The sequence below is a fragment of the Nocardia altamirensis NBRC 108246 genome (assembly GCF_001612685.1).
GTDB classification, from domain to species: Bacteria; Actinomycetota; Actinomycetes; order Mycobacteriales; family Mycobacteriaceae; genus Nocardia; species Nocardia altamirensis.
The window spans coordinates 1-40,558 of record NZ_BDAY01000103.1 but is presented as its reverse complement, the minus strand read 5'-3'; the positions used below and the strand labels follow the sequence as shown (position 1 = coordinate 40,558).

36 protein-coding genes are annotated in these 40,558 nt (G+C 67.9%); 13 read left to right on the top strand and 23 right to left on the bottom strand.

The features are described 5' to 3' along the window. Positions 1-468 precede the first annotated feature (468 nt). The gene (gene rarD / locus NA11_RS38895) at positions 469-1,374 is read right to left on the bottom strand and encodes an EamA family transporter RarD (protein ID WP_069167100.1); all 906 of its coding nucleotides are present in this window, start codon (positions 1,372-1,374) and stop codon (positions 469-471) included. 35 nt (positions 1,375-1,409) lie between these two features. Between rarD and NA11_RS38890 the strand changes: the two genes are divergently transcribed. Together NA11_RS38890 and NA11_RS38885 are read left to right on the top strand one after the other, a co-directional pair. Beyond that, positions 1,410-3,836: an HAD-IC family P-type ATPase gene (locus tag NA11_RS38890; RefSeq protein ID WP_069167099.1), complete on the top strand. Its 2,427-nt coding sequence runs from the start codon at positions 1,410-1,412 to the stop codon at positions 3,834-3,836. A 76-nt stretch (positions 3,837-3,912) separates the two neighbouring features. Beyond that, positions 3,913-4,731, top strand: coding sequence for a PhzF family phenazine biosynthesis protein (locus NA11_RS38885; RefSeq protein WP_069167098.1), 819 nt, complete (start codon positions 3,913-3,915; stop codon positions 4,729-4,731). A gap of 60 nt (positions 4,732-4,791) precedes the next feature. On the opposite strand, the gene NA11_RS38880 is transcribed toward NA11_RS38885, so the two are convergent. Next, positions 4,792-6,891: an MMPL family transporter gene (locus NA11_RS38880; RefSeq protein WP_069167097.1), complete on the bottom strand. Its 2,100-nt coding sequence runs from the start codon at positions 6,889-6,891 to the stop codon at positions 4,792-4,794. A 134-nt stretch (positions 6,892-7,025) separates the two neighbouring features. Between NA11_RS38880 and NA11_RS38875 the strand changes: the two genes are divergently transcribed. Continuing rightward, entirely contained in the window at positions 7,026-8,204 is a 1,179-nt protein-coding gene (locus NA11_RS38875; protein ID WP_167837825.1) for a sensor histidine kinase, read from the top strand. Further along, positions 8,201-8,857: a response regulator gene (locus NA11_RS38870; protein WP_069167095.1), complete on the top strand. Its 657-nt coding sequence runs from the start codon at positions 8,201-8,203 to the stop codon at positions 8,855-8,857. Before NA11_RS38875 ends, NA11_RS38870 begins: the two co-directional genes overlap by 4 nt. A 72-nt stretch (positions 8,858-8,929) precedes the next feature. Here NA11_RS38870 and NA11_RS38865 read toward each other — a convergent pair whose 3' ends face one another. After that, the gene (locus NA11_RS38865; RefSeq protein ID WP_069167094.1) at positions 8,930-9,481 is read right to left on the bottom strand and encodes a helix-turn-helix domain-containing protein; all 552 of its coding nucleotides are present in this window, start codon (positions 9,479-9,481) and stop codon (positions 8,930-8,932) included. A 45-nt stretch (positions 9,482-9,526) separates the two neighbouring features. On the opposite strand from NA11_RS38865, the gene NA11_RS38860 reads away from it, so the two are divergent. Next, positions 9,527-10,471: an alpha/beta hydrolase family protein gene (locus tag NA11_RS38860; protein ID WP_245746525.1), complete on the top strand. Its 945-nt coding sequence runs from the start codon at positions 9,527-9,529 to the stop codon at positions 10,469-10,471. A gap of 26 nt (positions 10,472-10,497) precedes the next feature. Here NA11_RS38860 and pcp read toward each other — a convergent pair whose 3' ends face one another. From pcp to lspA, 6 genes are all read right to left on the bottom strand, one after another. Continuing rightward, the gene (gene pcp, locus NA11_RS38855; protein WP_069167093.1) at positions 10,498-11,112 is read right to left on the bottom strand and encodes a pyroglutamyl-peptidase I; all 615 of its coding nucleotides are present in this window, start codon (positions 11,110-11,112) and stop codon (positions 10,498-10,500) included. After that, positions 11,112-12,089, bottom strand: a complete 978-nt coding sequence (locus tag NA11_RS38850) for a DUF979 domain-containing protein (RefSeq protein ID WP_069167092.1) — start codon at positions 12,087-12,089, stop codon at positions 11,112-11,114. The genes pcp and NA11_RS38850 overlap by 1 nt, the downstream gene beginning before the upstream one ends. Further along, positions 12,086-12,775 (bottom strand): DUF969 domain-containing protein, encoded by a 690-nt coding sequence (locus NA11_RS38845; RefSeq protein WP_069167106.1) that lies wholly within the window; start codon positions 12,773-12,775, stop codon positions 12,086-12,088. The genes NA11_RS38850 and NA11_RS38845 overlap by 4 nt, the downstream gene beginning before the upstream one ends. A 92-nt stretch (positions 12,776-12,867) precedes the next feature. After that, positions 12,868-13,536 carry a hypothetical protein gene (locus NA11_RS38840; RefSeq protein ID WP_069167091.1) on the bottom strand — a complete coding sequence of 223 codons (669 nt, stop codon included), beginning with the start codon at positions 13,534-13,536 and terminating at the stop codon, positions 12,868-12,870. After that, complete coding sequence (locus NA11_RS38835; protein WP_069167090.1) at positions 13,529-14,455, bottom strand: RluA family pseudouridine synthase; 927 nt, start codon at positions 14,453-14,455, stop codon at positions 13,529-13,531. Before NA11_RS38835 ends, NA11_RS38840 begins: the two co-directional genes overlap by 8 nt. Beyond that, entirely contained in the window at positions 14,452-15,111 is a 660-nt protein-coding gene (gene lspA, locus NA11_RS38830; RefSeq protein ID WP_084655461.1) for a signal peptidase II, read from the bottom strand. Before lspA ends, NA11_RS38835 begins: the two co-directional genes overlap by 4 nt. 111 nt (positions 15,112-15,222) lie before the next feature. On the opposite strand from lspA, the gene NA11_RS38825 reads away from it, so the two are divergent. The 3 genes from NA11_RS38825 (at position 15,223) to NA11_RS38815 (ending at position 17,417) form a co-directional block, all read left to right on the top strand. Further along, on the top strand, positions 15,223-16,161 hold the full coding sequence (locus tag NA11_RS38825; RefSeq protein ID WP_084655463.1) for a hypothetical protein: 939 nt from the start codon (positions 15,223-15,225) through the stop codon (positions 16,159-16,161). Beyond that, entirely contained in the window at positions 16,149-16,874 is a 726-nt protein-coding gene (locus NA11_RS38820; RefSeq protein WP_245746523.1) for a hypothetical protein, read from the top strand. The genes NA11_RS38825 and NA11_RS38820 overlap by 13 nt, the downstream gene beginning before the upstream one ends. An 81-nt stretch (positions 16,875-16,955) precedes the next feature. Continuing rightward, entirely contained in the window at positions 16,956-17,417 is a 462-nt protein-coding gene (locus NA11_RS38815) for a VOC family protein (RefSeq protein WP_069167089.1), read from the top strand. 4 nt (positions 17,418-17,421) lie between these two features. On the opposite strand, the gene NA11_RS38810 is transcribed toward NA11_RS38815, so the two are convergent. From NA11_RS38810 to NA11_RS38795, 4 genes are all read right to left on the bottom strand, one after another. Beyond that, a complete protein-coding gene (locus tag NA11_RS38810) occupies positions 17,422-17,880 on the bottom strand; it encodes a QcrA and Rieske domain-containing protein (protein ID WP_069167088.1) in 459 nt (152 codons plus the stop codon). Positions 17,881-17,895: 15 nt separating this feature from the next. After that, the gene (locus tag NA11_RS38805) at positions 17,896-18,477 is read right to left on the bottom strand and encodes a DUF6529 family protein (protein WP_141718088.1); all 582 of its coding nucleotides are present in this window, start codon (positions 18,475-18,477) and stop codon (positions 17,896-17,898) included. Continuing rightward, positions 18,467-19,126 carry a hypothetical protein gene (locus tag NA11_RS38800; RefSeq protein ID WP_069167087.1) on the bottom strand — a complete coding sequence of 220 codons (660 nt, stop codon included), beginning with the start codon at positions 19,124-19,126 and terminating at the stop codon, positions 18,467-18,469. The genes NA11_RS38805 and NA11_RS38800 overlap by 11 nt, the downstream gene beginning before the upstream one ends. Before the next feature lie 203 nt (positions 19,127-19,329). Beyond that, the gene (locus NA11_RS38795; protein WP_084655459.1) at positions 19,330-22,761 is read right to left on the bottom strand and encodes an AfsR/SARP family transcriptional regulator; all 3,432 of its coding nucleotides are present in this window, start codon (positions 22,759-22,761) and stop codon (positions 19,330-19,332) included. A 113-nt stretch (positions 22,762-22,874) separates the two neighbouring features. On the opposite strand from NA11_RS38795, the gene NA11_RS38790 reads away from it, so the two are divergent. After that, positions 22,875-23,783, top strand: coding sequence for an alpha/beta fold hydrolase (locus tag NA11_RS38790; protein ID WP_069167086.1), 909 nt, complete (start codon positions 22,875-22,877; stop codon positions 23,781-23,783). Further along, a complete protein-coding gene (locus tag NA11_RS38785) occupies positions 23,780-24,391 on the top strand; it encodes an NADPH-dependent FMN reductase (RefSeq protein WP_069167085.1) in 612 nt (203 codons plus the stop codon). The genes NA11_RS38790 and NA11_RS38785 overlap by 4 nt, the downstream gene beginning before the upstream one ends. 123 nt (positions 24,392-24,514) lie before the next feature. Here the strand turns inward: NA11_RS38785 and NA11_RS38780 are convergent, their stop codons facing one another. The 8 genes from NA11_RS38780 to NA11_RS38745 form a co-directional block, all read right to left on the bottom strand. Further along, positions 24,515-25,459, bottom strand: a complete 945-nt coding sequence (locus tag NA11_RS38780; RefSeq protein WP_167837824.1) for an extracellular catalytic domain type 1 short-chain-length polyhydroxyalkanoate depolymerase — start codon at positions 25,457-25,459, stop codon at positions 24,515-24,517. 96 nt (positions 25,460-25,555) lie between these two features. Next, a complete protein-coding gene (gene acs, locus NA11_RS38775; protein WP_069167083.1) occupies positions 25,556-27,502 on the bottom strand; it encodes an acetate--CoA ligase in 1,947 nt (648 codons plus the stop codon). A gap of 89 nt (positions 27,503-27,591) precedes the next feature. Next, positions 27,592-29,229: a monocarboxylic acid transporter gene (locus tag NA11_RS38770; RefSeq protein WP_069167082.1), complete on the bottom strand. Its 1,638-nt coding sequence runs from the start codon at positions 29,227-29,229 to the stop codon at positions 27,592-27,594. Beyond that, positions 29,226-29,582, bottom strand: a complete 357-nt coding sequence (locus NA11_RS38765; RefSeq protein ID WP_069167081.1) for a DUF485 domain-containing protein — start codon at positions 29,580-29,582, stop codon at positions 29,226-29,228. Before NA11_RS38765 ends, NA11_RS38770 begins: the two co-directional genes overlap by 4 nt. A gap of 153 nt (positions 29,583-29,735) precedes the next feature. Next, positions 29,736-31,487 carry a sodium/solute symporter gene (locus NA11_RS38760; RefSeq protein ID WP_069167080.1) on the bottom strand — a complete coding sequence of 584 codons (1,752 nt, stop codon included), beginning with the start codon at positions 31,485-31,487 and terminating at the stop codon, positions 29,736-29,738. Between the two features lie 96 nt (positions 31,488-31,583). Continuing rightward, on the bottom strand, positions 31,584-31,949 hold the full coding sequence (locus NA11_RS38755) for a hypothetical protein (RefSeq protein ID WP_069167079.1): 366 nt from the start codon (positions 31,947-31,949) through the stop codon (positions 31,584-31,586). Beyond that, complete coding sequence (locus tag NA11_RS38750; RefSeq protein WP_069167078.1) at positions 31,946-32,743, bottom strand: LytR/AlgR family response regulator transcription factor; 798 nt, start codon at positions 32,741-32,743, stop codon at positions 31,946-31,948. Before NA11_RS38750 ends, NA11_RS38755 begins: the two co-directional genes overlap by 4 nt. A gap of 88 nt (positions 32,744-32,831) precedes the next feature. Then, positions 32,832-34,031 (bottom strand): sensor histidine kinase, encoded by a 1,200-nt coding sequence (locus NA11_RS38745; protein WP_069167077.1) that lies wholly within the window; start codon positions 34,029-34,031, stop codon positions 32,832-32,834. A gap of 287 nt (positions 34,032-34,318) precedes the next feature. On the opposite strand from NA11_RS38745, the gene dnaE reads away from it, so the two are divergent. Then, positions 34,319-37,867, top strand: coding sequence for a DNA polymerase III subunit alpha (dnaE, locus tag NA11_RS38740; RefSeq protein WP_084655457.1), 3,549 nt, complete (start codon positions 34,319-34,321; stop codon positions 37,865-37,867). A gap of 60 nt (positions 37,868-37,927) precedes the next feature. Here dnaE and NA11_RS38735 read toward each other — a convergent pair whose 3' ends face one another. Together NA11_RS38735 and NA11_RS38730 are read right to left on the bottom strand one after the other, a co-directional pair. Next, a complete protein-coding gene (locus NA11_RS38735) occupies positions 37,928-39,124 on the bottom strand; it encodes a Cmx/CmrA family chloramphenicol efflux MFS transporter (RefSeq protein WP_069167076.1) in 1,197 nt (398 codons plus the stop codon). Between the two features lie 77 nt (positions 39,125-39,201). Continuing rightward, complete coding sequence (locus tag NA11_RS38730; RefSeq protein ID WP_069167075.1) at positions 39,202-39,774, bottom strand: TetR/AcrR family transcriptional regulator; 573 nt, start codon at positions 39,772-39,774, stop codon at positions 39,202-39,204. A gap of 113 nt (positions 39,775-39,887) precedes the next feature. Between NA11_RS38730 and NA11_RS38725 the strand changes: the two genes are divergently transcribed. Then, complete coding sequence (locus tag NA11_RS38725) at positions 39,888-40,208, top strand: hypothetical protein (protein WP_069167074.1); 321 nt, start codon at positions 39,888-39,890, stop codon at positions 40,206-40,208. Next, positions 40,205-40,528: a type II toxin-antitoxin system PemK/MazF family toxin gene (locus tag NA11_RS38720; protein WP_069167073.1), complete on the top strand. Its 324-nt coding sequence runs from the start codon at positions 40,205-40,207 to the stop codon at positions 40,526-40,528. The genes NA11_RS38725 and NA11_RS38720 overlap by 4 nt, the downstream gene beginning before the upstream one ends. The last annotated feature ends 30 nt before the right edge of the window (positions 40,529-40,558 follow it).

Genomic DNA, 40,558 nt, shown 5'->3' with positions numbered 1-40,558 from the left:
TTCCCCAGTTCAAGGGGCGGATTTCGGTGTACCCCGCAGTCAGTCATGGGTTCTCTGGTTCCAGCCGGGTCACTTGGCTGTGGTCTGGTTCAAAGATCTTCCGGGAAGTGATCTTGAGAAAGTTGGCGTGAGAGAAATGGTGCGTGTCGCGACGCGCGTCGCAACCCCTTCTCTCACGCCAATCAGGTTCAGCAACCATTTCTCTCACGCCAACGAAGCCCGGCAACCACTTCTCTCACGCCGATGCGGGGCTTGCCGTCTCAGAGGGGTTCTGGCGCGAGAGTTGGTGCAGCCATGTCCCGTTCGCACGGGTAGAGGTTTGTGAGTGGTACATGGTGGAGGCGTTTGCGGCGTGTCGCCTCCACCATGTCCCACTCGTAAGAGCGCATCTCGCCGAGTGGGACGTGGCTGCGGTGAATGGCGGGTTGGGAGTCTGCGTAGCGCGGAAGGCAGGTCGTGGGGCGCGGGTCAGGAGGGGGCGGTGGTCTTGGCGGTGCGGGCGTTGCGGCGGGCGCGGAGGAGGGCGTGGGTGGTGAAGAGGGCGAGTGCGGCCCAGATGAGGGCGAAGCCTGCCCAGCGCGACGGGGGCATGGGTTCGTGGGCTATGGCGACGCCCCAGGCCATTTGTAGTGCGGGCGTGAGGTATTGGAGCAGGCCCATGGTGGACAGCGGGACGCGTTGGGCGGCAACGGCGAACAGCAGCAGCGGGACAAGGGTGACCGGGCCGGTGGCCATCATCAGGGCGGCATGTCCTGCGCTGGAGGCGAATTCGCTGCGCCCCGTGATCGCGAGCACCACCGCGAACACGAGCGCGAAAGGTGCGGCGACGATGCCCTCGGCGGCGATGCCGCGCAGCGCGTCGAGCGGGATCACCTTCTTCACCAGGCCGTAGGTGGCGAATGAGCAGGCAAGCACGAGTGCGATGACCGGTGGTCTGCCGTAGTCGACGGTGAGTACGACGACCGCGGTGGCGCCGAGGCCGAGCGCGACCCACTGGGGACCGGCCAACCGCTCGCGGAACACCACCACCCCGAACGCGACGGTGACCAGCGGGTTGATGAAGTACCCCAGTGCGCACTCCACCACGTGCCCGGAGGTGACGCCGTACACGTACACACCCCAGTTGATCGCGATCGCGGCCGACGCCACCGCGGCGAGCCGCCAGATCCGTGCGCTGATCCCGCGCAGTTCCTTGATCCGCCCGCGCACCGCAAGCACCGCGAGCACCACAACCAGCGTCCAGAGGATCCGCTGCGCCACCACCTCGGCGGCGCTGGCGAACGCCAGCAACCCGAAGAACGCGGGGAACAAACCCCAGAGAAAAAAGGCGCTGGTACCGAACGCAACACCCGGGATAGACCTGCTTCGCTGCACGCTTGCGACGCTACTTCTCACGTAGCCTTGCGGTCATGTCGACAACCGTGCAGGCATCGCGCGCTACCGGACTCTCGGCGTCGGAGGTCGAGCAACGTCGCCGCGACGGGCTCACCAATGATGTACCGGATCGGGCGAGTCGCTCGGTGCGCGACATCATCCGCGCCAACGTCTTCACCAGGATCAACGCCATCCTCGGCGTGCTGTTCATTCTGGTGCTTGCCACCGGATCGATCATCGACGGCATGTTCGGCCTGCTGATCGTCGCCAACAGCGCGGTCGGCATCATTCAGGAGATCCGCGCCAAGCGCACCCTCGACCAGCTGGCGATCGTCAGCCAGGCCAAGCCGACCGTGCGCCGCGACGGCAAGGCGGTGGAGCTGGCCCCGCGCGAGGTGGTGCTCGACGATCTGATCGAGCTCGGTCCCGGCGACCAGATCGTGGTCGACGGCGAGGTCGAGGAGTCGGCGCTGCTCGAGATCGACGAGTCGCTGCTCACCGGCGAGGCCGATCCGATCGACAAGCAGGTCGGCGCACCGGTGATGTCGGGCAGCTACGTGGTCTCCGGCAGCGGCGCGTACCGCGCAACCAAGGTCGGCAAGGACGCTTACGCGGCCAAGCTCGCCGACGAGGCGAGCAAGTTCACCCTGGTGAAGTCGGAGCTGCGCAGCGGCATCGACACGATCTTGAAGGTGATCACCTACCTGCTGATTCCGGCGGGCGCACTGAGCATCTACAACCAGCTGGTCTCCAGCAAGGAGTCGTGGCGGCCCGCGGTGACCGGCATGGTCGCTGCGCTGGTGCCGATGGTGCCCGAGGGCCTGGTGCTGATGACCTCGGTGGCGTTCGCGGTCGGCGTGGTTCGCCTCGGCAGGCGCAAGTGCCTGGTGCAGGAGTTGCCCGCGATCGAGGGTTTGGCGCGCGTCGACGTGGTGTGCGCGGACAAGACGGGCACGCTCACCGAGAACGGCATGCGCCTTTCCGATATCACGACGTTGGATTCCTTCGCCGACAACGATGTTCGGCAGGCGCTTGCGGCGTTGGCGGCCGACGATCCGCGCCCGAACGCGAGCGTGCAGGCGATCGCGGAGGCGCTGCCGGACGGTCCCGGCTGGCAGCAGACGGCGGTCGCACCGTTCTCCTCGGCGAAGAAGTGGAGCGGCTGCTCCTACGGCGAGCACGGCGACTGGCTGCTCGGCGCCCCCGATGTGCTGCTCGACCCGTCCTCCGAGGACGCAAGGGTGGCAGAGCAACTCGGCTCCTCGGGCCTGCGCATCCTGTTGCTTGCCCGCAGCGATCGTCCGGTCGACGCCGCGGACGCGCCTGGCACGGTGCGTCCTGCCGCGCTGGTGGTGTTGGAGCAGCGGGTCCGGCCGGATGCGAAGGAAACCCTCGAATACTTTGCCAGCCAGAACGTCTCGATCAAGGTGATCTCCGGCGACAACGCGGTCTCGGTGGGCGCTGTCGCGTCCTCGCTCGACCTCACCGGCGGCGAGCACGCGGTCGACGCGCGCGAATTGCCGGACGACCGTGAGCAACTCGCCGACGTGCTCGACCGCGAGACCACCTTCGGCCGGGTGCGTCCCGACCAGAAGCGCGCGATGGTCGCCGCGTTGCAGTCGCGCGGCCACACCGTCGCGATGACCGGCGACGGCGTGAACGACGTGCTCGCGCTGAAGGATGCCGATATCGGCGTCGCGATGGGCGCTGGCAGCCCGGCGACCCGCGCGGTGGCCCAGATCGTGCTGCTGGACAACAAGTTCGCGACCCTGCCGTATGTGGTCGGCGAGGGCCGCAGGGTGATCGGCAATATCGAGCGGGTCTCGAACCTGTTCCTCACGAAGACCGTCTACTCGGTGTTGCTGGCCTTCCTGATCGGTATCGCCGGTGTCGGGTCGCAGATCTTCGGCTACGACCCGATCGGGTATCCGTTCCTGCCGCGGCATGTCACGATCGCCGCCTGGTTCACCATCGGCATCCCGGCTTTCGTCCTCTCGCTGGCCCCTAACAACGAGCGTGCCCGCAGCGGATTCGTCCGGCGCGTCATGCGTTTGGCGATTCCGTCGGGTGTGGTGATCGGTGTCGCCACCTTCGTGGCCTACCTGATCGCCTATGCGGGCCCGGAGGCGACGCAGCAGCAGAAGGAACAGGCGGGCACCACCGCGCTGATCACGTTGATCATGATCGCGGTATGGGTGCTTGCCATCGTTGCTCGCCCGTACGTGTGGTGGAAGGTGGTGCTCATCGCGACATCGGTGGGCGCGTACGTGATCTTGTTCACGGTCCCGTTCACCCGCGAATTCTTCAAACTCGATCCGTCCAATGTCGGGCTCACCACGGCGGCATTCATTTGTGGCGCCGTCGGAATCGTGCTGGTCGAGGTCGCATGGTGGATCAGCGCGGTGTTGCTCGGTGACAAGGGGCAACTGTTCCCGACCCCGAATCGGGGCGAATCCGACTAACTGGACATCTGACCCGGCGCGCCGCGAGAACCCTTGTGCGGGGCGATTATTCAGTGTTGGAGTACCTTCTCCGATTATGGAGGTACTGCTGCACCAGATCGACGCGTTTGCCGACGCACCGTTCTCGGGCAACCCAGCCGCGGTGATGCCGCTCCCGTCATGGCTCCCGGATTCGTTGCTGCAACACCTGGCCGAGGAGAACAACCTCGCCGAAACCGCCTTCTACACTGCGGAATTACCCAGAGAGGCCGGTGCGCCTCCCGGTGCATGGCCCGCGTTCCACCTGCGCTGGTTCACCCCGCTGGCCGAGGTGGACATGTGCGGGCACGCCACGGTGGCCAGTGCCGCACAGATTTTGGAGGACATGCACCCCGGCGCGGATCGGGTCAGCTTCTTCACCCGCAGCGGCTGGCTGCACGTCGACCGCACCGACGACGACGAATTCGTGCTCGACCTGCCCGCCGTGCCCTCGACCGAGGCGACGCCGGACATCGTGCTGCTCGCCGCGCTCGGCGTGCAGCCGGTGCGCGCCTTCACCGGCACCGACGAGGTCATCGTCGTGGCCACCGAGCAGGAAGTCCGGGCCGCGGCACCGATTTTCACCGCCTTCCCCCCGTTGCCGCGCGGCGTGATCGTCACCGCGCGCGGCGAGTCCGCCGATTTCGTCTCCCGCTTCTTCGCACCGGGCCTCGGTGTCCCCGAGGATCCGGTCACCGGATCGGCACACGCCCAACTGGTTCCGCTGTGGGCCGATGAGTTCGGCAGGACCGAGCTCACCGCCCGCCAGCTCTCTCGGCGCGGCGGCGCGATGCGGTGCGAACTCGCCGGCGATCGGGTGCTGCTCGTCGGCCGGTGCAGGCGCTACCTGGATGGTGTTGTCCAACTCCCTGATTGATCGGGCCGCGCCCCATCGAGGCGCGGCCCGCTGTGTGCACCCACTCCGCCTGCTTCGCGCCTAAGGCGCGACGGACGTATCGACGCGCGGTAGTGGATCCAGATCTCCGCCGGGATGGCTCGGGGTTGAATCATCCCGGCGGAGTGCCATTTTCGACGGCCACCAGACGCGGTCGCCCGCCAGCATGGTCAGCGCGGGCACCAGCACCGAGCGCACCAGCATGGTGTCGAGCAGCACGCCGAACGCCACCGTGAAACCGACCTGCGCCAGCGCGACCAGGGGCAGCGTCATGAGCACCGCGAAGGTCGCGGCCAGCACCACGCCCGCCGAGGTGATCACCCCGCCGGTCACCGAGAGGCTGCGCAGCATGCCGAGTCTGGTTCCGTGCCGCAGGGCCTCCTCCCGGGCCCGGCTCATCAGGAAGATGTTGTAGTCGACGCCGAGTGCGACGAGGAACAGGAACGACATCACGATCACCGTCGAGTCGAGCCCGTGGAACCCGAACAGGTGCTCGAACACGAAAACGCTTGCCCCGAGCGCCGATCCGAACGAGAGCAGCACGGTCAGCACCAGTCCGATCGGTGCGACGATCGACCGGAGCAGCAGGCCGAGCACCACCGTCACCACGAGCAGCACCAACGGCAGCACCAGCCGCTGGTCGTGGGTGGCGGCACGGTCGGTGTCGAGGTTCGCGGCACTCGGCCCGCCGACCACCGTGCCGGTGCCGACGGTCGACAGTGCGCCGCGCAGTCGTTCGATGGTGGCGTACTCGCCGGGCGAGTCCGGCACATCCCTGGGGATCGCCGAGATCTCGGTGTACTCCGGCCCGACTCTGCCCTCTTCGGCGAACCCGATGCCGGGGTCGGCGCGGACCACCCGCAGCGCGTCGGCGCGGAACTCGCTGCGCGCCAGCACCGTCAGCGGTAGTCCGCCGCGCTCGGGGAAGTGCTCGACGATACGTTGCTGCCCGGCAACCGATTCCGGCGTGGTGATGAACCGGTCGACTTGGGCGAGCGGCCCGGTGTTGCCGAGCAGCCCGAGCGCGAGCACGGCGAGCACACCGGTCGCGCAGGCCGCCGCGACGGCGGGGCGGCCCGCGATGCTCGTGCCGACGCGATCCCACAGGCCAACGGACTGCGGCACTTCCGTCGCGTGCACCCGCGGAATCCGCGGCCAGAAGACCCACCGCCCGCACAGCACCAGCAGCGCGGGAAAGACGGTCAGCATGACCGCGAGCGTGCAGAGGATGCCCGCCGCGCCGACCGGCCCGAGGCCCGCTGTGCTGTTCATGTCGGCGACGAGCAGACACAGCAAGCCGGCGGTCACGGTCGCCGCGGAGGCGACGATCGCGGGTGCCGCCTGCCGCAGCGCCGCGCCCATGGCCGCCCCCGGTTCGGCGTGCTTGCGCAGCTCTTCGCGGTAGCGCGCCACGATCAGCATGGCGTAGTCGGTGCCGACGCCGAAGACGAGAATGGTGAGTACCGCGGCGCTTTCCTCGCTGACGGTGAGGTCGAACAGCGTCGCGAGGCCGTACACCGCCGCCATCGCGGCCACATTCGCCATCGCGACCGAGATCAGCGGCACCAGCCACAGCAGCGGACTGCGGTAGGTGAGCAGCAGGATCACCGCGACAACAAGCACCGTCACCAGAAGCAACCTGGTGTCGACGCCGTCGAAGGTGCTGTCGAAATCGGCCTGCAACGCGGCGGGTCCGGTGACCTGAACGCTCAGCCCCGCTGGGTGATTCGCGACCGCGGCGCGCAGGTCCTTGATGTATTTCGAGCTCTCGCCGCGGCTTTCGTCCACCGTCAGCGTGTACAGCAACGCGGTGTTGTCGCGGGCAACAGCCGGTTGGTCTTGCGCCTGCTCGGTGCCGGGCGCGTACTCGGCGCGCACGGTCGAATAGTGCTGTGCCGCAGCGGCGCGATCCTCGGCGGTGAGGCCTGCTGCCCGGAAGTAGGCCAGCACGAACAGGTTCGTGGTACCGCCGGGCAGTGTCGATTCCAGTTCGGCCGCCGCCGTCGACTGCGCCGACGCCGGTAGGTAGTCGGTCGCGCGATCGGTCTTCACCCCGTCGAACCGCCCGGCCAGCGGTGCCAGCGCAACCAGCGCGGCCACCCACAGCCCGAGCACGATCAGCGCACGTGTTCGCATCCCCATCAGTTCTCCCTCGGTTGGGTTGTCGAGTGCAGCGTCGCGTGCTCGCGCGGGGAAAGCGTCCGCCCCTGGCGGACAGTCCCGGGTACTCCGCGCGAAGTACCCGGGGTGTGGCGATGGCGCGCACAATGACTGGAATGGACAGACAGTGGCGGAGCGACGGCGCGTTGACCGCTGCCGTCCTGCTCATCGGATTCGGCTGGGCGCTACTGGGTCCGGAGCAAAGGGCGCTCGATCCGCTCGGCGCCTTGTTGATGGTTGCCGCGATCCTGCCGTTGGCGGTCGCCAGGATCGCCGCGATGCCGGTGCTCGTCGCGCATACCGTGATCGCGGCCGCCTATCACGCGAGCGACTACCCGCACAAAGCGTTGATTCCCGCGACGATGGTCGCGCTGTTCGCCGCCGCCCGCTACGGCAACAGGCGGCGCACCGTGCTGGTGGTGCTGCTGATCGCGCCGCTGGTGGTCGGGGGGATCGCGATCTTCTCCCAGTCCTGGGAGAACGTGTGGCTCCAGGGCTTCGGCGCGATCGGCTGGATCCTGGTGGCCTGCGTCGCCGGTGAGGCGACCCATCTGCAGGAGGCGTATCTCGCGGCGGTGGTCGACCGCGCCGACCGCGCGGAACGCTTCCGCGACGAGGAGGCCAGCCGCCAGGTGACCGAGGAACGCCTGCGTATCGCGCGCGACATGCACGACCTGCTTGCCCACACCATCACTGTCATCCAGATCCAAGCCGGTGTCGCCGCACATCTGCTCACCGAAGGTAAGGCCGAGCCCGCGACGGTGCTCGGCGCGCTGGACACGATCGCGGACGCCTGCGTCGACGCCAGGGCCGAGCTCGCCGCCACCGTCGACGTGCTGCGCTCGCGGGTGGCCGAACCGCACGCGCCGCCGCCGAGTCTCGCGCGGATTCCCGCACTGGCCGAGCCTGTCGAGGCCGCGGGCATCGCGGTGACGCTGGCCAGTACCGGGCAGGTGCGCGCGCTGGCGCCGACCGTCGAGATGGTGGGGTATCGCATTGTGCAGGAAGCGCTCACCAATGTGGTGAAGCATTCCGGCGCGACCGAGGTGCGGGTCGAGCTCGACTATCTCACCGACCGCCTGATCGTCCGGGTCGCCGACAACGGCCGCGGAACCGGCGGCGCGACTACGGGATTCGGCATCACCGGGATGATCGAGCGGGCGTCGGCCATCGGCGGCCGGGCGCGGACCGGCGGCACCGACACCGGGTTCACGGTCACCGCCGAGCTGCCGGTCACCGGTCGACCGCTCGCCGCGGCGCGGCGCGGCACCGAGTTCGCCGGTGCCGGTTCATGATCCGGGTATTGCTCGCCGACGACCAGGCTCTGGTCCGCGGCGCCTTCGCGCTGCTCGTCGCTTCGGCGCCGGATATGGAGGTCGTCGGCGAGGCGGCCACCGGTCTGGCCGCCGTGTCGATGGCGCGCTCCGCACGCGCCGACGTCGTCGTCATGGACATCCGGATGCCCGACCTCGACGGCATCGGCGCAACCGCGGCCATCGCCGCCGACGAGAATCTGGCCGGGGTCCGCGTTCTGGTGCTCACCACCTACGACACCGACGACAACGTGCTCGCGGCATTACGCGCCGGCGCAAGCGGATTCCTCATCAAGGACACCAAACCGGCCGCGCTCCTCGACGCCATCCGCACGATTGCCGCAGGCGAGGCGCTGCTCTCGCCCAGCGCGACCGCGGCCGTCATCGCCCGCGTTCGCGCGACCCCTGACCCGGCACCCCGGCGCGATCTCGATGTCCTCACCGACCGCGAGCTCGACGTGCTCGTCCTGATCGCCCGCGGCATGACCAACGCCGAGATCGCCGAAACCCTCGTCGTCAGCCCGCTCACGGTGAAGACCCACGTCAGCCGCATCCTCGCGAAACTTCTTGCCCGCGACCGGGTTCAGCTCGTCATTGCCGCTTACCAGGCTGGGCTGGTCACTCCGGCGGGTTGACCGCCCGGCAGGCCTGTCCGGCTGTCGCGGCGTCGAGGCTTCCTGCCCACTGGCGGCACGGTGCTCGGTGGGTCATCGGGAAGGCTCGTCGGAGCTGCGGTCCTCGAGCGGGAACATGATGGGGCTCAGCAGGTATCGGGTGCGGTCCGGGGTCTCCTCGTTGCCGAGCGCGGGGAGGATCGCCGCGCGCATACCCTCGATCAGCTTCTGAATCTCGCTGTCGCTGAGCCAGATCGCGTGCTGGCGGTAGCCGACCAGGTCGCGCGCCGGGTCGGCGGTGTCGCGGTCGAGGTAGGCGTTGTACTCGGCGATCATGGTGGCCATGGCGGTGGCGAATACCCGCCGATGGTCATCGGAGGTCATCGCCGCTGCGGTCTCGGCGTCGATGGACGCGCGATCCTGCCTGAGTCGATAGTGGCGCTCCAGCGCGCCGCGGACCCGCTGCTCCTCGGCCACTTCCAGCACCCCACCCGCAGCGAGCAAGTCGACGTGCCGATACACGGTGGCCTTCGAGGTGTCGGGCAGTCGATCGCACAGCTGCGCCGTGGTGAGTACCCGTCCGCCGCGCATGGCGTGCACGATCCGCAACCGCACCGGGTGGGCCAGCAGCTCCAAGGTGTCCATTGCTCTACGATCTCACAACTGATAACGTTCTCAAACATGAGAACGATGAGCACGGAGTGGATGCCACCCGGGTACGCCGACCAAGGCACCTTCGAGGAGCACGAGGTCACCATCGGCTCGGACGACCTCGCGGTCGGCGCGACGCTGAGCCTGCCGCGCGGGCCGGGGCCGTGGCCCGCCGTCGTCCTGCTCAGCGGCGGCGGCCCGTTCGACCGTGACGAAACCAGCGGCCCGAACAAATCATTCAAGGACCTGGCCTGGGGCCTGGCCACCCGCGGCATCGCGGTGCTTCGCTTCGACAAGGTGACGCATGCGCATCCGGAGGTCGCCGACCATCCCGACTTCACGATGGCCGACGAGTATGTGCCCCATGCCGTTTCGGCCCTCCGGCTGCTCAGGGAACACCCGGAGGTCGATCCGGCGCGAGTCGCCGTCCTCGGCCACAGCATGGGCGGCAAGCTGGCGCCGCGGGTGGCCGCTGCCGAACCGGCCGTGGCGGGACTGGTCATCATGGCGGGTGACACCCAGCCCATGCACCACGCCGCCGTCCGGGTGTTCCGCTATCTCGCGTCGCTCGACCCGAGCCCGGAGATCGATGCCGCGGTCGAGGCGATCACGCGCCAGGCCGCCGTGGTCGACAGCGATGACCTTTCGTCGTCGACCCCGCGCGAGGAACTGCCCTTCGGTCTTTCCGGGAGCTACTGGCTGGATCTGCGTACGTATCAACCGGTTTCGACCGCGGCAGCCGTGGCGAAGCCGATGCTGATCCTCCAGGGCGCCCGCGACTATCAGGTCACCGTTGCCGACGACCTCGTCGGCTGGCAGACCGGCCTGGCCGGGCGCCCCGACGTCACCTTCCGCGTCTACGACGCGGACGACCACATGTTCTTTCCCGGCTCCGGAATCTCCACACCGGCGAGTTACCAAGCGCCACAGCATGTCGACCCGGCCGTGGTCGCCGACATCGCCGAATGGCTCTCGCGGCTTTGAGGACTCGGCGCGACAGTTCTGATCGGTCAGTGCAGTGCGCCTGCGGGGACCTTCAGATCGGTGTCGGTCTCCAGGCACGTGCGGATCAACTCCGACAGGCCATCGGCGAGGCGCGGTATCGGCAGATTCGGCGGAAGGTGCACGAATCCGCCTCGTAGACCCGGTGATTCGGTGGCGATGAAGTGCCGCAGGCCGTAGAAGACGTGATTGCAGACGAAGGTGCCCGCGCTGTAGGAGATCGAGGCGGGGACACCGATGGCGGTCATGGCCGCGATCGACGCCTTGAGCGGCAAGCCGGCGAAATAGGCGGCGGGGCCGCCGGGCACCACCGGCCGGTCGATCGGTCGCCCGCCCGCGTTGTCCGGGATGCGGGCGTCGTCGAGATTGATCGCGACCTGCTCGGGGGTGATGTCGGTGCGGCCGCCGGCCAGCCCGAGGCAGATCACCAGCTCGGGCTCGTGCTCCGCGATCGCCGCACGCAGCTCTGCCAGGGATGTGTCGAAGACGCACGGCAGTTCGACGGCCACGATCCTGGTGTCCGCCACCGGTTGTCGCTGTTCCAGCAGTGCGGCGGCCGCCCATGACGGGTTGTCGGTCGCGCCGTCGAACGGTTCGAACCCGGTAACCAAGACGGTGCGCATCAGAACCCCCACAGGTACATGATCGCGATATTGCAGCCGAGGACGGCGATCGCGGTCGGGATTTGTGCCTTGATCGGGCCGTAGCGGTCCTTCATCTCCAGCAGCACCGCGGGCACGATGTTGAAGTTGGCGGCCATCGGTGTGCAGAGGGTGCCGCAGAAACCGCAGAGCATCCCGACGGCAAGGATCAGCGTCGCGTTGCCGTGGAACTGGCTGACCAGGACCGGCCAGCCGATGGCCGCCGTCATCACGGGGAACGCGGCGAAGGCATTGCCCATCACGATGGTGAACACGGCCATGCCGACGCCGTACAGCGCGACGGCCGCGAACAGCGAGTCGTGCGGCAGGATCGCGGTGAAGATCCGGCCGACCTGCTTGCCGACCCCGGCCTTGTCGAACAGGAGGCCGAGGACGGCGATCAGCTGCGGAAGCAGCAGTGCCCAGCCGATCGACTGCGCGAGCCGTGAGCCTTCGCGTAACGCGACGCCTGGCCCGGTGCGTCCGGCCGGGCGCAGCAGCGCCATCGCGACAACGAGCGCGACGAGAACGCCTGCGCCGAGCCCGGTCAGGGCCGGTGTTCCGTTGGCGAGCAAGGTTTTACCACCGACCGTCACCGAGGCGACCATGGTCGCGAAGATCAGGGCGACGATCGGGATCAGCAGTGCGGGCACGAACAGTCGATTGCCGAGCTTCGTTGCGGCGGTTTCGCGTTCGTCGACGGTGGTGGTCGCCATCGCCGCGGTGCCGAGCGCGCCGAGGCCGCCGAGTAGTCCGACGATCACGACGGTGAGGCCTAGCGGCCAAGCGGGGGCGACCTTGTTGACGACGAAAGTCGAGTAACAGAAGCCCATGCCGAGCAGACCCCAGAATGCGGCGGCGCCCGTGCGGCGCGGATTGTCTTGCTGCTGTGCGGCGAAGACGGCGACCACGATGAAGAACAGCCCGAGTCCCCAGTACAGCCATTCGGCGTTGATCATCGCGCCACCGCCTTGACCGCCGTGGACTGGCGGACCAGCCACCGGTCCAACCACAGCAGGCGCCCGGCGTGGATCACGTAGGCGCAGATGGCTGTCGGCACCGCCCACCGCGCCAGCTCCAGCGGATCGAGCTGCAGCCCATAAGAGGTGTTGACGTAGCCGGTGATCAGCAGCACGCTGCCCACCGCGATGAAGATGTCCTCGCCGAAGAACAGGCCGACATTGTCCGAGCTTGCCGAGAACGCCTTGATCTTCTCGATCTCCGGGTCGGTCAGGTCGCCGTAGCGCTGTTGGGCCGCGCCGATGGCCATCGGTCCGATCAGCGGGCGCACCGTGTGCGGATGGCCGAAGATGCCGGTCAGCCCGAGGGCGGCGGTGCCCTGCCTGACCAGCAGGTAGCCCGCGAGCAAGCGTCCGGTGGTCAGCACGCGCAACCTGCCGATGAGGCGACCGGCCCGCTGCTGCAAGCCGTATCGATCGAGCAGGCCGATCACCGGCAGCGTGACGACCCAGATGGTCACCGACCGGCTACCCGCGAAGCCGTTGCCGATACTGTCCAGAATTTCCTTCGGCGTCAGCCCGCCGAGCAGCGCCGTTGCCACCCCTGAGACCACGACGACGAGCATCGGGTTGAGCCGAAGCGCAAACCCCACCACAACCAGGGCAACGCCAAGTAAGACGAACACACACACTCCACAACACTGGGGACGGACTGGCGAGAACCGTATGTGTGTCCGGCAGTGTGCGCAACTCCACCCGCGCCGAAGGGTATTCGGGCCTACTCGTCTGGTACGGCACCATCGTCGGGTTCGGGCAGAATTTTGTTCATTTGGTTCGGCAGGAGCGGGGTCACTGCGAATCGCCCGGCGACCGCGTCCGCGGGCAGCGCCTGGACGGCGCGGATGCCGTTGCGGGAGGCAAGGTTTCGAAGTCCGTCCAGGGGGCCGCGGACGACAAGGCCGACCGCGCAGGCGCAGCCGGAGCGCAGGCGCGCGGCCGAGAGCGCGACGATGCGGGCGGAGCGCTCGTCGGCGGTCGGGCGGGGGAGCAGCCAAGCAGCCGACTCGGCGGAGCTGATTGCCGCGGCGTCGCCCGCGGGGACAGGCACGGCGACCAACGGAGTCTGCACCCGCGGCACCGCAACGTGATAGAGCACCTGCGCGATCCGCATGCCACCGCTGTTGGGCGGAAGTTGTTCGGGCACCAAGGGTTCGGTGAACGACACCAGTGCCCAGTGGTCGGCATCGTCGGCGCCGTTCAGCGAATCCTTCGCGCGCGCCAGGTAATCCGCGACCTCGTCGCCCTGCTCCGGCCCGAGCCGATCGGTGAAAACACCCGCCGTGCGCGGCGGGTTCAGCACGCCGAGCAGCACGATGAACACCACGAGACCGACGGCCGCCGCCGCGACGGCGAGGCGTCCCCACGGCACCGCCCGCCGGTCAGGCATTGCGCAGGACGTCCAGCGCGTGCTTCAGATCGTCGGGGTACTCGCTGGTGATCTCCAGGTAGCGGCCGTCGGCGGGATGGTTGAAGCCGAGCGAACGGGCATGCAGCCATTGCCGTTCCAGCCCGAGCCGCTCGGCAAGGCGGGGGTCGGCGCCGTAGGTCAGGTCGCCGCAGCATGGATGCCGGATCGCGGAGAAATGCACCCGGATCTGGTGTGTCCGACCGGTTTCCAGGTGGATGTCGAGCAGGCTCGCGGCCTGGAACGCCTCGACCGTGTCGTAATGCGTGATGCTGGGGCGCCCATCGGCGGTGACCGCGAACTTCCAGTCGTTGCCGCGCGCCCGCCCGATCGGCGCGTCGATGGTGCCGCTGCTCGGATCCGGATGGCCTTGCACCAGTGCGTGATACCGCTTGTCGATGGTGCGCTGTTTGAACGCGCGCTTGAGCACCGTGTACGCGTGCTCGGACTGCGCGACCACCATCACCCCCGAGGTGCCGACATCGAGCCGGTGCACGATGCCCTGCCGCTCGTGCGCGCCGGAGGTGGAGATGCGGTAGCCCGCCGCGGCGAGGCCGCCGATCACGGTGGGCCCGGTCCAGCCGACACCGGTGTGCGCCGCGACGCCTACCGGCTTGTCCACCGCGACGATGTCGTCGTCGGCGTAGAGGATGCGCATGCCCTCCACGGGTGCGGCCTCGATGGTCAACTCCCGCTTGGGTTCCGGGAACATCACCTCGAGCCAGGCGCCTGCGGCGAGCCGATCGGATTTGCCCGCCGCGATCCCGTCGAGCTGCACGCTGCCTTCCTCGGCGAGCGCGGCGACGGCGGTGCGCGACAGCCCGAGCAGCCGCGACAGCCCGGCATCGACTCGCATGCCGTCGAGTCCGTCGGGTACCGGCATGGTGCGTGTTTCCCTCATGCGGTATTCCCTTCGGTGGCGGATTCGGCCTTGCCGCTCTCGGTTTCGCGGTCGGCGTCGTTGCGTCCGGTGCGGGTGCCGTTCGGCTCGAAGCCGAACACGGTCAGCACGACGAGCAGGACCGCGCCGCAGACGATCGAGGAATCCGCCACGTTGAACACCGGCCACCAGCCGATCGCGAGGAAGTCGACGACATGTCCCTGCAGCGGGCCTGGCGAACGGAACAGCCGATCCACCAGATTGCCGAGCGCGCCGCCGAGCACCATGCCGAGTCCGATCGCCCACCACAGCGACCGCAGCGTGCGCCCGATGCGCACGACGCCGATCACCACGGCCGTCGCGACCAAGGTCAGCAGCCAGGTCATGCCGGTCGCCATCGAGAACGCGGCACCCGGGTTACGGACGAGGCTGAGCCTGGCGAAGTCGCCGATGATCGAGACCGGCTCGCCCGGCGTCAGGTTGGCAACGACGAGACATTTCGTGAGCAGATCGAGGCCGAGCAGAACGCCGGCGATGAGGAGCAGCGTGCGCAGCCGCTGTGGAGCGGCGGGTTCTGGCGTAGGTGAAGTCTGCGGCGGATTCGCCGATGTCGCCCCCTCGACGGTGTTCGTGGGGTTCTCCTCGGGCGGCCGGTCGTCACTCACACGCACCATCATCTCTCGAGGGGCAGTGGTACCTGTGCGGCGGTCCGCTCAGAAAGTCGTCGCATGTCCTGCGCATGTCCCAGCTGACACTCAGGAAGCGGTCGTATCGTGTTCCTCGTGACGGTGTTGTCTTCCCCCCACATCCCCCGGAAAGCTCGCTCGGGTGTGCTGCTCATAGTGCTTGCGGTCGGCCTGACCGCGTTCGGTACCGGCTGCAGCGACGGCACCGAGTCGCGGATGGAGACCGACAGCACCGAGCCGCTCGGCAGCAAAGAGGTGACCGTGCCGATCCCGGCGGTGGTCACCACGATCGTGTCGCCGGGCGCCGAGCCGCGCTCGTTGCTGCGGCCGGAATATCCCGCGGGCACCGTGCAGCGGGTGACACTGCATACCTCGCACCACATCGAGCAGCAGATCAACGACCAGTCGGCCCGCGACTTCTCGACGCCGGATCTGACGATCCCGATGACCGCGAAGACCGACGCCGACGGCATCGATCTCACGCTGGGCACCGTCACCTCGCCGGACCCGCGGCTGGCCAAGGCGCTCACCAAGACCAGCGGGTCACATGCCGGTTTCGACCTGAGCGACCTCGGCACCATCACCGCGCTGAGGCTCGAGCCTGCGCCGGAAACCTCCAACCCGGCCCGTGCCGCGCTGGAGCAGGCCTTCTATCAAGCGGTTTACCGCTCGATTGCGTTTCCCGATCTTCCGGTCGGTGAGGGCGCGGTCTGGACGGTGCAACAGGAGGTCAGCGGCGGGGTCGTCCTCGACCAGGTGACCACCGCGACGCTGACCAAACGCGACGGCGACCGGCTCACCATCGAATTGGACGTCATCCAGAAGCCGAAGTCCGCGGTGTGGAATCTGCCGAACAACGCGGGCTGGCTCGACATCCAGGACTACGTCATGCAGGGCAACGGCACCATCACGGTCGATCTCGGCTTGCCGCTGCCGGTCGCGGGGTCCATCACCGTCGGCGGCCACCAGGCTTATCGCGATCCGCGCAGCTCGAGCATGCTGCAGCAGACGATCGACACGCAGGTCTCGTGGACGGAGTGACCCGCAGCTGCGGCCTGATGCTCGCGGCGGCCACCACGGTGCTTCTCGCCGCCTGTGGGTCCGCGGAATCGCCTGCGCCTGCCGCGCCCGAGCTGCCGCCCTTCGGTCCGGCCACCGCGGCCAAGCCGGTGACCGTGCCGCCGATCACGGACGCCGATCGGTTGCAGGACCGATTGCTGACGAGCACGAATCTGCCGCCCGATTTCACCGCGTTGCCCGCGCGTGTCGACCCGCCTGCGACGGCGCAGGCGGCGCCGACCGACCCGGCCGAATGCGCGAAGGTGCTGACTCCGCTCGGTGCGCAGCGGCCCGGGTCGCTGGCCAAGGCGTCCGTGCAATACACCGGCCCGAACTTCTCCAGCATCGACATCGACGCCGCGAGCTATCCGAATGACGCAGTGGCGCCTGCGTTTTCGGAGCTGCAGGCGAGAGTGCGCGGCTGTGCGCACTATTCGGGCACCGACGCGACCGATATCAAGATCGACTACCGCGTCGGTGGCCTTGCCGCGCCCGCGGTCGGCGACGCGGCCGCCGCCTTCCAGGTCCGCACCACCAGTGAGGGACTCACGCTGCAGTCCTCGGTCGCGATCGTGCAGGTCGGCAGCACCCTGACCCAGGTGGCGGTGACCGCGCCGGAGTCGGTGGACATCCAGGTGCTCAACGAGCTCGCCGCCGCACAGGTGCGCAGACTGCAAGGTGTCTCCGGGCCTTGATTCGAGAGGATCAGCCCTGATCATGGCCTTGCGGGCATAGGCTCGACACCGTCCGACACATCGCCTCACCGGAGGTTTCTCATGTCTGATGTCAAGCCGATCCCCGACGGCTACCCGGTCGTGTCGCCGGGTCTGGCGATCGACGGCGCCGCCGCCGCGATCGATTTCTACAAGCATGTTTTCGGCGCGTCGGAGCGGATGCGCATGCCGGGACCGGACGGCAAGGTCGCGCACAGCGAGCTGATGTTCGGCAACTCGCTGATCATGGTCGGTGATCCGTCGCAGGAGATGGACTTCCTCGATCCCAAGCAGGTCGGCGGGACGCCGGTCAACCTGCACGTGTACGTCGAGGATGCGGACGCCGCCTTCGCCGCAGCGCTCGGCGCGGGCGCCAGGGAACTGACCCCGATGACCGACCAGTTCTACGGTGATCGCAGTGGTTCTTTCGAGGATCCGTGGGGACACCGCTGGACGGTGGCCACCCACATCGAAGATGTCGCACCGGAGGAGATGGACCGGCGGATGCGCGAGCTGTTCGGCTAGTACCTCAGCCTGGCACCACCGAATCGCCGACAACCCGAACGGTTTTCGCGGCCAGCGGCTTGGGCGCCGGTCCGCCGGCCACCGTGCCGTCCAGCGCGAACTTGCTGCCGTGACACGGACAGTTGATCGTGCCGCCGGACACGCTGGTCACCTTGCACCCCGCATGCGTGCAGGTCGAGGACAAGCCGACGAACGTGCCGGCATTCGGCTGCGTCACCACCGTGTCGCCGACGATCACGCCGCCGCCGACCGGGATGTCGGCGGTCTTGGCGATCGCCTGCGCCGCGTCCGCAGCCGGTGTCTTGCCGTCGGCCGCCTTGTTGTCGGCCGGGGGATTCGGTGCGGGAGTGGCGCTTTCCTTGCCGTAGGTGGTGCACGCGGTCAGCGCCGTCGCCGCGACGACGGCGCCTGCGCCCGCCGCGACTACGGTGCGGCGGCGGAAAGCCGAAGGGTCGGTGGTCATGTGGTCGATCTCCGATCAGAAGGTGAGGCCGTTGTTCTGGAAGAACCAGAGCGATGAGGTGAGCCAGAGGCCGGTCAGCCCGGTCAGGACCAAGCCGCCCGCGACCGGGATCACCCAGCCGGGCAAGCCTTTCCGGGTGAGCAGCAGCATCTTGGCGACGAACGCGCCGTAGAAGAAGCAGCCGAGCAGCGAATGTGCGAGCACCCGGTTGTCGTACTGCTGAAAACCCAAGGCGTACAGGCAGTGCACCGCGACCGGGACGCTGGCGAGCACGGCGAGCCTGCCCGACCAGACATGCGCGGTGCCGATCCAAGACGGCGCGGAGATGCCGGGCAGCTTGCCGTACATCGCCAGCGCCGAGACGAACTGGAACAGCGCGAAGACGAAGGCGACGGTGCCCAGCCAGGCCTTGACCGCCTGCGGGCCGGAGAACCCCGCGATGTTCACCGAAAAGGCCGAGGGGTCATGGGTTTTGGCGTAGACGCCGAGCAGCACCGAGACCGCGGCGCCGACGAGCACCGGGATGGCGATGGCGGCGATCGCCGCGGTGCTCGGCTGCGGCCGCTCGATGGGCTCCGTCTCTCGCTCAGCCGACACTGTCACCACCACTTACCTTGTTCGCAGTTATCTTCTTGCCGTTGATGATTGCCGTCGCGTCGGGGGCGAGGCCTTGGGCTGGCGAGGTCGTGCCGTCGGCGCCGCGCTGGACGCCGGTGACAGCACCGGCGCCGTCGACGATCCAGCTCTGTCGCACGCCCGCCTCGGTGTAGACGTAGAGTCCGGCGGGCGGTTGCACAGGCGCGGTGCTGAAGTCCCACTTCTTGGCGCCGAGCGACAGCGTTCCGGTCACCGTCTTGCCGTCGAAACGGCCGTCGAGCTTGGCGTCGTTCTTGCCGTTCAGCTGGAGCCCACCGTTGGTTGCGCTGCCCTGCAGCCAGGATTCGACCGCCTTGCCGTCGCAGGCGTAGGCGATCGCCTTGCCGTTCTCGACGGTGATCGACAGTGTGATCGGTGCGCCCGCCGGTAGCGGAATGTTGCCGATATAGTCCGCCTTCGGCGGGAACTGCGCTGGTGCTGGTGCGCTCGTAGTCGGCGGTGCCGGTGCGGCGACGGTGGCGCTCGACGTCACCGTCGTGTTCGGTTCGGCCGTCGACGGTTCGGTCTCTTTGGACATATTGACGACAAGCAGGACAAGGCCGAGCACGGCCACCGCCGCCAGGGTGAGCCACGGCCCGAGACGTTTCATAGGATCTCCTCGAGGTACGGCCGAACTCTGCACCGGCCGACACGGTCCCCGGCGCGAGGGCTGCGCACCGGTACCGCTCTTCGCATTGTCAACGGGGCAGCGCACCCGATCGGTTCAAACCGACATTCCCGACACCCACCGGTCGGCGTGTTGACCATTTGTGTCGCATCGGTGCGCTGGTCCGCTTTTCGAGCGCCTCGAGATCAAAGCTGCGGATTCCGGGAAGAGGTGCGGCCAGTGCCAGCGCGGGGGTCGCAGTGTGTGAGGTCAGGCGGGGGTTGTGTGGGTGTGAGTGTTAGCACCAGTGCGCGGGCCTCGGTGGGGGAGAGAGCGGTTCCGGCGGTGTGGGCCGTGGTGAAGGCAGGTTCGCCGAGGGCATTGCGGACCGCGTCGGTGGGGCGGTCGATGTCCGGACGTTCGGCGGGGAGCAGGGGCATGCCGTTGGCTTCGCGGACCGCTTGCGCGCTACCGAGAAGTTGTGCGGCGATGTCGAATTCGCCGAGGCCGACAGCTGCCGCGGCGAGGCCGGCCAGGGCGAAGGCGGTGTCGCGCGGGGCTTCGATCCGCAGGGCCCCATCGAGGGCGGCGAGGTGCATGGCCAAGGCGGCGACGGGTTCGTCGCGGTGCTCGTGCAGGTAGCCGAGTTCGACCTGGATCATCGGGAGGAAGAGCGGGGTCTCTTCGCCGTCGGCCGGTGCTATCGCGAGCAGGTCGAGCAGGATGCGTTCGGCGACATCCGGTTTGCCGTTGCGGCGGGCGGCGAACGCCAACACGATGGTGGCGAAGAGTCGGCCGGGCTGATAGCCGTGCTCGGTGGCGACCTGCACGGCTTGTTCGCCGAGAGCTTCGGCGCGGTCGTATTCGGTGTGCTGCATGGCGATCCAGCCGAGCCAGCACAGGTGGGTGCAGACCTGGCCCCAGAGTTCCAGCTCCTGTGCCAAACCCAGTGCCTCGGCATGGATGTCGGTGGCGCCGGACAGATCGCCGGTCAATTCGGCAAGCCCGCCGAGCCATTCGGCCGCCTGCAGCCTGCCCCAGCGATCGTCGAGCTCGGCGAACAGCCGGGCCGCGGTGCGGGCGTGTGCTTCCAGCGCGGCCAGATCCACCCGACTGTGCGCGGCCTGCGCCAGGGCGACGTTGCCCAGCGCGACACCCCAGCGGTCGCCCAGCTGTTCGCAGGCCGGAAGTGCTTGGTGCAGCAGCGCCGTCAATTCGGCGATGTCACCGGATTCGAGCGCGGAGAACGCGAGGAACACCTGGGCGCGGGCGCGGCCCGCCGGATCGTCGACGGTCTCGTACGCCGCGAGGACCTCGGCGCGTCTGGCCGCGCCGTCGGCGAATTCGCCTTGCCGGAAGGCGAATCCGGTTCGCCAGGCCAGGGCGGGCACCCGGTGCTGCGCCGCACCGTCGAGCGCCAGCGCGGCATCGAACCAGCGTCGCGCCTCGGTCAACCGTCCGCGCAGCAGCCAGTACCAGGCGAGCGCACGCACGAGTCGAAGTGCCGCATCGCCGTTCCCGGCGCGCACGAACCCATCCAGTGCCGCACGCAGATTCGCGTCCTCGGCATCGAGCCTGCGCAGCCAGCGCTGCTGATCCGCGCCATGCAGCTCCGGCGCGGCGCGCTCCGCCAGCGCCAAGTAGTACCAGTGGTGTGCCCGATGTACCCCGTCGAACTCCCCGGACTCGGCGAGCCGGTCAAGACAGAACGCCACCACCGACTCCAGCAGTCGATACCGCCGCCCCACAGCCTGTACCAGCGACCGATCCACCAGCCGCGCAACAACATCGGCGATCGTCGAGGGATCGAGGTCGCGTCGGCGCACACCGCTGTCGCCGACCGTCAGAGCTCCTTCAGCAGTGTTGACTCCGCCCGGCAGTCCGCCAGACTGATCGCTCCCACTTGCGGCGGACGTCGTCCTTGGGACGGAGCGGTCCCAGGCATCGCCGGACTGGACACCGAGCCCGGCTGTGGCACAAACGGTTTCGGCGGCCTCCAGGGTGCAGCCGCCCGCGTGCACCGCGAGGCGGCGCAGCACGGCCTGCTCGGTGTCGTCGAGCAGACCCCAGCTCCAGTCGATCATCGCGGTGAGAGTTTGCTGGCGCGGAGGCGCGCCGCGATGGCCGGTGGCGAGCAGGCGAAAACGGTCGTCCAGCCTGGCGACCATGTCGTGCACGCCGAGGGCGCGGACGCGGGTGGCGGCCAGTTCGAGGGCGAGCGGGATGCCGTCCAGTCGGCGGCACAGCGTGGCCACCGCGTCGGCGGTGCCGGCATCGAGGACGAAATCGCGCGCGCTTGCGCGGGCCCGGGCGACGAAAAGCTGCACGGCACTGGAGTGTTCGAGATCGGCGAGGTCGGCGTCGGGAGCGGGGATCGCGAGCGGTTCCACCGCGACGATGTCTTCGCCAGGCAGCCGCAACTGTTCGCGGCTGGTGGCAAGGATGTGCAGGTTCGGTGCGGCGCCGAGGAGCAGTTCGGCCAGTTCGGCCGCGTGGTCGATGACGTGCTCGCAGTTGTCGAGCACCAGCAGGAGTTCCTGGTCGGCGAGCACCTCGCACAGCAGGTCGGCGGGGTCGGCGCCATCGGTGGCGTTGATGCCGAGCACCTGAGATACCGCGTCCGCCAGGAACGTTGCCGCGTCGGCGGTGGTCGGTTGCAGGGGCGCGAGTTCGACAAGCCAGGTGCCGTGCGCAAACCGGTCTGCCACCGCGGTCGCCGCGGCAAGGGCGAGCCGGGTCTTGCCGACGCCGCCCGGTCCGGTCAATGTCACCAGCCGAGCTGCCTCGACCGCACGGTCTATCTCGGCGAGATCGGCGTCGCGGCCGATCAGTGCGGTGCGCTGCGCGGGAATGTTGGTGCTGCGCCGCCGGATGACGGTCTCCGGCCGCGGCGCGGCGAGCTCGAGCTCCTGGGCCAGGATCGACCGATGCAGCGCGACCAGCTCAGGACTCGGATCGAGGCCGAGCTCGTCGGCCAACTGCCTGCGCAGCTCTTCGTAGCTGTCGAGTGCTTCGGCCTGCCTGCCTGCGCCGTAGAGGGACCGCAGGTGCGCGGCACGAAGACGTTCGCGCAGTGGATGTTCCGCGACGAACCCGCCGAGATCGCCGGCCACCTCCCGGTACTCGCCGAGCGAAAGACGCGCCTCGGCAAGTTCTTCCACGGCGACGAGGCGTTGTTCCTCGAGCTGTGCGATGGCGGGTTGCGCGAACGTGGCGTCCCGGAAGTCGGCGAACGCGGGACCGCGCCACAGCTCCAGCGCATCGGTGAGCGCGCGCACTCGGTCCTTCGTTTCGGTTGCCGCGCGGGCGGTCGCGACCAGCGCGCGGAACCGCACCGCGTCCACTTCGGTGGTCGCCAGCCGATAACCGGGCGGCGGTGAGACGACCAGCTCACGGGCGCCGGGTTCGGCGTCTTCCAGTGCCCGCCGCAGCTGCGACGCCTTCGCCGCGAGGGTGCCCGCCGGATTGCCTGGCGGATCCTCGGCCCAGATGTCGTCGATGAGCCGATCGCCCGACACCGGCTGACCTGCGCCGACCAGCAGATCCGCGAGCAGCGCGCGCACTTTGGTCCCCGGGATCGGCACCACGGTGCCGGTATCCGTCCAGACCGTCAACGGACCGAGCACACCGAAACGCATAGGGGCAGCTTAACCAGGGGGCGCACGGGCGGAATCGGACCGTAAAGAAACCGGAAGGTGCCCCGGCCAGAGTTGGTGACAACGCAGGAACAAACCTACCGAAAGAGCTCGACATGAAACTCACCACCGTCTTCGCCGCCGCCGTTCTCGCCGCGACCGCTGTGCTGGCAGGCTGCGGAACCGCCGAGGAGAACACCAAGGCCGCACCGGCCAAGCCCGGTGCTTACGCCGACGTCAACGGCCTGCACATGTACTACGAAGTGCACGGCACCCCGACCGACCAGCCGCCGCTGGTGCTGCTGCACGGCGCACTGTCCGGCATCGACACCGACTTCGGTCAGCTCATCCCGGAACTGGCCAAGTCCCGCCAGATCATCGCCGTCGAACAGCAGGCGCACGGCCGCACCGCCGACATCGACCGCCCGCTGCGCACGCCGCAGATGGCCGAAGACACCGTCGCACTGCTGCGCAGCATCGGCGTGCAGCGTGCCGACATTCTCGGCTACAGCATGGGTGCCGGTGTGGCACTGGAGATTACGCTGAAGCATCCCGAGCTGGTTCGCAAGCAGATCCTCGCCGCAGGCGGTCTCGACGCGAACGCCATGCACCCCGGCCTGCTCGACGGGCTCGCCGATCTGCAACCGGAGATGCTGCACGGCTCCCCGTTCCACGCCGATTACCTGAAGAACGCGCCGCGACCCGACGACTTCCCCCGGCTGGTGGCGCGGGTCAAGGAGCACGACCAGAACGCGATCCCGGTCGTCACGCCGGAGGCGGCCCGCCAGGTCAAGGCCCCGACGTTGACCGTGATCGGTGACTCCGACATCGTCCGGCCCGAGCACGCCGTCGAGATGTTCCGCCTGTTCGGCGGCGGCATCATGGGCGATACGCCTGCGGGGCTGCCCAATTCGCAGCTGGCGATCCTGCCGGGCACGTCGCACATCACGCTGGTGCATCGCCCGGAGCTGCTGTTGCCGATGATCCCGGCCTTCCTCGACGCACCGGTCAAGGACGCGCGATGACCGCTGCCTCGAGCGGTGATTCGAGGCGCAGTGGTGGCCGGTTGCGGGTGGTGCTGATCCTCGGCAGCACCCGCGCCGGGCGGTTCGGCCCCACCGTCGCCGACTGGTTCGCCGGTCGGCTCGGTCGCCGCGACCTCGACCTCGACCGCGTCGATCTGGCGACCGCAGGCCTGCCCGACCAACTGACCGGCCCCGACGAACCACTTCCCGCCGCCGTCCGCGCGCTCAGCGAACGCCTCTGCGTCGCAGACGCTTTCGTCGTAGTCACCCCCGAATACAACCGCAGCTTCCCGGCCGCGCTGAAGAACGCCATCGACTGGTTCGACACCGAATGGGCCGCCAAACCGGTCACCGTCGTCGGCTACGGCACCGACTCCGACGGCAGCCACGCCGCCGCGCACCTCCGCCAGATCTTCGGCGAACTCAACGCCGTCCCCATCCGCCGCACCATCACCATCGCCAAGGCCTGGCAACGCTTCGCCGCCGACGGCACCTGGCCCCGCCGCGACCCCGACCTCGAAGAATCCGTCACCACCACCCTCGACCAACTCCTCTGGTGGGCCGAAGCTTTGCGTGACGCCCGCAGCAAAACTCCGTTCGTGGCGTAGGCATGGCTACCGAATCCGCGGGAACCGTGGCGGCGGACCCGGTCCCCCTCATCGATCGGGTGGCCGGGTCCGCCGGGTTCGGGGTACCCGATGGGGGTTGGCGGGGAAACCTTGGATCGGGCGCTAGCAGGCCTGGTGGGCTGCGGTCATGCGGTGGGCGAGGAGGAAGCGCATGAGGTTGCGTTGGACGTCGATGCCGAAATCTTGTTGGAGGATGGCGGCGCCGAAAGCGTGTTCGGCCACGAGAGGTGTGGTGAATTGGGCCAGTTCGCAGCCGCGGGGGCTGGCGTAGTGCTCGAGCGTGAGGGGGATCGGGATGCCTCGGCCTGGCATGAGCAACTCCACACCGGTCGGGAGCAGGGGTGCGGAACCCGGGTCGGCGAGGTTGTCGGCGTCCAGCCACTGGGCCAGGTTCGTCCGGCCGATCACGATGTTGCTGACCTGGTCGAAAAGGGTCTGCAGGAAGAATGTCGGCATCGGGCGGGCGCGCGGGCCCATCGCGTCGATGACGACCTGGCCGCCGAGTTGCGTGCGGTAGGGGGCGCCTGCCATGGGGGCGATCGCGGCGTACAGGTCGGGGTAGGTGGCGCCGAGGTTCGTGGTGGTCGCGCCGCCTGCGGAGTAGCCGCCGAGGTAGACGCGGGACCGGTCGAGGTCGAGGTCGTCGAGCAGGGTGGTGGTGATGCCCGCGATGAGGGACGGCTCACCGCGATCGCGTTCCTGGTTCCCTGGTTTGTCCCAGTTCCAGCAGTACAACGCGTTGGCGGCCTGGTCCTGGATGGGATAGGCGAGCACGAAACCCATTTCGTCCGCGACCCGGGTGAGCGAGAACCCGGTGGGGTTCGGGTGCGCGATCGGATCATTGCAGCCGTGCAGGTACACCATCAACGGCTTGCCTGCGGAGTCACCAGGCGGAATGTGCAGGTAGTAGCAGCGGGTGCCCGCGCTGTTGGTGTAGCAGCGTTTATCGATCTGGGCGTGCGCGCCGGGCGCCGCGATGAGCAGCGCGGCCACGAACACGAGGACACCACCGAGGACAGCGAAGAAACGGAGCGCGGTGCATCGCACCCCGAAAGCGTATCCGCGCACGGCCTTTCCGAACACCCCTCGGTTCGCCCGGCGGACCCGGCCCCTCATCGTGCCGGGTCCGCCGCGAGGCGGGCGCTACCCGCGGGCTATCGCCTCGAAGACCTTGGGGTCCACCAGGGTCGAGGTGTCGCCGAGCTCGCGGCCCTCGGCGACGTCACGGAGCAGGCGGCGCATGATCTTGCCGCTGCGGGTTTTCGGGAGCTCGGGCACCACGTGGATTTCGCGCGGCCTGGCGATGGGGCTGATCTCGCGGGCCACTTCGGCTTTCAGCTCGCCGATCAGCGCGTCGCCGGTATTCGCCGTGCCCGCGGTGAGGATGACGAACGCGACGATGGCCTGTCCGGTGGTGGCGTCACTGGCCCCGACGACGGCGGCCTCGGCGACCCCCGCGTGTCCGACGAGCGCGGATTCGACTTCAGCGGTGGAGATTCGGTGCCCCGACACGTTCATCACGTCGTCGACCCGGCCGAGCACCCAGAGGTCGCCGTCGGCGTCGAGCTTGGCGCCGTCACCGGCGAAATACCAACCGGTGGCGGCGAACCGAGCCCAGTAGGTCTCGCGGAAGCGCGCCATGTCGCCCCAGATACCGCGCAGCATCGACGGCCACGGCTGGTCGAGGACGAGCAAACCTGAGGCGCCGCGGTCGAGTTCGACGCCGTCGTCATCGACGATCTTCGCCGAGACGCCGGGCAGCGGTGTCATCGCGGCGCCGGGCTTGGCCGCGGTGACACCGGGCAGCGGCGAGATCATGATCGCGCCGGTCTCGGTCTGCCACCAGGTGTCGACGATCGGAGTGCGGTTGCCGCCGATGACGTCTCGATACCAGCGCCAAGCCTCTGGGTTGATCGGTTCACCCACCGAGCCGAGCAGGCGCAGTGAGGACAGGTCATGGGCATCGGGAATCTCCCTGCCCCACTTCATGAACGTACGCACCAGTGTCGGGGCTGTGTAATAAATAGTGACGCCGTATTTTTCGATGATCTGGAAATGGCGGTGCTCGTCGGGGGAATTGGGGGTGCCTTCGTAGACGACCTGGGTGGCGCGGTTGGCCAATGGTCCGTAGACGATGTAGCTGTGTCCGGTGACCCAGCCGATATCGGCGGTGCACCAGTAAATGTCTTGTCCGGCTTTGTGATCGAAGACGTTGTGGTGGGTGTAGGCGGCTTGGGTGAGGTAGCCGCCGGAGGTGTGCAGGATGCCCTTGGGCTTTCCGGTGGTGCCTGAGGTGTAGAGGATGAACAGCGGGTGCTCGGCGTCGAACGCCTGCGCCTCGTGCTCCGGCGACGCATCGGTGACGGTGTCGTGCCACCACAGGTCACGCCCCTCGGTCCACGGCACCTCGATTCCGGTGCGGCGCACCACGAGTACGTGCTCAACCGTGTCGTGCACCCCGCCGAGCGCCTCGTCCACGGCCGCCTTGAGCGGTGCCGCGGTGCCCCGCCGCCACTGGCCGTCGGTGGTGATCACCAGCCTGGCTTCGGCGTCATCGATGCGCTGGCGCAGGGCGGTGGGGGAGAAGCCTGCGAACACCACGGAGTGGGTGAGGCCGAGCCGGGCACAGGCCAGCATGGCGACGATGGCCTCGGGCACCATCGGCATGTAGATGGCGACCCGATCACCGACCCGCATGCCCAGCTCGGTGAGGTAGTTTGCCGCCCTTGATACTTCGTCCCGAAGTTCTCCGTAGGTGATATCGCGCGAGTCGCCGGGTTCGCCTTCCCAGTGGATGGCGACCTGGTCGCCGTGCCCGTCGAGCACGTGCCGGTCGACGCAGTTGTAGGCGACGTTGAGCTTGCCGTCGACGAACCACTTCGCCACCGGCGCGTCGCTCCAGTCCAGCACCTGGCGCCACGGCTGATGCCAGTGCAAACGACCGGCCTGCTCAGCCCAGAACTCCAGTCGATCGGCCGCCGCCCGGTCGTACAGCGTCGCATCGGCATTCGCCGTTGCGGCGAACCCGTCCGGCGGCGGGTAGGCCGCCGGGGTCGTGGTGTCGCGGGGATCGGTGGTTGCGCTGGTCAACGCGATATCTCCTTACGAGAGAACAAGGGGGCAATGATTACCGGGCATCGCTCATGGGACGGCAGGCCGACGGAGTCGGCCCTGGCGACTCAGTGCGCCACCGCCTTTTCGGCGCCGACACCGGTGAGCGAACGGACCTCCATCTCGGCGGCGACGGCCGGGTTCTCATCCTTCGGGCCGAGGAACGTGCCGATGATGCCGAGCGCGAAAGCCAAGGGGATGGAGACGATTCCGGGGTTGGACAGCGGGAACCAGTCGAAGTCCAAGCTGGGCAGCATCGCGGCCTTGTTGCCGGACACCGCGGGCGAGAAGACGATCAGCACGATGGTCGAGATCAGCCCGCCGTACATGCTGAACAGCGCGCCGGTGGTGTTGAAGCGCTTCCAGAACAGCGAGTACAGGATCGTCGGCAGGTTCGCCGCCGCCGCCACCGCGAACGCCAGCGCGACCAGGAACGCGATGTTCTGCCCGTTGGCGAGGATGCCGAGGCCGATCGCGAGCACGCCGATCACCACGGCGGTGATCCGGGAGACCCGCACCTGCTTGTTGTCATCGACCTTGCCGCGCTTGATGACTCCGGCGTAGATGTCGTGCGCGAACGAGGTCGCCGCGGTGATGGTGAGCCCGGCGACCACCGCGAGGATGGTGGCGAACGCGACCGCGGAGATGATGCCGAGCAGGATGACGCCGCCGAGTTCGAACGCGAGCAGCGGTGCGGCGGAGTTCTGTCCGCCTGCGGCGGCCAGGATCCGGTCCGGTCCGACGATGGCGGCGGCGCCGTAGCCGAGCACCAGGGTGAACAGGTAGAACGCGCCGATCAGCCCAATCGCCCATACGACTGATCGGCGCGCCTCCTTCGCGGTCGGCACGGTGTAGAAGCGCATCAGCACGTGCGGGAGGCCCGCGGTGCCGAGCACCAGTGCCAGACCGAGAGACAGGAAGTTGAGCTTCGAGGTGGCGCTGCCGCCGTACTGCGCGCCTGGCGCGAGCACGTCACGCGCGGCGACCGCCTTGTTCGCCGACCCGGTCACGTGCTCTTGCGCCGAGCCGAGAATGTCGGACAGGTTGAAACCGAACTTGGCGAACACCATCACCGTCATCAGCGCGGCGCCCGTGATCAGCAGCACCGCCTTGATGATCTGCACCCACGTGGTGCCCTTCATGCCGCCGACCAGCACGTACACGATCATCAGCACGCCGACGACCGCGATGACCACGGCCTGGCCCGACTTGCTGGAGATGTCGAGCAGCAGCGCGACAAGACCACCGGCACCGGCCATCTGGGCCAGCAGGTAGAACAGCGACACCGCAAGCGTGGTCAACGCTGCCGCGGTGCGCACCGGCCCCTGCTTGAGCCGGAAGCTCAACACATCGGCCATGGTGAATTTGCCGGTGTTCCTGAGCATTTCGGCGACGAGCAGCAGCGCGACCAGCCAGGCGACCAGGAATCCGATGGAGTAGAGGAACCCGTCGTAGCCGTACACCGCGATCGCCCCGGCGATGCCGAGAAAGCTTGCGGCGGAAAGGTAGTCGCCCGCGATGGCGATGCCGTTCTGCGGGCCGGAGAAGCCGCGCCCGCCGGTGAAGAAGTCGGCGGCGGTGGCGTTGCTGCGGCTGGCGCGGATGACGACGACCATGGTGATCGCGACGAACACCGCGAAGATGCCGATATTCGCGGCCGGTTCACCGACGGTGGTGGCAGCGGCGTAGGTGCTGACGTGATTCACGCCTGGCCTCCCTCGAGCTTGGTGCGGATGGCCGCCGCACGCGGATCCAGTTCCCGGTTGGCGAACCGGACGTAGAGCGCGGTGATGGCGAAGGTGGAGACGAACTGCCCGAGGCCGAGCAACAATCCGACGTTGATGTTGCCGAAGACCTTGTTCGCCATGAAGTCGTGCGCGTACGCGCCGAGCAGCACATAGCTGAGGTACCACAGCAGGAACAGCGCGGTCATCGGAAAGACGAAGCGGCGCAGCCGCTTTCGTAACTCCTGGAAATCGGGGCTGGCTTGCACTTCGGCGAATTCTGCTGCACTCGGGGTACGCCGGGAGGCGGAGCCGTCGAGTTCGGTACTGGTCATGGTGGTCCTAGCGTGGGAACAAGGCTTACGTGTCCAGCACCGTAGCCAGCCCTGTATGAGGAAATGGTGATGTGGCCTGGGTCACTCCGGGAACCCCGCCGATTGTGCGGTGAACGGTCGATTCGGCGCGACGAACGGTTGTCGGAATCGGCGTCACTGCGAGCGCAGGCTGCCCTCGCGATCGGCGCCCATGCCGAGCCGTTCCGGTGCGTGCATCCGGACGAAGATGCGCCCGACCCGTCGCGCACTCGGGCCGGTGGTCAGCTTGCTGATCACCACCATCGCGGCGAATGCCAGTGGCACGCTGATCGCTGCCGGGTAGCCGAGCAGTGCGGCGGGCCAGCCGCCCGCGACCGCGTCGGAGATGCCGCCGGTCACCGAAACCACCGTCGCCCCACCGGAAACCAGTCCGCCCGCGATCAGCCCGGCCGCCGCACCTGTCGCGGTGAGGCCGCGCCACCAGATGCCGAGCACCAGCAGCGGGCACAGGGTGGAGGCGGCCACCGAGAACGCGAGCCCGACCGTGCGGGACAGGTCGAGCGACGCGACGGTGAGCGAAAGGGCAAGCGGCACCGTCCCTGCGGCCACCGCAGCCACCCGGAAGTCGCGAATTCGTCCGCGCAGCATGTCGGTGCTCAGCACGCCGGCGATGCTCACCAGCAGGCCCGACGAGGTGGACAGGAATGCGGCGATCGCCCCTGCCGCAACCAGCGCCGCGAGCAGTTGGCCCGGCAGCCCGGCGACCACCGAGCCCGGCAGCAAAACCACTGCGGCATCGGAGGTTCCGGTGATCAGCAGCTGCGGTACATACAGCCGCGCGAACACCCCGAGCAGCACCGGGAACAGATAGAACAGCCCGACGAGCCCGATCACCGCGAGCGCCGTCGCCCTGGCGGCCCTGCCGTCCGGGTTCGTGTAGAAGCGCACCAGCACATGCGGCAAACCCATGGTGCCGAGGAAGGTCGCGATGATCAGCGAATACACCTGGTAGGTCGGATGTGTGCCGCCGAAGCCGCCGCCGGGTTCGAGCCAGCCCGCGCCGTCGGCGGGCGCACCGGCCACCACCGGCACCGCCGCCCCCGCATCCAGCACCAACTCGGTGCCCGCCGACAGCTCGTGTGGGCCGGGCGTCAGCAGCACCTGCCCATCGACCTGCCGGTCGTCGAGCTTTCCGGTGATCGAAACCTCCTGCGCCGCACCGACTTGCACCACCACGTCGGTGCGGATGTCGACCACCGTCCGCTCGGTGACCACCGGGGGAGCGGGGGCGCCGAGCGCACGGTCCTCGGCGAGGAAGTACCCGAGCAGCACCAGCGCGGGAATCGCGACCGCGGTCAATTTCAACCAGTACTGGAAGGCCTGCACCAGCGTGATGGACCGCATGCCGCCGCCTGCCACGTTGGCGATCACGATCGCACCCACCGCGACCGCGCCGACCCAGTCGGGCAGGCCGAGCAGCGTGTGCAGCGTCAAGCCGGCACCCTGGAACTGCGGGATCAGATACACCGCGCACACCAGCACCACCACGGTCGCGGCGAGTCTGCGCAAACGCAGTGAGCCCAAACGGAATTCGGCGAAATCGGGCACCGTGTAGGCGCCGGACCGGCGCAGCGGTGCGGCGACGAACAGCAGCAGCGACAGATAGCCCGCGGTGAATCCCACCGGATACCAGAGTGCGTCCGCGCCGTACTTCGCGATCAGTCCGGCGACGCCGAGAAAGGAGGCGGCGGAAAGGTATTCACCGGAGATGGCGGCGGCGTTCCAGCCGGATCTGACGCTGCGCGAGGCAACGAGGAAATCGGAGGTGGTGCGCGCCAGGCGAACTCCGTACGCGCCGATCGCGACGGTGGCGAACGCGGCGAACAGCAGCGCGAGCACCGTCAGCGCAGGCACCGATCCGGTCATCGGGCCAGCTCGAGGCGTGCGGATGATGCTCGGTCGGTCAAGTATTCGGCGCGGGACGTGTCGATACGCGGTCGCGGGTTCGGCTGGGTACGCATGTCAGTCCTCGGCCAAATCGAGGAAGTCCTGCTCGTTGCGTTCGGCCAGCCGGACATACACCCGGCCGACCAGATACAGCAGCGGATACACCGCGATACCGAGCAGCAACCACGGCAGCCGGATGCCGAGCACAACCACCGATCCCACCGACCCGATGCCGAAAAGTACAGGCAGCGAACACAGCACGACGATAGTGACGAAGCCGAAGCGCAGCGCGAGCCCGAGCTGGGCGCGAATCAGGCCCTCGATCAACGCCGCACCGATCTCGGTTTGCTCGACCACTTCCATCCGCGTGCGCACCCGCCGCGCGCCCCGCCGCTCCGACAGCACGACGCGCTGCCGGACCGGACGCTGCGGACCCGTCATTGGCCGCCCCACTGCTGCCGAGGCCCGTGCACCAGGCGCTGTTTCAGCTCGCGCACCTGCCTGCGGCTGACCGGCAGCTCCACCGCCGCCGCGGCGCCATCGGCCCGCAGACACACCACCGTTCCGGTGCCGACCGTGCGCAGCCCGGTCACCAGTCGCAACGCGACCAGATAGGACCGGTGCACCCGCAGAAAACCCGCATCCTCCCACCGGGACTCCAACGCGGACAACGGAATTCGAACCAGATGCGAGCCACCGCTGGTGTGTAGCCGCGCGTAGTCGCCGTCCGCCTCCACCCAGCTCACGCTCGACCGCGGCACCAGCGTGGTCACGCCGCCGAGCTCCACCGGGATCACCTCGCTCGGATCGGCTTTCGACCCGTCGACGGCAGGTGCTGCGGCGGCACGGGTGGCGACGATCCGGCGCACCGCCTCGGCGAGCCGCGCTTCCCGCAGCGGCTTGAGCAGATAGTCCACCGCCCCGAGATCGAAGGCTGACACCGCCCGATCGTCGTGGGCCGTCACGAAGACCACCGCGGGTGGATTCGCGAACTCCGACAGGATGCCTGCCAGCTCCATCCCGTCCAGGCCCGGCATGTTGATGTCGAGGAACACCGCGTCGACCGGATGGGCGCGCAACACCCGCAGCGCGGAGGTCGCGTCGGCCGCGGCGTGGATCTCGCCGACACCCGGCTGCGCGCGCAACAGATACACCAGCTCGTCCAGAGCAGGCTTCTCGTCGTCGACGGCCAGCACGCGCACGCTACCGGCCGATGTCTCGGTGGTCCGCGTCACAACCGCTCCATCGTATGCGGCGCGGCGAGTGGCACACCACGGAGTGGAGCTCTCGACGAATGCCGCAGCCAGGTGCCACTCGTGCGCGTCACGCCTGGATGCCCGCGCGGAATTTGGGGATGCGCAGGTTGATTTTGGTGCCTGCGCCTGGCGCGGTTTCCACGACGAGGCCGTAGTCGTTGCCGAAGGCGGCGCGCAAGCGGTCGTCGACGTTGGCGAGGCCGACGTGCGCGGACGCGCCGGAACCGGCTGGGCCGCTCCCGGTTTCGATGGCGTCGAGCGCGCCGGAGCGGAGCAGCTCCGGGTCCATGCCGACGCCGTCGTCCTCGACGCTGATCAGGCAGTCGGTGCCTGCGTCGGTGGCGGTGATGCTGACCGTGCCGCCGCGCGCCGCGCCGGCCAAGCCGTGCCGGACGGCGTTCTCCACCAGCGGTTGCAGCGCGAGGAACGGCAGCACGACGCCGAGGACCTCAGGCGCGATCTGCAGCCGCACCTGGAGCGCGTCACCGAAGCGGGCGCGTTCGAGTGCCAGATAGCGTTCGATGTTGCGCAGTTCGTCGGCGAGCACGGTGAATTCGCCTGCGGCGCGGAACGAATACCTGGTGAAGTCGGCGAATTCGAGGATGAGCTCCCTGGCCCGGTCCGGGTCGGTGCGCACGAACGAGGCGATGGTGTTCAACGCGTTGTAGATGAAATGCGGGCTGATCTGGGCGCGCAGCGCGCGCACCTCGGCACGGTCGAGCCGGGCCCGAGAGGCATCCAGTTCGGCCAATTCGAGTTGGCCGCAGGCATATCGGGCGACCTCGGCCACCGCGCCGAGCCATCCTGGCCCCGGTTGTCCACCGGTCACCACGCCCAGAACGCCTGCGACGCCGGTGCTTTCGATGAGCAGCGGCTGGGCGATCAGCGTCCGACCCGCGTGCGCGCCGTTGCCTGGCCCGGCGACAAGCACCGGCCGTTCGCCCGCGACGGCCCGTGCGGCCGCGGCGGTGAAGTGCTCGGCGAGTTCGGCGTGTGGCCCGGCCCAGGCGAGCAGGGTGCCGTCCGGGTCGGCGATGCCGAGCGCCTCGGCCCCCGTGAGGGTGCGCAGATGCGGTGCGGCTTCCTGCGCCGAGTCTGCGGTTAGCCCGCGCCGCAGGGGCAGCGCCGCCAGCGACGCGGTGTGCAGCGCCGAATGCACGGCCCGTTCGGCCGGTGTGGTGACCACCCGGCGGGTCCGCGGCCAGATCACCAGCGCACCGGCGATCAACGCGGCCGAGACGACGAGCGCGACAACGGTCGTCGTCATCGCGGATCCGGAATCCGGGGTGTAGGCCGTGCATTCATGCGCTGATTATCGCGTCCGGGTCGTGGACAAGGACTCCGGCGCGCGGTTACCCCATAGCGCGTGCCGCCCCCGGGTCGGCTAGCGGAATTCAGACGCACGTACGGTGAGTCGTGAGACGCGCCGGTGATCTTTGCCACCGACACGCCGAACACCTGCGCAGGCGCCGCGCGCCTGTCCGAACCAGTCGGTGGGGACCCCTAGAATCGGTCCAGCCAACCCCCGTCGAGACCTTGGGAGGAAGGACCGTCTTGGCCGCCTCGTCCGGATCGTTCGTTCACCTGCACAACCACACCGAGTACTCCATGCTCGACGGTGCGGCCAAAATTTCTCCGCTCTTCGCAGAGGCGAAACGGCTGGGCATGAACGCCGTCGGCATGACGGACCACGGCAATATGTACGGCGCCTCCGAGTTCTACAACTCGGCGAAGAAGGCCGACATCAAGCCGATCATCGGCATCGAGGCCTACATCGCGCCCGCGTCCCGGTTCGACACCAAGCGCGTGCAGTGGGGCGATCCGAGCCAGAAGGGCGACGACGTCTCCGGTTCCGGCGCCTACACGCACATGACGATGGTCGCGGAGAACGCGACCGGCCTGCGCAACCTGTTCAAGCTGTCCTCGCTCGCCTCGCTGGAAGGCCAGCTCGGCAAGTGGGCGCGCATGGACGAGGAGATCATCGCCCAGTACGCCGAGGGCATCATCGCCACCACCGGCTGCCCGTCGGGTGAGGTGCAGACGCGGTTGCGCCTCGGCCACGATCGCGAGGCGCTGGAAGCAGCTGCGAAATGGCAGGAAATTTTCGGGAAGGACAACTTCTTCCTGGAGATCATGGACCACGGCCTGTCCATCGAACGCCGGGTCCGCGAAGGTCTGCTCGAGGTCGGCAAGAAGCTCGGCATCCCGCCGATCGCGACCAACGACTGCCACTACGTCACCAAGGATCAGTCGACCAATCACGAAGCGCTGCTGTGCATTCAGACCGGCAAGACGCTCAGCGACCCGACCAGGTTCAAGTTCGACGGTGACGGTTACTACCTGAAGTCCGCCGAGGAGATGCGCGCGCTCTGGGACGCCGAGGTGCCCGGCGCCTGCGACAACACCGTGCTGATCGGCGAGCGGGTGCAGTCCTACGACGACGTGTGGGCCTTCAAGGACCGCATGCCGATCTTCCCCGTCCCCGAGGGCGAGGATCAGGACTCGTTCCTGCGCAAGGAGGTAGATCGCGGACTGGCCCGCCGCTTCCCGGACGGTGTGCCCGACGAGTACTACACGCGCGCCTACTTCGAGCTCGACGTCATCAAGCAGAAGGGCTTCCCCGCCTACTTCCTCGTCGTCGGCGACCTCGTCACGCACGCGAAAGAGGTCGGCATCCGGGTCGGCCCCGGCCGTGGTTCGGCGGCCGGTTCGCTGGTCGCCTACGCGCTCGGCATCACCAATATCGACCCGCTTCCGCACGGCCTGCTTTTCGAGCGGTTCCTGAACCCGGAGCGCCCGTCCGCGCCCGATATCGATATCGACTTCGACGATCGCCGCCGCGGTGAAATGGTCCGCTACGCCACCGACAAGTGGGGCAGCGACCGAGTCGCCCAGGTGATCACGTTCGGCACCATCAAAACCAAGGCCGCGATCAAGGACTCGGCGCGCGTGCTGTTCGGTCAGCCCGGATTCGCGATCGCCGACCAGATCTCCAAGGCGCTGCCGCCGCCGATCATGGCGAAGGACATCTCGGTCGCCGGCATCACCGACCCCGACCACGAGCGCTACAAGGAAGCCGCCGAGGTCCGCGAACTCATCGGCAGCAACCCGGATGTCGCGAAGATCTACGAGACCGCGCGTGGCTTGGAAGGCCTGATCCGCAACGCGGGCGTGCACGCCTGCGCGGTCATCATGTCCTCCGAACCGCTCACCGACGCCATCCCGGTGTGGAAGCGGGCCCAGGACGGCGCGATCATCACCGGCTGGGACTACCCGTCCTGCGAGGCCATCGGCCTGCTGAAGATGGACTTCCTCGGCCTGCGCAACCTCACCGTCATCGGTGACGCCCTGGACAACATCAGTGCCAACCGCGGCCTCGACCTCGACATGGACAACCTGCCGCTCGACGATCCGGCGACCTACGAATTGCTGTCGCGCGGTGACACTCTCGGCGTGTTCCAGCTCGACGGTGGTCCCATGCGCGACCTGCTGCGCCGCATGCAGCCCACCGGCTTCAACGACATCGTCGCCGTGCTCGCGCTGTACCGCCCCGGTCCGATGGGCATGAACGCGCACAACGACTACGCCGACCGCAAGAACGGGCGGCAGGAGATCAAACCGATCCATCCTGAGCTCGAAGAGCCGCTGAAGGACATTCTCTCCGAAACTTACGGTCTGATCGTCTACCAAGAGCAGATCATGTTCATCGCGCAGAAGGTCGCCAGCTACACCATGGGTAAGGCCGACGCGCTGCGTAAGGCCATGGGTAAGAAGAAGCTCGAGGTGCTGGAGGCCGAGTACAAGGGCTTCCACGAGGGCATGACGAACAACGGGTTCTCCGAGGCCGCGGTGAAGGCTCTGTGGGACACCATCCTTCCGTTCGCCGGGTACGCGTTCAACAAATCGCACGCCGCGGGCTACGGGCTCGTCTCGTTCTGGACCGCCTATCTCAAGGCCAACTATCCGGCCGAATACATGGCAGGCCTGCTCACTTCCGTCGGCGACGACAAGGACAAGGCCGCGGTCTATCTGTCGGACTGCCGTCGCCTCGGCATCACCGTGCTGCCGCCGGATGTCAACGAATCCGAGCTGAACTTCGCCTCGGTCGGCAAGGACATCCGGTTCGGGCTCGGCGCGGTGCGCAACGTCGGCGCCAACGTGGTGTCCTCGATCATTGCCGCGCGCAAGGAGAAGTCGAAGTTCACCGACTTCTCCGACTACCTGAACAAGATCGACGCGATCGCCTGCACCAAGAAGGTCACCGAATCCCTCATCAAGGCAGGCGGATTCGACTCGCTGGGGCATCCGCGCAAGGGGCTGCTGCTGATCCATTCGGATGCCATCGACGCGGTGATGTCCACCAAGAAGGCCGAGGCGATCGGGCAGTTCGACCTGTTCGGCGGCGTCGACGCGGACGAGTCGGTGTCCTCGATCTTCAACGTGAAGGTGCCCGACGACGAGTGGGAGTCCAAGCACAAGCTGGCGCTGGAACGCGAGATGCTCGGCCTGTACGTGTCCGGGCATCCGCTCAACGGCGTCGAGCATGTCCTTGCGGCGCAGGCGGATACGCAGATCCCCGCGATCCTCGAAGGGGACGTCAAGGACGGCGCCCAGGTGACCCTCGGCGGCATCCTCGCCTCGGTGAACCGGCGGATCAACAAGAACGGCCTGGCCTGGGCGTCGGCTCAGCTGGAAGACCTCTCCGGTGGTATCGAGGTGCTCTTCTTCCCGCAGGCCTACTCGGTGTACGGGATGGACGTGGTCGAGGACGCGGTGGTGCTGGTGAAGGCGCGCGTCTCGGTGCGCGACGACCGGATCTCGTTGATCGCCAACGACCTTGCCGTGCCCGACCTGTCCTCCATCGGCGTCGCCAAGCCGCTCGCGGTCACGATGACCACCCGGATGTGCACCCCCGACAAGATCAGCGAGTTCAAGAAGGTCCTGTCCAGGCATCCGGGCACCTCCGACGTACACATCCGCCATGTCGGCGCCCGCGAGAAGACCACGTTGCTGAAACTCGATGACAGTCTGCGAGTTTCGCCGTCGTCGGCGTTGATGGGCGATTTGAAGGCGCTGCTCGGGCCTGGGTGTTTGACGGCCTGAGGGTTGGGGAATGGGCTCGCGCCGCGCTTCCGGGTGGGAAGTGCGGCGCGAGTTGTGGTTTCAGTGGGTGAGTTCGGGGACGCGGGGGTCGGCTTCGGGGGTGGGGATTCGTGCGGGCTTGCGGGTGACGAGTTGTTCCCACGTTACGGTGCCGAGGGCGGCGATGCCGACGACGGCGCCGATCCAGGCGACCGACGCGTAGCCGAGACCGCCGCCGATGGCGAGGCCGCCGAGCCACGGGCCGAGGGTGATGCCGACATTGAACGAGGAGACGTTGAACGCGGGGGCGAGGGTCGGGCCGTTGGGGGCGAGGTTGAAGACTCGGCTGTTCAGGGTCGGGTTGGTGCCGAAACCGAAGGCGCCGAGCAGGAAGGTCAGGACAACGACCGGTGCGGTGTGCTCTGCGGTGAGGGCGAGCAGCACCGAGGTGCCGACCACGCCCGCGATGCCGACGTAGAGGGTGCGGATCGGGTGGGTGTCGGCGGTGCGGCCGCCGAGGACGATGCCGACGAAACCGCCGACGCCGAACACGGCGAGCACGACCGGGATCCAGCCGTCGGTCAGGCCGGTGGTCTGCGACAGCAGCGCACCCAGGTAGGCGAAGCTGACCAGCAGCGAGGCGATGGAGAGCGCGGTGGTGCTGTAGGACAACCACAGTCGCGGGTTGACCATGCTGCGTAGTTCCTTGCGTAGGTCGGGGGCGACCGCCGCGCGATCTGCCGGGATCTTGGCGAGCACGCCGATCATGGCGAGCGCGGACATGATCGCCACCGTCCAGAACGCCGCACGCCAGCCGAGGTGCTGGCTGATCACGGTGCCCGCGGGCAGGCCGACGACGGTCGCGATGGTGAGTCCGCCCGCGACGATGCTCATCGCTTTGCCGCGCGCGTTCTCCGGCACCAGGCTGATCGCGGTGGTCGCCGCGACCGACCAGAATCCGGCGTAGACGAACGCGCCGATCACCCTGGTCCCGAACAGCACCCAGTAGTCGTCGGTCAGCGCGGCGACGATGTGCGCGGCCACGAAGATCGCGAGGAACCCGAGCAGCGCGGTGCGCTTCGGCAACCGCAGCGTCGCCACCGCGAGTACCGGCGCGCCGATCACCATGCCCAGCGCGAACGCCGAAATGAGCAGTCCGGCTTGTGGAATGGAGACACCGAGATCGGTGGAGAGCTCGGTGAGCAGGCCGGAGAGCATCATCTCCGAGGTGCCCTGGGCGAAAATGGACAACCCGAGGATGTAGACGGCGAACGGCATGGGTACCTCTCTTGTTTTAGATCATTTAGTTCAAAACTTGGGCATGGCGAAAGATGCTGTAGTCGTGCATTTCTGGATCAGAGAGCGGCCAGTGCGGTCGAGGCGATGGCTTCCAGCGTGGCTCGCTCTGCGCCGCCCCTGGCTGCCACGCGCATCCCTGAAATGGTGGCGATCATGAAGTGCGCTAACGCCTGCGCATCCTTCGCCTTGTCGATTTCCCCTGCCCGCCTACCGCTTTCGAACACTGTCGTCAGCGCGGCCAAGCGTAGCTCGTGGTCATCGCGCAGCGCCGCAGCAACGTCCGCGTCGCGCGGTGCGAGTTCGACGATCGAATTCACCACGAAGCAGCCCATCGGATCTTCGTCCGGCGCCTCTGCTACCTGCTGCAACAACGTCCGCATCTTGGCCTTGGCCGGCTGATCGCCCTCGAGTACGGCAAACGTGGTGGCGTTCTTGGTGGTCATGTACCGCCGCAACGCCTGCTGGAACAGATCATGCTTGCTCGAAAAGGTGTTGTAGATGCTGCTCCGTCCCAACCCGGTCGCCTCGCACAGATCCTGCGTCGAGGTTCCGTCGTAGCCTGCCGTCCAGAACGCCCGAACGGCGGCATCGACTGCCCGCTCCTCATCGAACTGTCTCGGCCTCGGCATGCGTCCGACGCTAGCACGGTTTTGAACTGAGTGATACAAAAGGATGTGATGCGCAGTGGTGCATCACCAGCTGATGATTGTTATCGCATCGATATCGATGTAGCATCTGATGCATGACGAGACGAACGACGCTAACGCTGACTGAGCGGGAGGAACGCACGCTCTCGACGCTCAGTAATCGGACGGGGCCGGAGTGGCTGCTGTTCGAATCCATCGCTGCACATCTCGGCTACGAACTGAGTTCGGAGTCTTCCGAGGCGACCGTGATTCGCGTACTGATGGCGATCGGCGCGCAGGTGTTGATCGATGAGGCGCTGGAGGAGGGGTATCGGCAGCTGGCCGAGGTCTGGCCGGAGGTGCATGACGAGGCCGAAGCGCAGGAGTTCCGTCGTCGGCGTGCTGCCAGGCGTGCGAACGGTGGTGGCACCGAATGACGAACTCGGCCCCGGTCCGTGGGCAGATCTATCGCGTCGACGTCGGTTACGGTCCGAAGCCGTGGTTGATCGTCTCCAACAATCGGCGCAACCGGCTGTTGTCCGATGTGCTGGTCGTGCGGATCACAACAACCGACAAGCATGCTCTCTTGCCGACTTGGGTCCCGCTGACCTCAGCCGATCCGCTGGTCGGTCAGATCGTCGCCGACGACCTCGAGCAGGTAGGTCGTGATGAACTCGGCGCACTCCTCGGGACGATCAGCCCGGGCACGGTCATGGCCGTGAACTCCGCTTTGAAACTCGCGCTTGCTATTCCGTGAAGTCGGGCCGACGACCGAGCTGGTGAATGG

What these genes read in the sequence shown, in the direction of transcription:
- NA11_RS38735 (WP_069167076.1), bottom strand. Translation starts at nt 39,124, where the DNA reads ATGCCGTTCGCCGTCTACATCCTCGGGTTGTCCATTTTCGCCCAGGGC.
- NA11_RS38835 (WP_069167090.1), bottom strand. Translation starts at nt 14,455, where the DNA reads ATGAGGGAAACACGCACCATGCCGGTACCCGACGGACTCGACGGCATG.
- NA11_RS38745 (WP_069167077.1), bottom strand. Translation starts at nt 34,031, where the DNA reads ATGACGACGACCGTTGTCGCGCTCGTCGTCTCGGCCGCGTTGATCGCC.
- NA11_RS38725 (WP_069167074.1), top strand. Translation starts at nt 39,888, where the DNA reads ATGACGAGACGAACGACGCTAACGCTGACTGAGCGGGAGGAACGCACG.
- NA11_RS38755 (WP_069167079.1), bottom strand. Translation starts at nt 31,949, where the DNA reads ATGACGGGTCCGCAGCGTCCGGTCCGGCAGCGCGTCGTGCTGTCGGAG.
- NA11_RS38785 (WP_069167085.1), top strand. Translation starts at nt 23,780, where the DNA reads ATGACCGCTGCCTCGAGCGGTGATTCGAGGCGCAGTGGTGGCCGGTTG.
- NA11_RS38840 (WP_069167091.1), bottom strand. Translation starts at nt 13,536, where the DNA reads ATGCCTGACCGGCGGGCGGTGCCGTGGGGACGCCTCGCCGTCGCGGCG.
- pcp (WP_069167093.1), bottom strand. Translation starts at nt 11,112, where the DNA reads ATGCGCACCGTCTTGGTTACCGGGTTCGAACCGTTCGACGGCGCGACC.
- NA11_RS38865 (WP_069167094.1), bottom strand. Translation starts at nt 9,481, where the DNA reads ATGGACACCTTGGAGCTGCTGGCCCACCCGGTGCGGTTGCGGATCGTG.
- NA11_RS38890 (WP_069167099.1), top strand. Translation starts at nt 1,410, where the DNA reads ATGTCGACAACCGTGCAGGCATCGCGCGCTACCGGACTCTCGGCGTCG.
- NA11_RS38860 (WP_245746525.1), top strand. Translation starts at nt 9,527, where the DNA reads ATGAGCACGGAGTGGATGCCACCCGGGTACGCCGACCAAGGCACCTTC.
- NA11_RS38885 (WP_069167098.1), top strand. Translation starts at nt 3,913, where the DNA reads ATGGAGGTACTGCTGCACCAGATCGACGCGTTTGCCGACGCACCGTTC.
- NA11_RS38795 (WP_084655459.1), bottom strand. Translation starts at nt 22,761, where the DNA reads ATGCGTTTCGGTGTGCTCGGTCCGTTGACGGTCTGGACGGATACCGGC.
- NA11_RS38790 (WP_069167086.1), top strand. Translation starts at nt 22,875, where the DNA reads ATGAAACTCACCACCGTCTTCGCCGCCGCCGTTCTCGCCGCGACCGCT.
- NA11_RS38815 (WP_069167089.1), top strand. Translation starts at nt 16,956, where the DNA reads ATGTCTGATGTCAAGCCGATCCCCGACGGCTACCCGGTCGTGTCGCCG.
- NA11_RS38800 (WP_069167087.1), bottom strand. Translation starts at nt 19,126, where the DNA reads ATGAAACGTCTCGGGCCGTGGCTCACCCTGGCGGCGGTGGCCGTGCTC.
- NA11_RS38880 (WP_069167097.1), bottom strand. Translation starts at nt 6,891, where the DNA reads ATGGGGATGCGAACACGTGCGCTGATCGTGCTCGGGCTGTGGGTGGCC.
- NA11_RS38875 (WP_167837825.1), top strand. Translation starts at nt 7,026, where the DNA reads ATGGACAGACAGTGGCGGAGCGACGGCGCGTTGACCGCTGCCGTCCTG.
- NA11_RS38810 (WP_069167088.1), bottom strand. Translation starts at nt 17,880, where the DNA reads ATGACCACCGACCCTTCGGCTTTCCGCCGCCGCACCGTAGTCGCGGCG.
- lspA (WP_084655461.1), bottom strand. Translation starts at nt 15,111, where the DNA reads ATGATGGTGCGTGTGAGTGACGACCGGCCGCCCGAGGAGAACCCCACG.
- NA11_RS38730 (WP_069167075.1), bottom strand. Translation starts at nt 39,774, where the DNA reads ATGCCGAGGCCGAGACAGTTCGATGAGGAGCGGGCAGTCGATGCCGCC.
- NA11_RS38760 (WP_069167080.1), bottom strand. Translation starts at nt 31,487, where the DNA reads ATGACCGGATCGGTGCCTGCGCTGACGGTGCTCGCGCTGCTGTTCGCC.
- NA11_RS38765 (WP_069167081.1), bottom strand. Translation starts at nt 29,582, where the DNA reads ATGACCAGTACCGAACTCGACGGCTCCGCCTCCCGGCGTACCCCGAGT.
- NA11_RS38850 (WP_069167092.1), bottom strand. Translation starts at nt 12,089, where the DNA reads ATGATCAACGCCGAATGGCTGTACTGGGGACTCGGGCTGTTCTTCATC.
- NA11_RS38870 (WP_069167095.1), top strand. Translation starts at nt 8,201, where the DNA reads ATGATCCGGGTATTGCTCGCCGACGACCAGGCTCTGGTCCGCGGCGCC.
- NA11_RS38720 (WP_069167073.1), top strand. Translation starts at nt 40,205, where the DNA reads ATGACGAACTCGGCCCCGGTCCGTGGGCAGATCTATCGCGTCGACGTC.